Source organism: Vibrio atypicus (assembly GCF_009811315.1).
In the GTDB taxonomy this organism is placed as follows: Bacteria; Pseudomonadota; Gammaproteobacteria; order Enterobacterales; family Vibrionaceae; genus Vibrio; species Vibrio atypicus.
This window is the reverse complement of the sequence record NZ_BLID01000002.1, coordinates 1-47732: the sequence shown is the minus strand read 5'-3', so window position 1 is coordinate 47732 and position 47732 is coordinate 1. Positions and strand designations below refer to the sequence as shown.

Sequence of the window (47732 nt, the reverse complement as noted above, 5' to 3'; positions counted from 1 at the left end):
CGTTGAGGTTTTACCAATTCTCTCAATGATGTTAGATACGCGGTCGTGGCGGAATTGGTAGACGCACCAGATTTAGGTTCTGGCGCCGCAAGGTGTGAGAGTTCAAGTCTCTCCGACCGCACCATATCTAATTGGAAATACTTAAACCCAGCTTTTTAGCTGGGTTTTCTTTTATCTGAAGATAATGTCACCTATCCCTACACAAACAAAAAATCCAGCCGAAGCTGGATTTTCTCTTAGTAGTCATGACTTTTAAAATGGCTTAGAACTTACTTCTTTAGCCTAAAAGCCCCAACGCTGAGTTGGGCGCTTGCTTTGCTTGAGCTAATACAGAACTTGAAGCTTGAGTAAGGATCTGAGACTTAGTCAATGCCGTTGTTTCTTTCGCAAAATCAGTGTCTTTGATTCGGCTCTTCGACGCGTTCACATTCTCATTGATATTATCTAAGTTATTAATCGCATGATTGAAACGGTTTTGGAATGCACCTAGTTCCGCACGATGACTATCAACAAACTTCAGGGCTGCATCTACAATTGCTACTGACTCTTGCGCACCACCAACAGAACGAACATCAATGGTATCAACAGTCACCGCTTGTGCATCACCTATATCTAAATCGCCCGCGAGACTGCCTCCAAACGTCGCGACACCTTCAACCGTGTTGTTATCACTAAATAGTTGAAGTTGGCCATCTTCATTAACAGAAGCTTTAACCAAGTCCGTTTGACCATTGATATAAGTGGCAAGCTCTTCAATATCATCGCCGACTTTCGCATTCAGCTCGACATTTTGCTCTTGACCAAATTTATCAGTCACTGTGATTGTAAGATCATTTGCTCCAGCTTGTACGGCCCAGTCTGCATCTTGCCCATTTGCAGCTTGATAACTATTTCCCCCCATCATGGTATTGTCACTGCGCATGTTTTTCATGGTTAGCATTACTGCCTCACCATTATCCGCACCGATCTGGAATGACTTAGTTGCAAATGTACCGTTAAGAAGCTTGTTACCCCCAAAAGAAGTTGTTTCTGCAATACGATTGAGTTCGTCGTTCAACGCAGTTATCTCTTCTTGAATGGCGACACGTTCGGATTTCGAGTTTGAGCCATTCGCAGATTGTAATGACAAATCACGCATACGTTGAAGAATGTTGGTGGTTTCATTCATTGCACCTTCAGCAGTTTGTGCCATCGAAATACCATCATTTGCGTTACGTACCGCGACATCTAAGCCTCGGCTTTGAACGTTCAATCGATTGGAAATTTGTAAGCCTGCTGCATCGTCTTTTGCACTATTGATTTTGAAACCTGAAGAGAGTCTCTCCATCGATAGTTGTTGAGCATTAGATGCGCTATTTAGATGACGCTGAGCTGTCATCGCCGCTACGTTAGTGTTTACATTAACCGCCATAGTGGTCTCTCCTATTGATTTTCCGATTACCGGAATTTCCGTTAAGCTTTCCGACGTCTCGAAAAACCAATTAGTTCTCTCAAAGTACCTTTATAACGACACCGAAATGGTTAACTTTAGAGCGACAAGTGGAAAAATTAACCAAATTCAGGCTATTTCATTGAAAACATGATCAAAGAAATAAATATGAAATTAGATGCTAAAGTTTTCTGTTTTTCGGTCGGTAGTAAAAATCGAATTAAAAGAGTAATGAACTAGAAGATATTAGAGGCTATAACTTCGTGAGTTCGAGTCTATAGTGACTAAAAAAGAAATGACGACATAGGTAAAGGGGAAAGCTAACAACGCTTATAATGCGTAACAGAGGCTTAAATAGCAGGTAAAGAAAAGCCCCTTTTCCTTTGAGAGAACCGGGGCTATAGAGCTAGCCATGCCATGTGGAGATCGAGAGAAATGATCAAAGCTTGGCTATTGTTACATAGACATCACGAATAAGAGACAGGAGTGAGAGAGAGTCTCGTAAACGTTAGCCTATGTTTGCCGTACTCTCTTCATTAGCCCTACGTCTAGGATTACGCTAATGAAGATAGGTACTACTACTGCAATAATGACATCGCAGAGTTTGGCAACTGTTTTGCTTGAGCCAGTATAGATGTACCAGCTTGTTGCAGAATTTGAGCTTTTGTCATCGCCGTTGTTTCTTTCGCAAAATCTGTATCGCGAATTCGGCTGTTTGACGCTTCTACGTTTTCCTGGATATTTGCCAGGTTATTGATACTGTGACTTAGTCGGTTTTGCTTCGCACCCAAGTCTGCACGCTGTGAATCAACATATTGCAGAGCCGAGTCAAGGATACCAACTGCGTTTTGAGCACCACCAACAGAACGAACATCAATGCTCTGTACGGTAGTTTGGACACCAGGACCACCATTTAGACCCAGTTCACCCGCCAGACCACCAGAGATGCTTAAGTCACTCTTAAGCTCAGCCTGTGATGCGAATATTTGCAGTTTACCATCTTGGTCAACAGATGCTTTGAGTACATTTGTTTGACCGTTAATGTAAGTGGCAAGTTCTTCAATATCATCGCCATCTTTTGCAAGAATGTCGATCGATACTGGATCGCCATCTTTGCCAGTAAACTCAAGCTTAAGGTCACGAGCATTAGCCGGTACACCCCAATCTTTATCTTTACCTTGTTCAGCAATAAAGCTTTGACCACCCATACGGAAGTCATCGGCACGAATACTGGTCAATCCCATGATGATCGCTTCACCTGAACTTGCACCAATCTGGAAAGATGCCTCTCCAAACGTACCATTTAGTAGTTTACGACCACCAAATGATGTGGTTTCTGCGATACGGTTCAATTCGTCTTGTAGGGCTGATACCTCTTCATTGATCGCCGTACGCTCTGAATCTGAGTTAGTACCGTTAGCTGATTGCAGTGACAAATCACGCATACGTTGCAGAATCGATGTCGACTCATTCATCGCACCTTCTGCTGTTTGAGCGATAGAGATGCCATCGTTCGCGTTGCGCATAGCCACATCCAAACCACGAGACTGCGCCGTTAAACGGTTAGAGATTTGCAGACCAGCCGCATCATCTTTCGCACTGTTAATCTGTTGGCCAGATGACAAGCGTTCCATTGAGGTATTTAGGTCGCCAGTCGCCTTATTTAGATAACGCTGAGCGGTCATTGCCGATACGTTAGTATTTACTGTAATGGTCATAGTTTGCTCTCCTAGTGAGTTCGCAAGTGCTTGCGAAGCGGCCAGCTTAATCTCATTTGGAAGCACTGACCGTAAATGCCTTGCTAAGCAGATATCTGCTTAAAACTGTTTTTTAACTCTGATATAGATAATTCAAGTTGTGTGCCAAGTTTAAATCTTCAACAAAAATAATTTTAACCATCTGTTTTTCAATAACTTAAATCGTTCCACACTTATCTTTAATATCAGTTTGTTTTTTGTTCACATCTATCGGCAATCGAATTGCCGCTTTCATTGCCACCTGATTGCCATAGTTTCACTACGTAACTTGTCAGAGGCTGTCTTAGCACTTAAGGCATTGCACTTAAGGCTTAAAATCATTAAATATAATTAAATAGGGTTAAATCTTTTGTTTTACCAAAAGCTTGTTGCGATGCTTGAAGCGCTCTTGAATTCTCATTGAACTCAATGATGGCCTCTGCATAATCCAAGTCTTCGAAATTACTTTTCGATTTAGCGAGCGTCATTTCAAAATCTGCATGCTGCTCTTCTTGGATATCGAGCGTATTTAAACGTGCACCGACATCTGTTCTCGCTTTGGTCAAATGAATAAAGGCAGCATGAAACTCTTCTGTTATTTGATGTAGCTTGGCTGTATTAGATGCATCAGACACCGATCCTGATGACAGCTCCAATGCCTCTTTAAACGTTTCAAAAATGCTGTAGCTACGGCGAGGCTCTAACTCAATCGAGTCACCTTTGGTAATCTGCCCTTTGACCTGAATATTGATATCTTCATATTTGATCCCTTTTGCTGGATCAAAAATATCGGCTTGTACGACTGAACCATCTTGCTCCAATTGGTAACCATATTTGCCACCAGGCATATCAACGAATGTAACCTTATAGTTCGACTGGTCATCAGGGTTTAAGTTGGTCGCTCGCTCAAGCAATAACTCTGAAGAATCTTGGAGATCATATTGCGGCGCAAAATCGCCAAACGGATTATCAATTTCCATGAACAGCTTACTGCCAGGGTCATTGATTGGCATTTCTAAGCTATTGGAAATCTTCATTTTCCGTTGGTAATCATCACCGACGTAAACCACGTCCGAATCTTTATCACGGAAGAAAGGTTGATTCTTCGGTTTTGTGCCCGCAAAGATGTAGTTACCAGACTCATCTTGAACGTTAACGAGATTCAGAAAATTGTTTGAAATTTCTTCCATCTCACGGCGTTTCGCTAATCTGTCTTCTGGAGACAAGGCACCATTAATCATTTCCATAACGGTACGTTTTGCTTCATCAGCAAAATCTTCCGCATTTGAAATAATCACTTCATGGTGCTCTAGACGATTTCGAGTCAACACAATTGCTTCGCTGTATTGACGTAGTTGTTCTTTTTGCTGGCCAATATTCTGAATATAGTGAGTCGCCAGAGGATCATCACTCGCCTTCATTAGCTTCTTACCCGATGCTAATTGAGCTTGGTTGTGATGCACCTTATTTTCTTGGCGGCGCAAGTCATTTTGTACCGACTGATAGTTATGGAAGCTCGAAATACGATTTAACATTTACGCCTCCTATCTCAGAGCCAAGATGGTGTTAAAGGTGTCATTGGCCGCCTGCATAATGCGCGACGAGGCCATATAGGCTTGCTGAAACTTCATCATATTTGCTGCTTCTTCATCCAGGTTGACCCCTGAAATTGAAGCAACACGTTCTTGGGAAGCTTCCTTCTCTAAACGAGAAACATCGGTCAAACGTGATGCCGTCGACATTTGCAAACCTACGTTGGTATTCAGGTTGTGGTAAATATCCAAAACTGTCGACTCGCCATCATTGAGCTTTTTATCTGTTTGAATATTTTGCATTTTAAGCAAGTTACCGTTATCACCCTCCGAAGGAACAAGGTTTGCCGTAAACTTATCGTTTGGCAACGCACCGTCAGTTAATTCAAATGTGGTGCCTTGTACTGTCACAGCCCCTTTTGGCGGATACTCTTGCGGCTGCATAAGAATACGCCCTTTGGTATCAGTAACCGCAAATTGCTTGCCGTCTGGCGAAACAATCACTTCAAATTCACGTAAGTCTCCTGCCGACTCAATCGAAAACTTGGCTTTACCCTGAGCAAACGTGGTGGAAGCTTCATAGCTTTGCGCGGCAATTTTTGATGGGTCATTAGTTGCCATCTGCATTTGCGCGGCAGAACTTCGAGTTGGGCGCAAAAGCACTCGCTCTCCAGCCGCCAAATCTTGACGAATTTCAATCCGAATGCCATCCATTGAGATCGCATCATCAACGACAGGTACAATTGACTGCTCACCATTAGGTCTCGTCACGTAGTAATCACCATCATGATATTGAAGCGAGTACTCACCAGCGATCAGTTGGCTGGTATCCTCAATAAATACCGCTACTTCAGCTTGAGATTGAGAGCCAGTAACCACGCGTGACTTAGCCAACACTTCAGAGTTCACATCGGTAAAAATTAAACCACCAATGTTTCCTCGCAAATCAAGGCCTTGAGACTGCAGTTTATTTACATCATATGAAAATGAAGCCGCCATCTTGCCAAGCTCGTCCATGATCTGAGGAATTTTCTCATCACGCATGCTCAGCATCGCACCTAACTTGCCATCAATATCTTTGGTGGTAATGGCTTTAATACCTTTACCTTCGATCATGGCAAGTCGACGTTCATGGACATCGGGGTAACCATCAATCATGGTTAACTTACTTGCTTCGGTACCGGAAACCAGAGTATGCCCATTACCAATATGGACATTGAACCCTTCCGCATTTTTACGTGGCGTCACCGTTACTTTTGTATATTCAGAGAGTTCGTTGATGAGCTTCTCATGTTGATCCATAAAATCATTGTGAGGCCCTGGAGTACGCATCATTAAACGATGAAGATCGCGTATTTCAAGCGCAAGTTGGTTTACTCGCTCTATCCCCAAGTCGAGTTTTTTGTTTGTCACATCCGATTGGCGACGAATGGTTTCATGGAAATCATTTAGGTTTTGCGTTATCAGTGTTGATTTTTCAAGCACAACCTTGCGAGCACCCACATCATTCGGGCTATCGGCCAGCGATTTTACGGCATCAAACCATTCGTTGAGATTTTCTGGGATTTTTTTCGAAGATACTGATGACAGCATATTAGATAGCATTTCTAAGTTAGCTTCATCGTCTACCTTATGAGCGTAGCTCGTTGTCGACATGTTCAGTTCGTTAACGGCAAACTGGTCCCATGAGCGGCGAACTTTTTCCACATGCACGCCCATGCCATAGGATTCCCCGCCAAACTGGCGTGGCATATTTGTGCCTTGTATCACCGACTGGCGACTATAACCCTCTGTATTTGCGTTAGAGATGTTATGGCCTGTGGTGTTAAGTTGTCTCTGAGCGGTTAGGACACTTTGTGAACCTAAACCCAGTAGATCAGACGCCATATTGCCCCCAAGAAACCTTTAAAAATCAGTATTAACTGAACATACGGTTTAATAATTGCAATATGTGTGCCAAATATAAGAAAGGAGAATTAAGGCAATAAAAAATCACCCGAAGGTGACTTTTTACATTTGATCAATTTTAGCTTTTACGCGCAGTACCTTATCAGCGTAATTCGGATCAGTCGCATACCCTGCTTTGTGGATACCACGAATGAATTGTTCATCGTTACCGCCGTGACGAAGTGCTGTCGTATAACGTGGATTTTGATTCAAAAAGCGCACGTAGTCATTAAAACTATCTTCAAAATTGCTATAAGAACGGAAAGCCGCTTGTTCTTTGACCGGAATACCTTGGTGATACTCTAAAGTCTGAGTTGCGACCTTATCCCCACTCCAACTTTTATCTGCTTTAATGTTGAATAAGTTGTTACTGCTACCACGGCTATTACTGACGAGCTTTTGTCCCCAACCTGTTTCTAGTGCAGCTTGAGCCAACAAGAGTGAAGAATCCACCCCAAGAGCCTTAGCGGCTTTCTCTGCATACGGTCGCATTGAACCGACAAAAGACTCAGGTGAATCAAAAGAGTGCTTCTGTGGTGCCTGAATAGTTTCACTGGCTATAACGCTTTCAGCCGAGCGTGCTTGACGAGCACCATCCACTTTTTTCATCATCGCTTCAAAATCAGTATGTTGATTAGCTGCATTTTGGTTTTCAACTGAACCAGAAGAGAGCTGAGCAACGATCATGTCAGCTAACCCTAATGAGCCCGATGAACTCAGCTCACTCGACATCTGTTCATCCATCATCTGACGATAGAACTGCTGATTCTGACTGTCCATTAAGCCAGACTCAAAGGTCGAGTTAGCGTCTCGCATAGACTTGAACAGCATGGAGGTAAAAATAGCTTCAAATTGCTTGGCAGCGGCGGTTAATGCCGCTTTTTCACTGCCCTCATCTCCCTCAACCGCTTGTTTACGTAGCTTATCGAGCCCAGCGATATCGTGGATGAAGCCGATGTCATTTCCGTTATTTATCATGCTTCACTCCTTTAGATAATGATCAACTGACCTTCAATTGCACCCGCTTGTTTAAGCGCTTGCAAAATAGCCATAAGATCAGAAGGCGCAGCACCAACTTCATTGACAGCGCGGACTAGGTCATCAAGTGTCAGGCCAGGCTCAAACTTAAACATCTTCCCCTGCTCTTCCGTTACTTGAATATCGGTATCAGGAACTACAACGGTTTCACCACCACCAAATGCATTGGGTTGGCTAACATTTAAATTCTCTTTGATCGCTACGGTCATACCACCGTGAGTAACGGCTGCAGACTTCAAACGCACATGTTTACCCACCACAATGGTTCCAGTTCGCGAGTTAACAATAATCTTCGCTGAACCATCAGCCGGATCAAACTCAAGGTTTTCAATCGCAGATAAAAACGCCACTCGCTGAGAAATATCTCTAGGAGCACGTACTTTTACAGAAGTTGCGTCGACTGGAGAGGCCATTTGTGGCCCAAGAAAATTATTAACCGCATCAGCCATTCGCTGAGCAGTTGTAAAATCAGATTCGAGTAAGTTAAAGGTAATGTAATCACCGCGACCAAACGGGGTCGGTATTTCTCTCTCTACCATCGCACCATTTGAAATCATGCCAGCCGTTGGATTGTTGCCGACAATCTTAGAACCGTCTGCACCTGTCGCACTAAAACCACTCACAACTAGATTACCTTGAGCCACGGCATACACTTGCCCATCTAAACCTTTCAGCATGGTTTGCATCAGGGTGCCGCCTCGTAAGCTTTTCGCTGAACCAATAGATGACACGGTAATATCAATAGTTTGGCCTTGCTTAGAAAAGGCTGGTAATTCTGCCGTAACAATAACAGCGGCAACATTTTTGGTTTTTGGCTTGGTGCCAGGTGGCAATTGAATACCAAAGCTTTGCAACATGGCATTAAAGCTCTGGTCAGTGAAAGGCGTTGATTCACCCGTACCAGGCAGGCCTGTTACCAAACCGTAGCCCACCAATTGGTTACTACGAACCCCTGCGACTTGCGCTACGTCTTTAATACGCGCGGCTTGAGCATGGGCCGTTAATAGTAGGATGCTGGTGAAAAGGAGAATCAACTTCTTCATTGGAATACCTTTAACTTTGTTCTGAGTCGCTCAATCGTAGTGCCAAAAAAGCGACTTCAGATGAGATTAAAGTGATACATTGAAAAATCGTGCCAAGAATCCAGGTTCTTGCATATCTTGTCGGTTACCAGTCCCTGAATATTGGATCCTAGCGTTAGAAACGCGGTTAGAAGCAATCGTATTATCAAATGAAATATCGTCTGGACGGATGGTGCCACTTAAACGGATGTACTCGTCGCCCGTATTCAAGGTTAACCATTTTTCGCCGCGTATGATTAAGTTGCCATTCCCCAACACTTCAATCACCTCTACGGTAATAGAACCGGTTAAACTGTTACTTTGGTTTGCGCTCGCGTCACCTGCAAAGGTATTGGTATTGTTCAGGTCGTAAGAGAAGTTGTAGTCGCCGCCAACTTTGAGCTCTTGTCCGCCAACAAATAATGGCTCCATTGAAGCATCGTTGGTTTTCGACATATCAGCGTTAGCACTTTTTGCCGCTTTGGTTTTCTCATCCAATGTCACTGTAATAATATCGCCAATACCACGTGGCTTTGAGTCATCATATAAGCCGGTCGAACGAGAGGCACTAAACAGAGAGCCCGTTTCAGCAGCGTAGTGTTCCGGCTGGTGTTTTGGATGAATTGGCGCCCAAGCTGGGTCACCCGCGACCGGATCATTTCTACCGCGTAGCGTGTCAACAATACCACTTTGATCATCACCAGATTTATCGCCTTCAACAGCATCGACAGTGGTAGTACCGCCAACAACATCAGAGGTTTCTACTGGTGGCTCAAGCATAGTACAACCAGACATCACACCAACCAAAAGTACAGCGAGTATACGATTCATCATTTTATCCTCTACTGGTTAGTTATAATTGCTGGTTAACGAAACTCATCATCTTATCTACTGCCGAGATAACTTTTGAGTTCATTTCATAGACGCGCTGAGCTTCAATCATGTTTACAAGCTCTTCCGTTACGTTCACGTTAGAAGTCTCTAACATGGATTGGCGAATATCACCAAAGCCATCAAAGCCAGGTACACCCTCTTGCGGGTCACCACTCGCCCCTGTTGGCAAGTAAAGGTTTTGACCAATCGGTTCAAGGCCGCCTGGGTTAACAAAGTCCACTGTAGTAATTTGACCAACCACAACGTTATTTTGCTCACCACGAACACGAACAGATACTTCGCCGTCGGTACCAACGGTAATGCTGATTGCATCTTCTGGAATGACAATTTCTGGTTCAAGATTGTAGCCAGCACCAGAAGTTACAATGGCACCCTCATCGTTTACCGTGAATTGGCCATTACGTTGATAACCGATGTTGCCATCAGGCATTAAAATTTGGAAAAAGCCATCACCTTCGATCATCATATCTAGGCTGTTGTTGGTCGTCTGAGTATTACCCTGCGTATGCACTTTCTGCGTCGCAACGACTTTTGAACCCGCACCCAGCATTAAACCCGTTGGCAGCTCGGTATTTTGCGAAGACTGACCGCCTGGTTGATTAATGTTTTGATAGAACAAATCTTCAAAAACCGCACGGCTCTTTTTGTAACCTACCGTTGATGCGTTCGCTAGGTTGTTAGAAATGGTTGAAATATTGGTTTGTTGAGCGTCTAAGCCCGTTTTACTTACCCATAATGCCGGATGCATAATTTTCTCCTAAAACTCTATTAGCTCATACGAAGCAGAGAATCAGACGCTTTGTCCATCTCTTCTGCTGTGCTCATCATTTTTACCTGCATTTCAAACTGACGCTGTAGGTCAATTAGGCTGGTCATTTCGCCGATAGCATTCACGTTACTACCTTCAATTGCACCTGTGAGCAGTTTGACATCGGCATCAGCTTCGTATGCCGCATTAGGATCTTTTGCACGGAATAAACCGTTAACATCTTTGAATAGTGATTGATTATCGGTGCTAGTGAGTTTGATTCGATCAACAACTTCAATTGCATCCGCTGGAGCGCCTTGCGGAACAACTGAAATCGTACCATCGGTACCAATTTCAACTTTACTCAAAGGTATTGGTAGAGTGATTGGCGCGCCTGTTTCACCAAGCACCAAGTTGCCATTACCACTTAACAGCAAACCGTTGACATCAATCTTAAGATTACCGTTACGGGTAAGGCCTTCTTTACCTGTTTTATCTAAAACAGATATCCAGCCATTGCCTTGGATCGTCACATCAAGATCACGACCAGTGGTAATAACACTACCTTGTTGGAAATTATGTCCCGGACGCTCTGTCATACTAAATACACGGCTAGGTAAACCTTCACCGTAAGCTTGCATTGAACGAGCTTGCGCCAAATCAGCACGGAAACCCGTGGTACTGACGTTTGCCAAGTTGTTTGCTCTAAGCTGCAATGCCTGCATGTTCTGCTTAGCACCGCTCATAGCGAGGAAGAGTGCGCGATCCATAATTTGCTCCAAAAATCACAATTCAGATCAATTAAAGCAATTGGCGTGCCAATATATTTTATTGTTAATTATCAGCAATTTGATAACCAAGGAGAGGGTAAATAGAAGGTTTTTATAAGAGGATTGCCATAGGTGGCAACAATAGCAAGCCGATCTTTGCCACCAGCTTGCTATTACAGATTATTGCGAAATGTCGATAAACGGTTACGTTAAAATTAACGAATCTGCAGGATATTTTGTTGAGTTTGGTTATGTACTTCTAGAGAACGCGAGTTCGCTTGGAAGTTACGCTGAGCAGAAATCAGGTCAACAAGCTCTTGAGTCATGTCAATGTTGGATTGCTCAAGCGTACCACTATTGATTGAACCGAAGGAGCCTTTGTTTGATTCACCCCAGATCTTGTCACCAGAAAACTGAGTTGAATCCCACTGAGTACCACCTTTCTTGTCCAGACCTTGCTCGTTGGCAACTCGCACCATAGCAACACGCCCTAAAGTGATATTTTCACCATTCGAGTATGTGCCTAGCACGCTACCGTTTTCATCAAAGTCTACTTTGGTCAAGAAACCAGTTGTCGCGCCATCTTCATCAAACTTAGTTAATTCAAATGGGGCTGCAAACTGTGTAGCAGAATCTAAACCAAATGATAAAGTCTGAGTGACATCAGCACCATTTAGGTTGATAGCATTCGGATCATCTGGACCAGCACCACCTAAAGGACCAGATACAATGTTCTGACCATTGTTCAAGCTAGCAAGCGTACCATCGTTGTTGAACTTCATTGTATGACCCACATGGCCAGTTGGCGTTGTTGCATCACCACCAACGATGTTCAAAGGCTTCTCACCAGCACTGTCAGTAACCGTGTAGTAAGTCTGCCAAGTATTTGCTTGTGTCTGATCTTTCAAATAGTACGTCGTCAACTTGTACGATTGACCCATTGAGTCATAAATCGTCGAAGAGGTCGAACGGTTGTACGTTTCAGGATCTGAGTAATCAAATAAGGCAGGATCTTTTAACGAGCCACCAGCAGGGAGGTTCACACCAACTTCAATGTTTGCCGTCTGCTTTGGTTTACCAAACTCTTTTGGAATGTTTATAGGCGAAGGCTCGTAAGAAAGAACATCACCAGTATCGCCATTCACTTGATAACCGAGTAAAAACTCATCATTGGCCGTAACCATGTAGTTATCTTTATTTAAGTGAAACGCACCGTTACGAGTAATCTCATTTGACGTAGGTTGTAGCCGATCCTTTGCAACTGCAAAGAAGCCTGTACCACTGATACGTAAGTCCATCGGGTTATTAGTGTAAACACTTGACCCTTCATGGAACTGTTGAGCCACTTTTGCCGCTTGAACACCGCCACCAGGCGTAGTTTTTGCGTTAGTAAATAGTGAATTAGAGTAAACATCTCCAAACTCGGCACGAGACTCTTTAAAGCCATACGTGTTTGCGTTCGCAATGTTGTTACTGGTTGTGTTCAGATCTAACTGAGCTGCGGAAAGGCCGCTTAATGCAATATATGACATTCCAAAATCTCCTATCTAGCTAGCATATCTACTTTATTAAGAGCTACGCTTTACCAACTTCTAGTACTTCAGCAAGTCGAACTGGCGACTCGAAGCCAGCCAGATTGAGCAGTACGTTACCATCACCTTTACCTAGGAGAACGCTATTAACGTTTGCGTAAGTCGATACTTCAAACTCTTTGCTTTCTCCATCGAGTACACCCGAGGCTCTCACCTTGTATTTACCCGCCGGCAATGGATTACCGTTTTGATCTTTGCCGTCCCATTCAACACGGCTATCTCCACCAGGTGAAGAGCCTGCATCAAAGGTACGAATCAGTTGGCCCATTTGGTCTTCTACTCGCACCATTAAGTTATCAACAGCTTGAGGTAGCTTGACCATAGCAGCCATACTGCCATCGTCTTTTTTCACTCCTGCAGCACCAGGAATTAGAACATCACGTCCAACCAAGGATGATGCTTGAAGCGCTTGATTCGAAGTCATCGAAGCGTTCAAAGTTTCAAACTGGTTATTCATTTTGCCAATACCGTCTACAGTTGCGAACGACGCCATTTGCGCAATCATCTGGTCATTACTAACCGGCTTAAACGGGTCTTGTTGAGCAAGTTGCTTAGTGAGCAGCGATAAGAAGTCTTCTTGTTTAAGATCTTGCTTACCCGTGGTCTCATTTGGCTTGTTCTTGTCTTGAAGCTGTTTAAGCTGGTCGATATAGGACAAGCTGTTTTGACCAACATTATTAATGCCATCGGCCATATGTCACCCCCTATCCTTATTGACCCATCTGCAGCGTACGCAGCAGCATTTGTTTGCTTGCATCTGCCACTTGAACGTTTGTTTGGTACGAACGAGAAGCAGAAATCATGTTAGCCATTTCTTCCATCACGTTAACGTTAGGCTTATAAATATAACCCTCACCGTTAGCGAGCGGATGATCAGGGTTGTACTCCGCACTCAGCGGCTTATCGCTTTCAACAATGCTCATCACCTTCACTGGCACAGTATGATCATTACCATACTTAGCCTTACTTAGCTCAGCACCAAACACAGCATGGCGAGCTTTATAAGTATCTTTTGCAGAGCTAGAGATACTGTCAGCGTTTGCCAAGTTGCTTGAAGTCGTATTTAGACGAACAGATTCAGCGCTCATGGCAGAACCAGTTACATTGAATACATTAAATAAGCTCATCTAAGTTACTCCCCTTTTAGTGCTTTCGTTAAGTTCTTGAATTTACTTCCTAAGAAGTCTAGTGACGCTTGGTGTCTGATTTGATTTTGCATAAATAAATTACGCTCTAAATCTACATCAACCGTATTGCCATCACCGGTGTCAGGTTGTGTTGGAAGTCGATACATCACTTCCCCTGTCACTTGTGTAGAGGCAGGAATATGCCGACCATCAGTTTGGCTAAGACCAATGCTTGCCTCTGATGTTGCCGCCTGCAAAGCCCTTTGAAAGTCCATTCCTTTCGATTTGTAGCCAGGAGTATTCGCTTGAGCAATGTTAGTTGAGATAACCTCAGCATTGCGCTCACGCAGACCAACCGTGTGTTGGTGGATACCTAAAGCATTGTCGAAAGAAATAGCCATGTTAACCTCTACATAAAGAACTGACCGTTATTACCAAAGATAAAGCAATTAACATACCAACTTTTAAAATCACATCGGTAATCACTTTACTTACGAAGACCTTACAGCAATAAATACGCCAACTTTTCATCGGAGTAACTACGACTGTAAATTTGGAATGTCACTATTAGTATACTCGTAACCCGCCCTCAACAACAAAAAAGCCCAGCTACATGAGCTGGGCTTAACATTGATAGAATAATTTTATTTGAGCTTATAAATGATACCAGGGTTACAACGAACCATATCAAATCGATCGGTCAGCCCCGTCAAAGACTCAGACGCACCGAGCAATAAGTACCCGCCCGGGTTTAAGCTATTTGCCATTTGATTAAGTACTTTTGACTTCATATCTGGTGAGAAGTAAATCAGTACATTACGACAAAATATAATGTCAAACTTACCAAGCAATGCGTAACTATCCATCAAGTTTTGCGGACGAAAGTTGACTAAACGTTTTACGTTGTCTTTCACTTTCATTCGACCATCACCGGCATCTTCAAAGAAATTACGACGACGTTCAGGAGACAAACCACGACCTAATGCAAGGTTGTCATATACGCCTGCACGACACATATCTAACATGCTGGCAGAAATATCTGTGGCTGTAATTGATGTATTCGGCAACATACCTGGCTTGCGCTGCTGAGTTTCTAAAATCGTCATTGCCATCGAATATGGCTCTTGGCCCGATGAACTTGCCGCTGACCATATTTTAATTGGACGCTTATTTGCCGCAATTTCTGGAAGCAATTTGTTCGCAAGAACTTCAAATGGGTAGGTATCGCGAAACCATAACGTTTCATTCGTCGTCATTGCATCAACGGCTGCCACTCGTAATTCTCGATTTCGACCCGTCACAACATCTCTTAGCAAATCCGACAGAGATCCAAGCTTAAACTTAGTGACAAGTGGGCTCAGACGGCTTCTTACTAGGTATTGCTTACTATCACCCAATACGATGCCACATTGAGACTCTAAAAAACGGCTGAAATCACGATACTCTTGATCGCTTATAGTTATCGCTGTCATTAATTTCTCTTTATTCTGTAAGTGCAGACTTCACTGCATTACCAAGCTCATCAGGATTAAATTTGGCAATGAAAGAGTTTGCTCCAACTCGTTCAACCATGGCTTGGTTAAATACACCACTTAGTGATGAATGAAGAATAACATATAAATTTTTCAAATCCGCGTTGCGGCGAATTTCTGCAGTCAGGGTATAGCCGTCCATTTCTGGCATTTCTATATCTGAAATAACTAATGAAATCTGATCATAGATACTGCCGGCTTCGGCCATCTCAACCAACTTCTCATACGCTTCTTTGCCGTCTTTTACCGCAACGACTTCAAAACCAAGTGATGTAATAGCACGTTCAACCTGCTTTCTTGCTACGGTTGAGTCATCGGCAATCAAAATTCTACGTACAATTTCTTTTTCTGCTTCAGCTTGAGCAATCTCTTCACCAATCGACGAGTCCATGGTTTCATCAATTGGCGCAATTTCTGCAAGAATTTTCTCTACGTCGAGGATCTCAACTAATTCATTATCAATATTCGTTACCGCAGTAAGATAGTTTGCTTTACCAGCACCATCTGGCGGTGGAAGAATTGCTTCCCAATGCATGTTGATAATTCGTTCAACCGACGTAACTAAGAAAGCTTGAATGGTGCGGTTAAACTCTGCAATAACAACAAATGCTTTTTCCACATCTGTCGTTGGTCGACCGCCAATAGCTAAACTCAGATCAATGACAGATACAGTATGGCCACGAATGTGAGCAACCCCTTTAACTAGAGGGTGTAAATTAGGCATTGAAGTAAGCTTAGGACATTGGAGAACCTCTTTTACTTTAAATACGTTAATACCATAACGCTGTCGCCCCATCAGGCGAAAGGTTAGGAGTTCCAATCGGTTTTGACCGACGAGTTGCGTACGCTGATTCACAGAATCAAGAATACCCGTCATAAGCTCATCTCCATCTCAAACTTTAATGCTAAAAAAATGGTAGTCTACTCAAGGCCATGAAAAACCAGAGAAACAGAATGACATATTCTAAATCATACTTATGTTCGTTTTCCATAACTAATTGTAGAGCTTTCTATAAAAAGTTTTATAAGTCTATCGGCTTTTCATTATTTTTCTTTAGTTTTTCAGCGACATCAGCAACAGAAAGTCAAATTTCTCTCATTCAACAAGCTGCCGAAGAGTATGTCACTGCAAACATAGAAAGCCCAACAGGTGGCTCGTTAAAAGTACAGGCCGCCTCTATAGATAGTAGGATCTTTGCAACAGATTGCCCTACTGGTGTGAAAACTTCTTCCACATCGACCAACCCAAACGCCAGTAATATTACCGTTCTTGTTGAGTGTAACGATGATAATTGGCGTGTGTATGTTCCTGTACGAATGACCAGAACCGGCCCACAAGTCACTCTTATTGGCCCGCTATCTCGTGGGCAGATTATCTCTCCCAGAGACGTCACTATTAGTATGGTAGACTTGCAACGTTATAGGCGGCAAGGCTTTTCCACAATTGATGCAGTGGTCGGAGCAAAAACGAAAAAAAATCTACGCAGTGGCGAAGTCATTGAAGAAAATGATATTTGCGTGGTCTGCCGCAATGAAACCGTCACGATAAAAGCTGTAAAAGCAGGAATGGTGATTACAACAAAAGGGGTTGCACTGACAGATGGATCCCACGGCGAGCAGATAAGAGTGAAAAACAGCAAATCAAATCGTATAATTGAAGGACGTGTAACCGGAATATCTGAAGTCACTGTTGTATTCTAGCGTTATTTTTCTTAATCAATCGTTAAAAACCGCTAAAGTTATTCCCTAATAAGTCGATATTGACGGTACAGGTTTATAACATTCAAAAGGCTCAAATATGGCAGGCATAGATAATATCCGTACAGGGCAACCCCTGACGACATCCACAAGTAGAAGTTCAGTGCGAGGCGACAACCAGTCTCCAAGTGCTGATGCGCCAAAAAAATCTTCAGTGGCGCAAGACTCTGTATCTCTCAGCTCTCAAGGTAAAGCTGTCGGTGAGATGCATACTCAAATGGCTAGTCAGCCTAGTTTTGACAAAGCAAAAGTTGCAGCGATCAAAGAAGCAATTGCGAACGGTTCGTACACCGTAAATCCTGAAAAGCTTGCTGATAACATGATGAAGTTTGAAAAAGAGCTTGGCGGCTTATAGCCCTAGAGGTTGACCACTATGGCAGCATTGCAAGGTTTAGTTGAATTTCAGCTTAAAAGTGCAGAAGAGCTTTCTCAATTACTCGAGAAAGAAAAGCTGGCTATAACCAATCGTGTAGCAAAAGAAATTGAGCAAATTGCCAAACAAAAGATCACACTGATCGAGCAATTGAGAGTGACGGACGAACGAATCAGTCAACATCCTGATGTCAGTACGCTGACTACAACACCAGAGTTGAGCCCTCTGGTTGATAGAATTCGTTCCTTAATCTTTGATTGCCAGCAGGCAAACGCCGTCAATGGTGAAGCATTGCAACGAGCGCAGCTTAGTTTCAACAAGTTGAATAATTTGATGCAACAATCTCAAGGCAAGTTAGGTATGACCTATACCGCTGAAGGACAAACCAAGAACGTCACGACACTTGGAACAAACATCAAAGCCTAGCTACCTATAAATTTCAGATATAAAAAAGCGGCAAACATTGCCGCTTTTTTTGATCGGAGAAGAAAATTATCACTAGAAGAGAGTTTGTTGCCTTTTCTCAGGAACTTGCTGCACTTCACCATAATCCCTAAGTTTATTCATTTTCTGAATATCTAAACGCAGTTCAGTAACGTAGCTGTCTCCAACTTTATAGGTTCGGACAACTTCTGCCCCACGAATAACGCCGTCTACCGCGCCAGATGTCAGTTCAGTGCCTAAACGTTGATCTTGAAGATCTGCACGTCCGCTAACTCGCATGCCATAGACTTGTTCAGCAAGCTCTCGATAAGCATCAATCTTTGAAGCACGCATCGCGCGAACTTGTTTCTCTTCATCAGTACGCCCTTTCTGTTCACTGATGCTTGCATAACCAACAGCAGTCAACCAATCGTCCGGACGCATTGAGCCAAGAGGCTGGCAACCGACCATTATCAATACCACAAAGAGCAAAAATAACTTTTTCATGTCTACTCCTACGGACGCAAAATAACGGTATATGGTTGAGTAATCGTTGGGTCTGAGCGAATCAGCACACCATCTTGAGTTCGAATACTATTCAAGGTATCCAAATCTCGGCCAATGCGATCAGCAGGTAAGAAGCCTTGAGCTGTGGCAACAACCACTCGTGATTGCATACCTACCACTCGGGCATTAACCAATACACCGCCCTCTTGGCGCAGCATAGTACCAGTTAGTACGTATTGAATATCTTGCTCTTGAGCCAAATCTTTCCAGTCACGACTAAATGCAAAATCACCTTGGTTGGTAACTTGGATTGAACCTGTCGTTTTATAGTCGACAACTTTAAAGCCGCGACGTTGGAACTGGTGAATAAAACCTTCTGATACCGAATTTCCGAGCCAGTTAGTCGCATCCATATTTTGCAGATCAACAAATGATGTTACCGCGATAGGAGTGCGAGCCGAGACGCTCGTATTCGAAATCATCAAATCTTCAGTCATACTCTCAATAAAAAAGTCAAGAGTATGACGGGGACTCTCCATTAACATGAATTGAGAGCCTGGGTAAGGTTCCTTACCATTATAAATTGGCGCATAGGCACAGGCGGTCAGAAAGACCACGGGCACAAGCGATAACCATTTCTTCATTCTCTAATCTCCGATACATTATGGCTTAAGCATTGATTACTTTTAGCTCTCTCCTAAAAGTGGAACGCTCTTTGCTTTTCTAACTGTGCAGCATTTAGAAAACATCACCAAAATTAGCTAACATAAAATAAGCAAAAAACGAACCAACTTGGTAAACATACATGAAAAGATCGCTTCTTCTACTTTTAACTGGCTTCTATTCCACCCTATTCGCTCACAATGCGTTAGCGGGTTGGTATGAGGTTACAGGTACCGCAACCGTTGTCTCGTCAGAAGAAGTGGCTCGAATACATGCTCTTGAGGATGCCCTTTATAAAGCAGTTAAGTTTTCGGGAGCTGATATAGGTAGTATTTCTAACCTACGCCCTTTGTTAGAAAGCGATCGTAAAGAATACCAATTCAGTAATAGTGAAGTTCGCTACATCTTAGTTGATGAGCAAAAGACCCGTCGCGGCGTGATGATGGTGAAAGCACGCATTGATATTTATCCGTCGGCAACAGGTTGCCACGTTGATCAATACAAAAAGACATTCTTGGTAGGCAACATTGACCTTCAATCTCCTCAGCAAGCGGTAATGGGCCAGATTTATAGCATTGGAGATGACTTCGCTAACGTGATAAATCGCCAACTAGACCAAGAGTCTGTTAACTTCGTTTCCGTCGGTACAACCGATTATGAGATAGATAAGCGTAACCCTGAACGGCTCAAGATGATTGCAGAAGACACCGGAGCTCAGTACATCATTGGTGGTACTATTTCTGATTTAACCGCAACAATTGAACAAAACTTACTTACTTCTGATGTCATCAATCGCCAATTTGCCTTAGAGATGACCATTTTTGATGGCAAAACCGGCAACGAAGTCTACAACCGCAATTACCGAGAAGTGGCGCGCTGGCCATTTCCAAAGACAAGTCAAATTGATACCAAGAGTGCTCGCTTCTGGGCATCGACTTATGGGGATATGATGTTGAGAGTGAGCCGAAATATCATGCTCGACTTAGAATCAGAAGTATCATGTAAGATTACCCTTCCGGAAGTCGTTGCAAAATGGGGCAACACGATAACAATGGATCTAGGCCGATTACATGGTGTAGAAGCAGGAGACAAACTTCAACTGTGGCATACCGGTTCTTTCATCGACCAACGTGGCTTACCACGAAACAAAGTAACTGAGTCGGATATTACCTTGACTGTCACTCGAGTTTACGAAAATGAAGCTGAACTATCAGTGGATCAAGCAGAAATGGCTGGCAGCATCCAAATTGGTGATGTAATGCATAAGATCCTTTAATAGCTTCGCTCCCGTGGCACAGCTGGATAGCGCGATCCCCTCCTAAGGGATAGGTCGCAGGTTCGAATCCTGTCGGGAGCGCCATACCAACCAGGGCAGAAAGAGTCATTCTTTCTGCCCTTTTTAATATCTAAACTTCACCAACGTCAATGTTTCATCTAAAATAGCTATTAACAAAGTTATCGATAGTGAAAAATGAAAAAAAGTAACTTGACGACAAACACAGGCCACCGCTTTATCTCCAAAGCCAAGACTGCGTTTAAAATTCATATCCATACACCGGATGACAAAGTACTGCATCGCTCTGTAGGGTATATCCGTGTAGGAGAAAAGAAAGGGCTCAAGAAGGCGATTAAACTGCGCAATGAGCTAGGCTCTGCTATGTGGGGTAAGTTTTGGCGCAAGTTACTTAAAGACCCTTACCTAATGACCCGCCTGCCCCATTCATTAGAACCAAAGATCATTTTTAAACCAAGACCAACAAAAGCCCATCCGAATGCCAAAGATGAATGCTACATTGCCGCTTGGAGAAACTACGACGAAAACGGTAAACTCATTTATCGAAGTGTTGTTTGCTCTATCAAAAAGCATGGTCGACTGGCCGCTTACAGTAAAACTAAGAAAGCCCTCCTAGAAGCCAATAAAGAAAACCTAGAAATCTTAGAATTTATGGGGCGGCTAAATAGTATCGACTTAAAATAAAAAAGCCTTGGTTTTCACCAAGGCTTTTCTCTTATAACTGACCCGTCCTAAATAAGGTTGACACTTCCCAATCAGGAAATTGGAGAGTGTTATGAAATCAGTAACTAGACGAACTCAATGTGACTATTCCCTCGCTTTTAAGTTGGAGGTTGTTGACCAAGTCGAAAGAGGCGAACTGACTTATAAACAAGCTCAAGAGAAATACGGCATACAAGGTTGTTCTACAGTATTAGTGTGGCTCCGAAAACACGGTCGACTTGACTGGTCTAGGGTCACTCCTCGATTCTTAAAAAAAGGGTTGCCTATGTCTGAACTCAATTCACCACCTACACCAGAGCAACGTATCAAAGAACTGGAAAAGCAGCTCGAAGATACCAAGCTAAGGGCTGACTTCTTTGAAGAAGTGGTCAAAGTTATGGAACGAGACCACGGTGTTCGAGTTGTAAAAAAGCACAAAGGTGCGTCGTCCAAGAGCGAAACATAACTCTGCTTACCGTGACTAAATTTTGCCAAATCGTCAATATCACTAGGCAAGCCTATTACAAGCAATGCCTTACTGAAATTCGTAAGCTGCGACGTGATGAGGTACTTCTGAGTTTTGTTCGCGAGACTCGAATCAAACAAGCCCGCATAGGAACTAGGAAGCTGAAGTATCTGATGAAACAGGCAGGAGTGACCGTTGGCAGGGATTATCTTTTTTCACTGCTTAAACAACATCGCCTGCTTGTGAAAACCAAGCGTGCTTACCACCGAACAACAGATAGCCATCATAGATTTTACTGCCACCCAAATAGAATAAAGGATGGTTTTAAACCAGAGAGACCAGAAGAGTTGTGGGTTGCTGATATTACCTACCTTCCTACTTGTGAGGGGAATAGTTATGTCAGCCTGATTACCGATGCCTATTCTAGGAAAATCGTCGGTTACAGTGTGGATGACAACATGCAAACGAGCGCGGTAAAACAAGCTTTTATAGGAGCGTTAAAAAGACGTCGAAACAACGGAAGCTTAATCCATCATTCAGATAGAGGCTCCCAGTATTGCTCAAAGGAATACCAAAACTTACATGCTAAGCACAAAGTAGTGTGTTCAATGACGGATGGGTATGACTGTTACCAAAATGCATTGGCAGAGAGAGTAAACGGCATTTTGAAAATGGAATACCTCTTGCGCAAGCCTAAAGATATTGCTCAGGCGAGAAAGATGGTCTCTGAATCAGTAGAAATCTATAATCAGATGAGGCCTCATACGGCGCTAAAATACAAAACGCCCGATGAAGTACATCGAGCGCTTTAACTAAAAAGGTGTCAACCCATATCAGGACGGGTCAAACTAAGATGAGAAGAATTATTTCTCTTCGTACTCAAATGCTGGAACCGTAATTTCTACACGACGGTTTTGAACGCGACCTTCGTGAGTATCATTTGAAGCGATTGGGTTGTTTTCACCTTGACCACTTACTGTTATACGTGAAGCATCGATGCCTTCAGCTTCTAGAGCATTAGCAACAGATTGTGCACGCTTTTCAGACAGTTTCTGGTTGTACGATGCTGCACCACTTGTATCTGTGTAACCCACTACCTCAACGTTCGCTTGAGGGTACTCGTTCATGAATACAACTAGCTCGTCAAGCTTCTGCTTGCTCGCAGGCTTAAGTTCAGAGCTATTTAGCTCAAAGCTACCTGAATCAACGACTTTAGTTTCAAATGTTTTCACAACTGGTGTTACTACAACCACTTCCTCAACAACAGTCTCTTCTACTAGAACTTCTTCTACAGGCTCTGGTGTTGGCTCAGAACTACCACCGAATTTAGAACGGAAACCTAGTGTGAATGTATTTGCATCAAAGCTCGTTGTTTCAATTGATATACCATTGAAGTGCTGAAGCTCTGCCTGGATATCAATGCTAGGAATAATGCTGTAGTTTAAGCCGATTGCACCTAGCAATGCACCATCTTCATCATTACCATACTTAACGTGAGCACCACCTATTTTTGCAAATAAGTCTAGATCTTCATTGAGTGCAAATGAAAATCGTGGAGCGAGAGTATACGCGCTCATACCGGCGTCTTTATAACCAGCTCCCGTCGTTTCTCCCAAAGCATCTAAACCAGCTTCAATCGCAACTGCATCTGTGATTTCATAGCCTAAAAACGAACCTAGAGCCCACGAATCTTCATCACAAGCGCCCGTTGTACAAAAATCATCAAGCCAAGTTACACCCGCTTTTGCACCTAGATAAAACTGAGCATTTGCCGACGCTGATGCCACAAGAAGAGTTGTAGAAATTACCGCTGCTAACTTTTTCATTATTATTTCCTTATTAGTACGTAAAATGTTAATTACGCCATTGATATTTCACATATAACAATCAGTTACAGTATGAACCATTCATAAGATATACCTTATCTTACTTTTTGTACAAATCTTGTGACACTAAAATTAATTTTATCCCACTAAAACCATAACAATCTCACAAATAAGACAAAGCCCCAACCGAAGTTGAGGCTTAGTTAACTGACGATGTCTAATTTTTGGTCTACTGCTGAACTTGGTAGTCAAATGCAGGAACGATCACTTCTACACGACGGTTCTTCTCACGGCCTTCGCGTGTTTCATTTGAAGCGATAGGGTTGTTTTCCCCTTCACCTTTAGCAGTAATGCGTGATGCGTCGATACCTTTCTCTTCAAGTGTTGCCGCAACAGATTGCGCGCGTTTCTCAGAAACTACTTGGTTGTATTGAGCTGCACCTGAAGTATCAGTGTAACCAATTACTTCCACGTTTGCTTGCGGGTAAGTATTTAGGAAATCAACGAGCTCATCTAATTGAGCTGCGCTTTCTTGGTTTAGCTCAGTGCTATTTAGCTTGAAACTACCTGTGCCAAGCTGCTGGGTTTCAAATGTTTTAGTTACAACAACAGGCTCTGCTGGAGTTTCTACAACTTCTTCAACCATCTCTTCTTCAACGATCGTTTCTGTAACGGCTTCTTCGTTGCTACCAAATTTGTAAACAACACCCAATGTTGCACTATTACCCATAGCTCGAACTAGGTCGTTGTTTGCATCAGTAATTGTTTGATACTCAAGACGAACAGCAACATTTTCGTTTGAATCAAATTCAACACCAGCAGCGCCAAGGTATGAGTAATCTTCTTTGCTACCGTAGTTTACGAATGCGCCACCGAATTTACCGTAGATTGAGATTGCGTCTGTGATTGGTAGGTTTACTTTAGGCGCTAGCGTGTAGGCTTCTACTTTATCGTTGTCAAGGCCTTCACCGTCAAAGCGGCCAAGGTAATCATAACCAGCTTCAATAGAAAGGAAGTCCCACATTTCATAACCAACAAATGCACCTAAGGTTGATGAATCTGTATCGCAATCAACTGTTGCTGAAGTACAAGCGTCATCCAACCAAGACTTACCTGCTTTTGCACCTACATATAGCTCAGCCATTGAAGGCGCCGAAGCCAAAAGAAGAGATGCTGAAATTACCGCTGCTAATTTTTTCATTACTGATTCCTCGAAATCTATCTTGTTAAAGAGTTAGCTTCGGTGCTCATCTCCATTCAAGCTCCAATAAAACTCGAATGGAGACAGAGCACCCTGTGCACTTCCAACTGTGAGTAATCCTTCCTAACCGCTACAATTTTGTAAATATCTGTAACTGACGAAGGGCACTATAAACAGTTTGTGTTGATAAGAAAGAGAAGAAATGTCAGGGTCTGGTTAGCGTAAAATCAGAGTAATTTCAGTCGTTCTTGTGACCCCTTTATTCATAAGGCTTCTAGAGAGATGTGAATTTATATGAACCAAATCAAATAATTAGTGTCAACATTACTGGATCTCACTTATGAGACAGATATTTGTAATCCAATTCCGGCCAGATAATCAACATTCTTTAGAGCTGTAACGCTTTAATTCGTAAAACTCAGGTATAAAAAAAACCGCAGTACAATGACTGCGGTTTGTAATAGGGTCTTTAGGTGGTTAAGCGTTCGCTTCTCGCTCTGCGATGAACTCAAGTGCCATCTTAATGCGTGCAACACAGCGCTCTTTACCAATCAGTTCCATTACCGCATCTACAGAAGGTGACTGACCGCCGCCTGTTACTGCAACGCGTAGTGGCATACCGATTTTACCCATACCGATCTCTAGCTCTTCACATACTGCTGCGATAACACCATCTTTGATGCTCGCTGTCGTCCACTCAGTCAGTGCTTCTGCTTTAGCTAGAGCAAGTTCTAGAGGCTCTTTAGCAACGCCACGTAGGTGTTTCTTCGCCGCGCCAGCTTCAAACTCAGAGAAATCTTCGTAGAAGTAACGGATTTGCTCTGCTAGCTCAACCAGCGTGTTGCAACGCTCACCAACAAGCTTGATCACTTCAGTAATCGCAGGGCCGTTTGTTACGTCTAGTTTTTGCTGTTCTAGGTGCCATTGTAGGTGCTCAGCAACATACTCAGGCTCTGAAGTTTTAATGTAGTGGTTGTTCAACCATTGCAATTTGTCAGTATTGAATGCAGACGCTGACTTAGATACTGCGTTTAGGCTAAATAGGTTGATCATCTCTTCTTGAGTGAAGATCTCTTGGTCACCATGAGACCAACCAAGACGTACCAAGTAGTTATTTAGTGCTGCCGGTAGGTAACCCATATCGCGGTACTGCATTACAGATACTGCGCCGTGACGCTTAGACAGTTTCGCACCGTCATCACCTAGAATCATTGCACAGTGCGCAAATGTTGGTACTGGCGCGCCCAGTGCTTCGTAGATGTTGATCTGACGAGGTGTGTTATTGATGTGATCTTCACCGCGCACTACGTGAGTGATGCCCATATCCCAGTCGTCAACCACTACACAGAAGTTGTACGTTGGAGAACCATCAGTACGACGGATGATCAAGTCATCCATTTGAGTGTTGCTGATTTCGATACGGCCGCGGATTTGATCATCAAATACTACGCTGCCTTCTTTCGGGTTACGGAAACGGATAACACATGGATCGCCATCTTTTGCCGCTTCGTTTGCCGCTTTAATTTTTGGATGTTCAGCATCGTAGCGAGGCATTTCTTTATTCGCTTCTTGCTCTGCACGAACTTCGTCTAGCAGCTCTTTGGAAGCGTAACACTTGTATGCTTTGTCTTCTGCTAGAAGCTTATCAACCATTTCATTGTAACGATCAAAACGTTGAGTTTGGTAGTAAGGACCTTCGTTCCACTCAAGACCTAACCATTTCATCCCTTCTAAAATCGCATCTACCGCTTCCTGAGAGTTACGCTCAAGATCAGTATCTTCGATACGTAGAACGAATTCACCAGCTTGGTTTTTAGCAAAAAGCCAAGAATAAAGTGCAGTACGTGCACCACCAACGTGTAGGTAGCCAGTTGGGCTAGGAGCAAAACGAGTTTTAACCGTCATGTAAAATACCTTGATTGTCTAAATGACCGCACAATTCCTTTTAAACAAAGAATGGTGCCAAAATTGCGCGTTATTTTAGCACCGATGTGCAAATCTACAATCAATCATCAACATTCTTTGTTAATCATTAATGTGTTTTACAGCCCAAGAGATAAACTCTTGACGTTGTTGAGGCGACATAGACAAGAAATCCGTTTGAAGTGTGCTTGTCGACGCAAATTCTGCAGTACTCACTTTAGGGGTTGATGGCTTTGCCACGGCCGCTTTCATGTTAACAGCATGAGTTTGAATCGCAGCTTTACCCCCAGCTTGATTGTAGCCAGCTAACATCTCGTCATAATCTTTTATCAACGCGAAAGTTTGATCAAAAATTACGTCTGTAGTGACATCAACGGCTTGACCATTACGAGTGACTTTTACGCTAGGTTGTTTTTCGAAGTTACGCACGCCGCGTTCATCGCGAATCGCAAATGGCGTTTCAAACTTCAGTGTTTCATCATTGGCACTAAACTTCACCACGATAGGCAGCGAATTAAACTTGCTTTTGCCACCATTGCCATCAACAAGCGCGGTGACTCTTAGCAGCAGTTGGTTTTCGCCATTAGCAATTTTCAAATCCCCTTTTCCACGGTTAGGGAGCTGATTAATATTCTGATTAACCGCCAAAATCTCAACACGCTTATCAGTTTGAATCGTTACTTGTGCATTTGCCAAGCTGCTCATCAACGCCATCAACACAACAGCCAAACTTTTCTTTATCATTATTTATCTCCCCTAGCAGAAACGGAAAAAGGCGGACAATAATGTCCGCCGAAACTTAATCAAATTATTAGAATGTCCACTCTGTACCGATACGGATCATAAGATCGTCGTACTCTTTACCTTGTAGATCTGCAGTTGTAGAACCTTCACGGTATGTACCACTATGCTGCGCGATACGCACAAATGTGTATACAGAATTCATTGAGTAACCCACTTCACCCGTTACCGTCGTGAAATCAAGTTCTTTATCAGACTTGTTATCAGTATCACCCGTTTGGTTTGCGTAGCCTAAACGGAAGTTGAAATCACCCATGAAGTAGTTAGTTTGCAAAGAGAACGCATTGATATCACGCTCTTCATAAGCGCCACCTTTCTCTTCAGCTTCAAATCCAGCCGTTTTGTATGCACCTGCAACATTCCAGTTATCCATTAGATTAAATTGGAAGCCACCAAAGTAAGCACTTGTATCGCCTAATAGGCCTGCATCAAACTCAGTTTCGTTTGCAGCTTCAAACGCTGCATGCAATGTTAGTCGATCAATTGGAGTAACAGAAACAGAACCACCGATAAACATTGAGTCAGCAGAATTTGAACTGCCGTTACCACCAGCTAGACTAAACTTCACCATATCACCAAACATTGGAGAGTCGTAACGTCCCATTTGGCTCTTACGGTCAAAGTTAAAGCGCTCACCTGCTCTCCAACCACGGTCAAATGTTGTACCCATGTTCGAAGCTGAGTATGGCCAATCCACCAATTCATACATTGGCGTTAGCATACGACCAAAGCGAACTGAACCCCAGTCGTCACCACGGAAACCGACGAAAGTATCACGGTTACCAAGCTTAGCACCGTCATCAAGTACCCAGCCCGATTCAATTTGCATGAACGCTTCAATGTTGTCATTCATCGTTTTTGCAGCGCGGAAGCCCACTCGAGATTCGTTCTCTAGAACCATTCCGTCTCCATCGACTTCTTCACCGCCATCAAATTTCTTAGCGTTGTAGTCCACTGCTGAGATAGAAACAACACCGTAAACCTCTACGTTTGCATCATTTGGATCACCAATCATGTATGCATGTGCAGTACCAGCGGCCATGGTAGTTGCTGCAATCACTGCGCCTAGTAGAGTCTTTTTGAAATGAGACATAAGAATTAACCCCTATATATTAGAATTTTATTTTCCTTGTCCCCTGCTCATCGCACTAAACGCTTGATTTTGCAGGGGGACTATTTATGGACAGGGGCATGTTGACAAACTTTTTTCGCGACAAGAAATCAGACCAAAAAATGTCTGATCTGGTTCAAAATCAAAAAATAAAAACAAACATAAAACCAATAAAAACAACAATTTAAATAAAAATATAACTACTGAAAAATTGTCAATTTAGGTTTTCAGCTCTAATTACGACTAACTCGGCGTCAGTTCTGCTAGCACGATCACTTATTATTTTTGTCGTTTTACGGAACTTTAGAAAATCGGCAAGATAACTTTGAAATCACTCGCAATTAAAAACGCCAACATTCAGCTCTATCGATTCATTTTGACGTTTTTAATTTCCACACTGAATGCTTGACCTTCACCTTGAGGTAAGGTTTATTCTCCTCAATAGTGTTATTTTCGAGGTGAAATTATGATCAAGTTTGATATACCTCTTGCAGGTTTGAACTGTATGGGTTGTGCGAGGAAAGTTGAAACGGCTTTAATTGAGCAACATCAAGCCATTATTCATGACCTATCACCGACTTATGTATCATTTGAAAGCGCCAGCACCTTTCATGACATAGAAAAATCCATATCATCACTCGGGTATCAAGCTGGGCATCAGCATCACTTTTTCTTATCTGGGCTAAATTGTGGTAAATGCGTATCAAAACTGACAAAAGTATTAGAGAACAATGCACTCATTGGTCAGTTTTCTGCATCAAAAACAGAGCTCCTCGTTTCAACCCTTTTATCTGAAGAGCAAGTAAAATCAATCATTCTAGATTTAGGCTATACAGCAAGCGCTAAGCCACTTGAAACATCTCAATCCATCAGAAGCGAATTAGAAGTAAAAAAAACATCCACCAATTCAAAACCCGTCGACGATCGTGGGGTAGCCACTCACATGCTCATCTCTGGAATGACATGTGCCAGCTGCGTAGCCTCTATTGAACAGGCGCTGCTGCTAGTTCCTCAGGTCAATAAAGTGCAAATTAGCCTGGCTGAACAAAGTGCACTCATCATATCTTCAGAAAGTAACCCAATTTCCGGCGAAGCTTTGATAGCAGCGGTAAAAGAAGCTGGTTATGTTGCTGAAATCATTGACGATCCAGAAACCCAACAGCAGAAACAAAACGAGCTACTTATTCACAACCAACGACATTTTAAAAGAAGTGCGTGGGCAGGTATGTTAATTGGTGGTCCACTCATGCTTTGGGGAATTGCGGGTGGAAATATGATGATTCATTCGTCACAAGACCAGCTGGCTTGGGGGATCGTTGGAATTATCTGCCTAATACTGCTCGCAACATCTGGCCGCTCATTTTTTGTCAACGCTTGGCAAGCACTTACTCACAAGCGTGCGACTATGGATACACTGGTTGCCTTGGGCACTGGCTCTGCATGGCTTTTCTCTATGTTAGTGGTCACTTTTCCACAGTGGTTTCCAGCAGAATCAAGACATGTTTACTTTGAAGCGAGTGCAATGATTGTCGGTCTGATCTCCCTAGGCCACTATATCGAAGCGCGAGCAAAAGCAAAAACAACGCGATCTTTGCAAGCACTAATTAATCTTCAACCCAATGGTGCTATTCAAGTTACAGATCAGGGTGACCAGCCGATTGAAATCAAAGCTATCACGTTGGGTATGCATCTACGAATTAAACCGGGAGAAAAAGCCCCTGTCGATGGCAACGTGTTATCAGGTGATTCATATATTGATGAATCTATGCTAACTGGAGAAGCCATTCCTGTGTTTAAAAAGCATGGAGATCATGTTTCTGCTGGTACGTTAAATCAAGATGGTAGCCTAATTATTGAAGCGACTGGAGTTGGCAGCAACACGATGCTTTCACGCATCATCTCCATGGTAAAAGAAGCGCAAAGCAGCAAACCCGCTATTGCTAAACTGGCTGATCAGATATCTTCAGTCTTCGTCCCCGTCGTTGTTGCTATTGCGATCTTATCTGGGTTGGTTTGGTTCATATTCGGCCCAGAGCCTAAAGCAAGCTACACGCTAATAGTAACCACAACAGTACTAATTATTGCCTGTCCGTGCGCTCTTGGGTTAGCAACACCACTCTCAGTAACCGTTGGGGTTGGCAAAGCCGCTGAATTAGGCATTCTTATTAGAGACGCAGAGGTGCTTCAGTCTGCAAGTAAAATTAATACCGTTGTGTTTGATAAGACAGGCACATTAACTCAAGGAAAACCAAGAATTCAGATGTTCTTCCCTGTTAATGTTAGTAAGCACCAACTGTTAGCATTGGCCGCCGGTGTAGAGCAACATTCAGAGCACCCCTTAGCCAAAGCCATCGTTCAGCACGCTAATAAGGAAGGCGTCCATTTAGCCAAGATAGATAACTTTGAAAATCAAAGAGGCAAAGGCGTTAGTGGGCTGTACCAGAATAAAACAATATCAGTGGTTTCTTTGCAAGTAGCAGAAGAAAACCAATGGGATCTCTCACAACTGAATAACTCCATTATTCAATGCCAAGAGAAAGCGTGGACACCAATAATTGTCGCATTGGACAACCAACCAATTGGTTTATTGGCAATCTCTGACCCAATAAAACCTGACGCATTCCAAGCAATTGCAAACTTACAAAAAGTAAATATCACTCCTGTTATGCTAACGGGTGATAACCACTATGTCGCAAACGCAATCGCAAAACAGCTAGGAATTGAGCAAATAATTTCTCAAGTTTTACCTGATGAGAAAGCCAAACACATCGCTGATTTACAATTACGGGGGCAACGGGTAGCTATGGTTGGGGATGGCGTGAATGATGCTCCTGCTCTGGCACTGGCTGATGTCGGTATCGCCATGGCAAGTGGTAGTGACGTAGCAATTGAAAGTGCCCAAATGACGTTACTCAACTCATCGCCATTAGCTGTTGTCAACGCAATAGAGCTATCAAAAGCCACCGTTAAGAATATGAAACAGAATCTATTTGGCGCATTTATCTATAACTCGTTAGGCATACCTATTGCCGCTGGCGTTCTATATCCTGCCTTCGGTTTCATGTTAAACCCTGTGGTTGCAGGTGCAGCAATGGCGTTATCTTCTATTACTGTCGTGAGCAATGCGAATCGACTGCGACTATTTAAAACATCATCTCGTCCTTAGAGGTATCTATGAAAATTAAACTATTAACTCTGACTACTTTCGCTCTGTTATCTGGTCATGCGGCTGCAAGCGAGGTTTTAAATCACAAATCCCCTTATTGTGGCTGCTGTACAGAGTGGACTAAACATATGCAAGATTCCGGCTTCAAAGTTGAGGAAAAGTTGCATGAGAATATGAACCCAATCAAACAAAAGCTCGGAGTAACGCCGGAACTGGCCTCATGCCACACTGCGGAGATTAATGGTTATGTATTTGAAGGACATATACCCGCTGACGATATTAAAGCTTTCTTAGACAACCCACCGAAAAACGCAAAAGGTCTTGCTGTTCCGGGTATGCCAATGGGCTCGCCAGGTATGGAATATGGAGATAAAAAAGATGACTACTCCGTCTACGCGTTCAATGAGAAGGGTCAGGTCTTTGAATATCGCCACTACGAAGGCAACCAATAATAAAGAAGCCCAGCAAACGCTGGGCTTTTCATTAGGACAGTAGTTTATAGGACTTAGAAGCCGTAAGAAGCACCGAATACGAATGCGTTGTTTTCATTGTCTGCTTGATTACGGTACTCAAAGTAAGGTTGTACGCCTTGACGAGTCCATGTTGCACGAAGCTCGTGATCCATTACCGATGCATCAATCATGTACACGTTATTGTAGCTTAGAGCTAACTCTTCATTTACTGTGTAAGCAACGCGGTTATCCATACGGAAATCTGTATCATTATCAGCATCTGTTGCATCAATATGAGCACGAGTACGGTTGCTAATAGATAGACCATTGTCGAAGTTGTAACCAACTTTCACAAGTGGACGGTACTGAACACTTTCACCTTCAGAGATTAGGTGTTGGTAACCCGCAGCCACCCAAAGGTTGTCAGTGATGTTGTAAGATTGCTCACCACCAATCGTAACGTATGTGCTTGAAGAACTACCATTCGTATATACTGGCTTATCTGCTGTACCGATATTTTCACGCTCAGTCGTTAAATCACCCAACTGAATACCATCAAACTCAGTGTAAACCGTTAGACCACCGATTTGGTTATCAAACGTATGACCAGCTTCTAGCGTTGATGTTACATCTGAACCGTGTAAATCGTCTGAGTGAAACTGAACGTTACCTGTTACGTAAGAAGAACCCGCAAATGCAGTTGAAGCGAAAGCAAGAGAAAGTGCGCTCAGAGTAAATAGTTTTTTCATTATAATCTGCCTTAATTCAAAAATAGCCGCGGCTCTTATCAGGTAATTCTTCACCTATGACCGCAAAGAAGGTTTGCCTCCCTGGCTTGGCATTCATAATGTCGGATTTAATTCACGATCAAAAATAAATCAAAATTTTGTGCGAGCTACTTCACAGTGAAAATTAGAAAAGTTATTTATCACCTGTAAAACAACAAGTTACAAAAACAACAAAAAAGATAAAAACTTAACTAGTGATCTTGTTCAAAGTAATAGAACAACAACCGCTAAAGTATGATGCTAGGATCACGCACATTTTAGCTTTCTATTCATTTTCGAGAAGAATAATCAGATCTAGGTCACTCTATTATCAACACAATCCATTGGTTTTTAACGCTTTAAATTACATTTGACAGCGACAAGAAGTACACATAAAAAAGGCTACTTCACAGTAGCCTTCCCTATGAGCCAAGAATTAACTCTTTATCAGATGTGCCATCATTTCAATGTGCAAATCATCATCGTTTAGGCAAGGTATGTAGGAAAAGCTCGCCCCACCATGCTCTTCAAAAATTTCGCAGCACTGCTCAGAGATTTCTTCTAATGTTTCCAAACAATCTGAAGAAAAAGCAGGCGCCATAATATCGAGCTTTTTAATTCCCTTTCCTGGCAGAGCTTCTAACGTCTTATCTGTATAGGGTTTTAACCACTCTTCACGACCAAAACGAGATTGGTAAGTCATGCCAATTTGTTCTTTTGTCAGTCCAAGCTCTTGACCAAGTAATTCAGTGGTACGTTCACAATGCTTCGGATAAACATCCCCATTATCAGCAAGACGCTGAGGAATGCCATGGTACGAACACAGCAGGTAATCTCCCCTACCTTTCTCTTCCCATGAGCGTCTAACACTGCTCGCAAGCGCTTTTATATAAAGAGGGTGCTCGTGGTAATCACGAATAAACTTGAAACTCGGCATAACTGGGATATTTTTAAATGCTTTCGTCAAGCCATCAGAAACTGCCGCTGTCGTTGTACTCGAATATTGAGGATACAAGGGCAAAACGATCACTTCCTCAACACCTTTTTCCAGCAAAGCTTCAACACCAGTTTGTAAACTTGGTTTTCCGTAAGTCATACCAAGTTCAACTGGCATATCTAACAAGTCTCGTAACTTACGAGCCTGACGCTGAGAGTAAACCATTAGAGGTGAGCCATCTTCCATCCATACCGTTTGGTACAGCTTTGCGACTTTAGGTGCGCGGATCGGTAGAATTACGCCGTGCAAAATCGGGCACCATAGCCAACGCGTCATGTCCACAACACGATGATCATGTAAAAACTGACTTAAAAAACGTTTTACTGCAGGGGCAGTGGCTTCATCCGGTGTACCTAGATTCACCAGTAGTACACCTTGTTTATTATTAATTTGCATAGCTTCCTTCGACACCAAATAATTTTATACGTAAGGAAGATCGTTATAGATCAACCAATAAGCACAAAAAAAGCGACTCGTTTGAGTCGCTTCTACTATAACAAATTTTCAAAAATCGCGGTGAGCGATTTAAGCTAATGCTTTCTCGATATCTGCACTAACTTCAGAAACTTGCTTAGTACCATCAAACTTAAGGTACTTAGTGTTACCAGCTTCTGCTTCTTTACCGTAGTATGAAATTAGCGGTGCAGTTTGATCGTGGTAAACACCTAGACGCGCACGAACAGTCTCTTCTTTGTCGTCATCACGAACAACAAGGTCTTCACCTGTTACGTCATCTTTGCCTTCAACCTTTGGTGGGTTGTACACAACGTGGTAAGTACGACCAGATGCTAGGTGAGCACGACGACCCGCCATACGCTCAACGATAACATCGTCAGCTACATCAAATTCGATAACGTAATCTACGTCAACACCCATCTCTTTTAGGCCGTCAGCCTGAGGGATTGTGCGTGGGAAACCATCAAGTAGGAAGCCTTTTTCGCAGTCATCTTGAGCAATGCGCTCTTTGATTAGACCAAGGATGATTTCATCAGAAACTAGTTGACCAGCATCGATTACAGCTTTTGCTTGTTTACCAAGCTCTGTACCTGCTTTGATAGCAGCACGTAGCATGTCACCAGTAGAGATTTGCGGAACACCGTATTTTTCCATGATGAAATTTGCTTGTGTGCCTTTACCTGCACCTGGAGCACCTAGAAGAATGATGCGCATGTTGAATCCTCTTAAGATAATGATGATTTATACCGAAGCTCACTATGTCTAGGCCTTAGTAGACCTGATTTTAGCTCACGGTAAGTTTCGGTATAACTATTACAGTTAACAATAAAACAGGCGTGCACATTACACGCCTGTTCACTTCGTTTCAAGATTGCATTCTATCATACAATAAAGTTTGTCAGTGCGTATTAAGACTAAAGAATGCTTAAACACTCACAGTTAGTCGTAATTTATTCGACTTTTATTCACGATAAGTGCAAATAAATCAAAAAGCCCGCAAAGTGCGAGCTTTTTGATACATTTTAGCTATTAGCCCTTAGTCAAAAGCGTGTTCATTGCGCCTAAGAATTGTGATGGGTCTTCCATTGAACCACGCTCTGCAAGCATCGCTTGGCCAAGAAGCACTTCAACCCAACGACCAAATGCTTGTTCATCAGCTTCGTCGGCCATTCGCTTAACAAGCTCGTGCTCTGGGTTAATTTCAAAGATGTATTTCACTTCAGGAGCCGCTTGACCTGCAGCTTCTAAAAGTTTCGCCATCTGTGTGCCCATTTCAAAATCATCAGTCACAACAACCGCAGGCGTTGTCGCCAGCTTGAAGGTCGTACGTACCTCTTTAACGCGATCACCAAGGTAATCTTTGGTACGCTCTACAACAGACTTAAACTCTTCTTCAGTTTCTTTCTGCTTCTCTTTTTCCGCTTCATCTTCAAACTTGCTTAAATCTAAGCCAGCTTTCGTGATTGACTGGAACTGTTTACCATCGAATTCAGTTAAGTAGTTCATCAACCATTCATCGATACGGTCAAACATCAGAACAACTTCAATGCCTTTTGCTTTGAACTGCTCTAAGTGAGGGCTGTTTTTAGCCGCTGCGTAACTGTCTGCTGTCAGGTAGTAGATCTTATCTTGACCTTCTTTCATACGCTCAACATAAGACGCCAAGCCAACAGTTTGATCCGCAGAGTCTACTTCGGTAGAAGCGAAGCGAAGAAGTGCAGCCACTTTTTCTTTGTTTGCCATATCTTCTGCAGGGCCCTCTTTTAACACAAGGCCAAACTCTTTCCAGAACGATAGGTATTTTTCATCATCATTCTTCGCCATGCGCTCAAGCATAGTTAGTACGCGCTTAGTACACGCGTTACGTAGCGATTGAGTCACTTTGTTATCTTGAAGAATTTCACGAGAAACGTTTAGCGGCAGATCATTAGAGTCTATTAGACCTCGAACAAAACGCAGGTATGATGGCATGAACTGCTCAGCATCATCCATGATAAAGACACGTTGAACATAAAGCTTTAAGCCAGATTTATGATCACGGTTCATCATATCCCAAGGCGCTTTTGCAGGAATATACAACAAGCTCGTGTAATCGTTCTTACCTTCTACACGGTTGTGGCTCCATACCAGTGGATCGGCAAAATCGTGCGATACGTGTTTGTAGAACTCTTGATACTCTTCTTCTGAAATATCTGATTTATTGCGCGTCCAAAGTGCTTGAGCCTTGTTGATTTGCTCCCACTTTTTCTCACCTGTTTCTTTACCTTCTTCATCACGTTCTACCGTTTGAATCGAAACAGGAATGCCAATGTGATCAGAGTACTTGCTGATCACTTCACGTAGACGCCACTCGTTAAGGAATTCTTTACCTTCTTCGCGCATGTGCAGCACGATATCAGTACCACGGCTTTCTTTTGTGATGTCTTCAATCGTGTACTCACCTTCACCAGCAGAGTGCCATTGCACCGCTTGAGAAGCAGACAAACCCGCAGCACGAGTTCGAACCGTTACTGCATCAGCAACGATAAAGGCAGAGTAAAAGCCCACACCAAATTGACCGATAAGTTGAGAATCTTTTGATTGGTCTTCTGAAAGTTTAGAGAAGAAATCTGCAGTTCCTGATTTTGCGATCGTCCCAAGATGCTCGATCACATCATCACGGCTCATACCGATACCGTTATCAGAAAGTGTTAGGGTGTTCATCGCTTCATCAAAAGATAACTTAACACCAAGCTCAGCATCACCTTGGTATAAATCTGGATTTGAAAGCGCTTGAAAACGCAGTTTGTCTGATGCATCTGATGCGTTGGAAATCAACTCACGAAGGAAAATCTCTTTATTCGAGTATAGTGAGTGAATCATCAGATGAAGTAGTTGTTTTACTTCAGATTGAAAACCACGAGTTTCTTTATTTTGCGTTACTGTATCGCTCATGTTCGCTCCATTGCACCTATTTTGTTCAAGCCTATAGCGGTAAAACAAGGCCATAACTAAGATAATCTGCAAATTAACATGAGGGTGACAAATGTAAATTCAAGGTCAAAACAGATAAAAACAGTGTTTTTTAGTCTCATTTTTGACTATTCTTGTTCCCCGAAAAAGTCAAAAAAGCTAAAATCGCGGCGCAACTCGCTGACAACATGTACGCAAATCGTGCACTCAATCCTAAAACTTCTAAATAATGGCCGAAATTGATGAGCAATATAGGTACTAAGTTCAATCTCGCAGATAGATTCACTTTTGATCCTAACACTAACTCTCTTATCGATAGAGAATGTGAGGACGAACTGATCCGTCTAGGCAGTAATGAAAGCCGTATTCTTCTTCTATTGTGTGAAAAACCGAGCGAAGTCGTATCACGCAATGAACTGCATGATTTTGTCTGGCGTAAACAAGGATTTGAAGTGGATGATTCAAGCTTAACACAAGCTATCTCAACACTTCGCAAGTTGCTTAAAGATTCAACCAAGTCACCGCAATTCGTTAAAACAGTGCCAAAGCGCGGTTATCAACTAATTTGTACAGTTGAACGTACAACGCCGCTGATGAGTGGTGAAAATGATGTCGAAGAGCCTTCCGATGAGTCTATTGAAGTCATCGCTCATGTGGAAAGTAACCAAGATACTCCCCAGCCACCAGCAGCAGAAGAGCTTGCGACACGCAATGAAAACGCTCCGGCTCCTGTTACAGCACCAAACAACAATAAACTTATCTCTCGATTGCTAATACTCGCGGCCATATTGCTGCCTTTGTGCGTGGTACTCTTTACTAACCCAGCAGAGTCGAAATTCCGTCAAGTAGCCGTCTACGCAGACACACCAATCAAAACACCAATAAACCATCCTGATCTATCGACTTGGTATTCTTCGATTGAGCAATGTGTGAAGAAATACAATGAAACACATCAAGGTGAACTTGCCCCTGTCGAAGTGATTGCAACCGGCGGTCAAAACAATCAATTGATTTTAAATTACATCCACTCTTTAAATCATTCTGGTGAAAATATTACGTTACGTATTTTTTCTGAGCAGAAAGATCTAAGTACGGTTTGCCAATAGGAATTATGACGATGAATCAAAAACTAGCCGCAGGTCTACTGGTTGTATCGGCACTATTTAGTAGTTGGTTGTACTGGGGAAGCGATCTAAAAGTCGAACAGGTTCTGACTTCAAAAGAGTGGCAATCCAAAATGGTGACTGTCATTGCTGAGCCTCTTCAGGAAGAGTCTGTTGGCCCACTGCGCCGAGCCGATATAATCTCTAACGTGAAGTATTTACCGAATAAATCTTATATTCGAGTATCAACAGTACGTTTATTTGCAGAAGATCATGACCGTGAAGAAGATGATGTTGTCATTAATATCTCTGAAACGGGCGATTGGGATATCAGTGACAACTACTTACTCGTCTCACCACTGGAGTTTAAAGATATCTCTTCGGCTCAGAGCAAAGAGTTTACGACTGCGCAATTAGACCTCATTACTCAATTGTTCAAAATGGATGCTCAACAAAGCCGACGCATCGATATTGTTAACAACAAAACATTACTGCTAACCAGCTTAAGTCATGGTTCAACGGTCTTGTTTTCAAACTAAAGAAGAATAAAGGGGCATGATGCCCCTTTTACACATCAAATGGATTGGATACATTCTCTTGGCCTATTGGTAGGCTCCCTTACTGCAAATACATTGGCTTCACTTTCAGGTGGAGGTGCAGGGCTGTTGCAGTTTCCTCTATTAATTTTCTTTGGTTTACCTTTCTCCGTTGCTCTTGCAACACATAAAGTTGCTAGCGTAGCGCTTGGTTTAGGCGCAGCAATCACTCATATCAAGCAGAAAAGTTTTAGTTATCGAGTAGCCGTCTATCTAGTAGTAATCGGCTGCATCGGGGTCATCATCGGGGCTAATATTGTCCTGCTCATTCCTGAAGAGTGGGCTGAGAGAATGCTCGGTGTCATGATACTCGCAATTGGCCTATATTCTCGATTCAAGAAACAACTCGGACAAACAGAACATCCTCAAAACCGAGATATCAAAGGTTATACTATTGGTGGGGTTGGACTCGTACTTCTCGGTATCATTAACGGATCGTTGACCGCAGGTTCTGGGCTACTCGTTACCATGTTTCTTATTCGTTGGTTCGGTTACAACTATAAACAGGCCGTTGCTCTAACTTTATTATGTGTTGGGTTATTTTGGAATGGTATTGGTGGTGTCGCCATCGTCCAAGCTGGCGCTCCTATTTACTGGCCTTGGTTGCCAATCTTGTTATTAGGTTCCTTTCTAGGAGGCAGTTTAGGTGCTTACCTAACAACAAAATATAGTAACAATGTAATTAAAACCTGTTTTGAAATTCTCACCTTTGCGGTCGGAGTCAAGCTGTTGTTTTAAGTCGTGAGGATATATGGAAAAAGCCGTTATTGATATTTATTACTGTCGTCAATGCAATTGGATGTTGCGTTCAGCTTGGCTTTCGCAAGAATTATTACAGACTTTTAGTGAAGAGATAAACACAGTATCCCTCCATCCGGATACTGGAGGGAGGTTCGAAGTCATCTGCAACGGTGAATTAATTTGGGAACGAAAACGAGATGGAGGCTTCCCTGAGGCAAAAGTTCTAAAACAGAAAGTACGTGATGTTATTGATCCTGATAGAGACTTAGGCCACTCAGACCACAAGTAGCCTTTTCATTCTGAGAGTATCAGCAAGGCCAACCTTTATGTTGGCCTGAATGAGATTCAACAGCTAGCTAATCTTTGTAGAGGCTATTATATCGCCCTCAAAAGTGATCACTTTTAACTCATGACCTTCGAGTAAACCGTAACTTGCAACATAACCATCTCGTGGAAATGTCACCGAGCCAGGGTTAAAAATAAACTGCTCGCCATTCAACTCAGCCACTGGAATATGAGAATGCCCATGAGCAATCACATCTCTCGCTTTTAACGCTGGACGCTTGTTTGCGTTGTACAAATGGCCATGCGTCAGAAAGATTCGCTGACCTGACTCTAACAGTACCCACGAGTAATCCATCATCATAGGGAAAGAGAGCAGCATTTGGTCGACTTCACTATCACAGTTCCCTCGAACAGCAATAATACGATCAGCGTACTGATTCAAACTCTCCGCAACCGCCGGAGGATTATAATGTTCTGGCACTGGGTTTCTTGGCCCGTGATTCAATACATCACCCAAGAGCACTAAAGTATCAGCTCCGGACTGGTCGAATTTAGCCAACGTTTTCTCCGTCGCAGACAAGCAACCATGCAAGTCTGAGGCAAAAAATAATTTCACGACGTCTCTCCTCAAATTTCTTGAGGATATTGTACGTAATTAGAGATTCTCCGTCATCCGAGCCATACCATTTATAACAATGTTATTGTAACTCACCATTCCTATCACTTTCCCGCCATCCACTACTGGAGCTCTACTTATACCAAATCGCTCAAACAAGCGAGCGCAGTACTTCACGTTCATATCAGGGGAGACCGTCAGGGCGGGTTTAGTCATGATCTCATAAATATTGGTTCGATCTGAAGAGCGATTTTTAGCCAACACTTTTTTTGCGATGTCATTCATCAACACTAAGCCATACTCGTCGTCTTCACTTCTCTTGTTCACAACCAAGGCTTTTACTCTATGCTCTCTTGCCAGTTCAATCCCTTCCGTCACCGTCGTTAAACCATCAATCATCACATAAGTGTTGGCCATCACATCTCGTACACGTATTTTTTCATGGCTACTCATAACTCGTCCTCTACCACTTTCGTTAACTTCTCAACCTGATGCGCAACACCGACAGCATCTTCAACATCAATCTGCACAGCAATCCCCTGCCCAGACTCTTGGTCAAACTCACCAACATCACTGATCGTTTCTAATATATGTCGAGATAAGTGCTCCTCAACAACAAACAACACCACGTCTTTTTGTACTTCCAACGTCAATCCAAAAAAGGTTCGTTTTTTATTTAGACCTTCACCTCTAGCATGATTAATCACGGTCGCCCCTGTAGCACCTGCATTTCGCGCGGCATCCAAGACACGATCCGTCTTACTATCTTCAACAAATGCTATTATCAGTTTAAAGCGCATTTTCGCTGTCCTCCGTCGTTGATCTTCGATTTAGCCAACGAGTAATTTGGGCATAAGCCATTACTGAGATAATTGGAAAGAGACTGGCAAACGCAATTAAGCCAAAGCCGTCAATCATAGGGTTTCGACCGGGCACTGTAGACGCAAGCCCCAACCCTAAAGCTGCGACGAGTGGCACGGTTACCGTTGATGTGGTGACGCCGCCGGAGTCATACGCTAATGGCACGATCATTTTGGGCGCATAAAATGTTTGAATAACCACTATCACGTAACCAACGATGATGTAATAGTGAATCGGATCTCCCACCACAATTCGATAACTACCTAATGAGATACCTATTGCTACGCCAAGTGCAACTGCGATACGTAACCCGTTAACACTTATAGACCCGCCCGAAACTTGATTGGCTTTCATCGCAACGGCAATTAACGAGGGTTCAGCGACGGTCGTACTAAAACCGATACAAAAAGCAAAACAGTAAACCCAATAATAATCTTTCCAGCTGTCCAACGAGCTCGTTGATATTCGAAATTGTTGCAGGAATTCAGGTGCAGTAAGTTGCACCGCCATGGTTTCCCCCAGCGGGAACAAAGCCATCTCTAATCCAATCAAAAATAACGATAACCCTAAAATCACGTACATAAATCCAAGGATGACTTTAGGTAAATTAGTCACCGGCTTACGAAGGACCGCAAATTGGAAACCAAAGATAATGGTGACGATAGGCAGTACATCACTCACAGTGCCAATAAAAGTATCGCTAAAATGAGACCACTCAATCATGCAATCACCATCCCGTATATCATGACAAACATCATGGGTAATAAAGATGCAAAAGCGATCAATCCGAAACCATCAATCATCGGATTGCGGCCTTTAATCGCAGAAGCCAACCCAACTCCAAGTGCTGTAACTAGAGGTACTGTAATCGTCGATGTTGTCACCCCTCCGGAGTCATAGGCAACGCCGATAATACTGTCAGGGGCAAACACAGTAAGTACAACTACGCCAATGTAACCACCAATGATCATGTATTGAATCGACCAACCTTTTAGTATCCGCAGTACACCGAGCATAATGGCAAAACCCACCGAAAGAGCGACGGTATACCTTAAGCCATTCGCATACTCTTCCATTGATTCAGCGCTATGCTCAATCATTCCACCTTCAGCCGCCACTTCCGCCGCTTCATCAGCGACAGCTGTTAATGCGGGTTCAGCTACGGTAGTACCAAAGCCAAGGCAAAATGCGAAAACCATCAACCAGAATAGACTTCCCTTTCTCGCAAAGGCCTGCGCCATTGATTCACCAATAGGGAAAAGCCCCATTTCTAAACCGAAGATAAACAGTGTTAAGCCGGATACCACCAGCAATAGACCAAAAACGATCGATAATAAATTAGGCAAAGGCTCTTGCAGAACCACCAGTTGGAAAAATGCAATCACTACGATGATGGGCATCAAATCCCTTAAACTTCCCAAAAACGCTTTCACTAGCGCGGTAATTGCTTCCATGTCTCACCTTTGGTGCTATCTAATTAATATATATTGGCAAATAGAATGCTTATATGATGTGACACGTATTGCGCACCTACCAACAAAAGTAACAAAATGTAAATTTTGTGATAATCATGCGCTTTAATGAATCGATGATCCGAATTGCCACTAACTCGCTATAATTATTAGCATTACCCTAATAATAGAACGCGTTTTGGGATCCAAACGTAAGGAGAGGAGAGATAAATGAAAATACTGCTCACTGGAGGCACGGGCTTCATTGGTCGAGAACTACTGAAGTACTTCACCACTCACGATGTTGTTTTACTTACCCGCTCTCCGCAGCAAGCCAAATCCTTGGTTTACTATGCTGATATGGGAAATGTCTCTTACATCTCTGATTTAGAGCAGTTTCATGATCTCAATGAATTTGATGCCGTCATAAACTTAGCTGGCGAACCTATCGCGGATAAGCGCTGGAGCAAAAAACAAAAACAAGAAATCTGCGATAGCCGCTGGAAATTGACCGAAAAGATCGTTGACTTAATTCATGCTAGTACTTCTCCCCCTTCCGTGTTTATTAGTGGATCTGCTGTTGGCTACTATGGTGATCAACAAGAACACCCGTTTGATGAGGCCCTCCACGTTCATCACGAAAGCTTCCCTCATCATGTTTGCTCTAAATGGGAAAACATCGCCAACCGCGCGAGATCAGAATCAACACGAGTATGCATACTTAGAACGGGGATCGTTCTCGCGCCAGAAGGTGGCGCTCTAAGTAAAATGTTACTGCCCTATAAATGTGGTTTGGGCGGCCCCATCGGAAGTGGCAAGCAGTACATGCCGTGGATTCATATGCTTGATATGGTTCGGGCTATTGTTTATTTACTCGAAACAGAACATGCCAACGGTGAATTCAACTTGTGCGCGCCTCACCCCGTGACTAACAAACACTTCAGTCAGACATTAGCCAAATCACTCAGTCGTCCGCATCTATTGTTTACCCCTAAATGGGCACTCAAATTAGCTATGGGAGAAAGCTCAATTTTATTATTTGACAGTATTCGAGCCAAACCTAAAAAGTTAACAGAATTGGGTTTTCGTTTTAGTTACTCCCGCCTAGAACCCGCGCTAAAAAACTTATTACAACATCATGAATAATCTTTTACTCTATTCTAAAATCAAAAGGATAGAGTAAACGTCCATGACCAAATCAATTTTAATCACTGGGTGCTCAACAGGAATTGGGTATGTGAGTGCTCATACGTTAAAACAAAAAGGTTACCAAGTCATCGCTTCATGCCGTAAAGCACAAGATGTAGAAAAGCTAACGAGCGAAGGATTAACTTGTATTCAACTCGATCTGGCAGATCCAGAAAGCATCGACGAAGCGGTAAAGAAAACGTTAATTTTGACTAACGGAAAGCTCGACGCGCTATTTAATAATGGGGCTTACGGTCAGCCAGGCGCCTTAGAAGACCTCCCAACACACGCCCTAAGAGTACAGTTTGAAGCCAACTTCTTTGGTTGGCATCAACTAACCACAGCACTGTTACCAACAATGATTCAGCAAGGATCAGGGCGAATTATACAAAACAGCTCTGTTTTAGGTTTCGCAGCGATGAAATATCGAGGTGCCTATAATGCGTCAAAGTTTGCATTAGAAGGTTGGACAGACACTTTGAGACTGGAGCTTATTGGAACCGGTGTCAATATTAGCCTAATAGAACCTGGTCCTATTGAAACGCAATTTAGAGCGAATGCGAAAGAAGCATTCTTGAAATGGATCCCACTTAAAAACAGCCGACATCACCTCGAGTACCAACAACAATTGCAAAGACTCGAAAATGAATCGTCCAATAATGCCTTCGTGTTACCACCAGAATCTTGTATCGCCCCTTTACTCCATGCGCTCGAATCAAAAACACCCAAGATTCGCTATCGAGTGACAACGCCTACAAAAGTATTCTCAGTACTAAAACGACTTCTACCAACTCGCATACTTGATAAAATTTTACGACGAGCCGCATAAAAATAATGTTTAATCATGTAATTTTACCGTAACAATTGACGAGTATATTAGTTTTTGAAGCAACTCACTTCACTAAATTTTAAGCGTCACATTCGGTAAAAAAACATGACATTAAACCAGCTCAACTGGATTGGTGTGGGTGTTGCGCTAACTTTGTTTATCGTTTTATAAACACCTTCACTCACTAAAACACCGCTTTAAAAGCGGTGTTTTAGTATCTACTCTCCTCGACTTGATATCTGCCCTAGCTGCCCATATGTTTGATATATCTAAATTGTTGCAAGGAATCACCAAATGCAATCTCCGTTTATTGTCGAATTGAACGAACAGAATTTCCGTCAAGTGCTCGAAGGCTCAATGCAAACACCGGTACTCATCCACTTTTGGGCACCCATGAGTCAAGAGAGTGCGCAGATTATTCCTGACTTGCAAAATTTAGCTCAGCAGTACAATGGTGCATTTACTCTCGCGCTTCTTAACTGCGAACAAGAGCAAGCCATAGCGTCACAATTCGGCGTACAAGCTCTACCTACGATTGCTCTATTTGTAAATGGACAGCCAGTTGATGGCTTAGGTGGACCTCAAGAATTACACGCAATTCAAGCTATGCTAGACAAACACTTGCCGAGCCAAGATGAACAAAACTTAGCCAAAGCAGCAGAGTTTATTCAACAAGGGATGCATGCTCAAGCGTTACCATTGCTACAAGGATTACCAGAAGACAAACAAGCAAAAGGTGATGTCAAACTCGCTTTAGCTGACTGCTATTTGGAAACTCAAGCATTTGACCAAGCAAAAGCATTACTCAACCACATTCCGCTCGAGTACCAAGACAACTACTTTAAAGGCTTAGTTGCTAAACTTGAGCTCCATGAACAATCAGCTAATAGCCCTGAGATTCAGTCTTTAGAAGCTTCATTACAAAACAATCCATCTGATGCAAAAATTGCAGCAGAGTTAGCGTTAAGCTATCACCAAGTCAATCGTGATGAAGAAGCTTTAGAGCTCCTATGGGGATTCCTCAAATCTGATCTCAATATTCTTGATGGTGAACTGAAGAAACACTTTATGGATATTCTATCCGCACTTGGTCAAGGCCACGCTGTCGCTGGGAAGTACCGTCGACAACTTTACTCACTGCTTTATTAGACTCTTCTAAATCAAATACTTAAAGCCGGTTAATCCGGCTTTAATACTGCCAAATCTTAGCTTCAGTTCTCATTTATCTCATTGTCTCTTGTGCTTAAATAAGCAACAATCGACATAGAGTTTTATAAAAGGAACAAAATATGGCTATTGATTCTCTGATTACTATTGGCATCTTTCTAATTGTCGCCATTGCCCTGATCGTTGCTGCTGTCAAAACAGTACCGCAAGGCAACCACTGGACGGTAGAACGCTTTGGGCGCTATACCTTAACTCTTAAACCCGGACTAAATATCATCATCCCTTTCATCGATGGAATCGGTCACAAGGTCAATATGATGGAGCGTGTCCTAGACATTCCAGCTCAAGAAGTCATCTCAAAAGACAACGCAAATGTAACCATTGATGCTGTCTGTTTTGTTCAAGTGGTTGATGCGCCTAAAGCAGCTTATGAAGTCAACGATCTTGAACATGCGATTCGTAACTTAACTCTTACCAATATCCGTACCGTACTTGGCTCAATGGAACTGGACGAAATGCTAAGTCAACGCGATATGATCAACAGCCGCTTGCTCACTATCGTCGACGAAGCAACTAACCCTTGGGGTGTAAAAGTAACCCGTATCGAAATTAAAGATGTTCAACCACCCGCTGATCTTACAGCTGCAATGAATGCTCAAATGAAAGCAGAGCGTAACAAACGTGCGGATATTCTTGAGGCAGAGGGGGTTCGTCAGGCGGAGATTCTGAAAGCAGAAGGCCACAAGCAGTCAGAAATATTGAAAGCAGAAGGTGACAAGCAAGCCGCTATACTTCAAGCAGAAGCCCGAGAGCGTGCGGCAGAAGCTGAAGCACGAGCAACCACTATGGTTTCGGATGCAATTTCTAAGGGTGATATGCAAGCGGTGAATTACTTTATCGCTCAAGGCTATACCGACGCGTTAAAAACAATTGGCCAAGCAGAAAATGGTAAAATCATCATGTTACCACTTGAAGCATCCGGTCTAATGGGCTCTGTCGCAGGTATTGCTGAAATGTTTAAACATCAAACTCCGCAGGATAAGTAGAGGTTCATTTGTTTGAATTACTAGATTCAATCAACCAATGGCACTGGTTAGCGTTTGGTCTAGCACTACTCGCATTTGAGTTGTTAGGCACTGCTGGTTATTTCCTATGGTTAGGTTTATCTGCTCTTCTCATAGGATTGCTTCTCACTTTTATTCCTATGAGTTGGCAATTACAGTGGGTAGCATTTGGTGCCTTCTCACTCATTACAACTTGGTTGTGGTGGCGACGTCAATTTAGCAAAGATAAGCAAAGTGATGCCGAGCGAAACCTTAACCAAAAGGAGAAACAACTGATTGGCGAAACCCTAACACTAGAAGAGGATTTTCCGGCAGGAAAAGGTCGCATAAAAGTTGGAGATACAACCTGGACAGCTCGTTCAGAGGTAGCAATCAGCGCAGGAAAACAGGTTAAGATCATCCATGTAGATGGAATTATTCTTACTATAGAAGAAATAATTTCGTACTAAGACCTGAGTTTATGAGTAAAAACGGAGCGAACGCTCCGTTTTTTAATGCCTTTACTTTAGGAGTGAAGAAGTTACAAAGAATATGTTAGAAAATAAGTATCTAAAAAAGGGACTATTTCAAGAATATTAGTTATATAG

At 42.8% G+C, this 47732-nt stretch carries 48 protein-coding genes and 2 tRNA genes; 19 read left to right on the top strand and 31 right to left on the bottom strand.

The features are described 5' to 3' along the window. Positions 1–39 precede the first annotated feature (39 nt). A tRNA-Leu gene (locus GVO60_RS04805) sits at positions 40–124 on the top strand. Between the two features lie 153 nt (positions 125–277). Here GVO60_RS04805 and GVO60_RS04800 read toward each other — a convergent pair. From GVO60_RS04800 to GVO60_RS04730, 15 genes are all read right to left on the bottom strand, one after another. After that, a complete protein-coding gene (locus tag GVO60_RS04800; protein WP_159651494.1) occupies positions 278–1411 on the bottom strand; it encodes a flagellin in 1134 nt (377 codons plus the stop codon). A gap of 596 nt (positions 1412–2007) precedes the next feature. Beyond that, positions 2008–3147 carry a flagellin gene (locus GVO60_RS04795; RefSeq protein ID WP_159651493.1) on the bottom strand — a complete coding sequence of 380 codons (1140 nt, stop codon included), beginning with the start codon at positions 3145–3147 and terminating at the stop codon, positions 2008–2010. A gap of 359 nt (positions 3148–3506) precedes the next feature. Further along, positions 3507–4700, bottom strand: a complete 1194-nt coding sequence (flgL, locus tag GVO60_RS04790; protein ID WP_159651492.1) for a flagellar hook-associated protein FlgL — start codon at positions 4698–4700, stop codon at positions 3507–3509. A gap of 9 nt (positions 4701–4709) precedes the next feature. Beyond that, positions 4710–6584 (bottom strand): flagellar hook-associated protein FlgK, encoded by a 1875-nt coding sequence (gene flgK / locus GVO60_RS04785; protein WP_159651491.1) that lies wholly within the window; start codon positions 6582–6584, stop codon positions 4710–4712. A 123-nt stretch (positions 6585–6707) separates the two neighbouring features. Continuing rightward, on the bottom strand, positions 6708–7622 hold the full coding sequence (flgJ, locus tag GVO60_RS04780; protein WP_159651490.1) for a flagellar assembly peptidoglycan hydrolase FlgJ: 915 nt from the start codon (positions 7620–7622) through the stop codon (positions 6708–6710). 11 nt (positions 7623–7633) lie between these two features. Next, entirely contained in the window at positions 7634–8725 is a 1092-nt protein-coding gene (locus GVO60_RS04775) for a flagellar basal body P-ring protein FlgI (RefSeq protein WP_159651489.1), read from the bottom strand. 66 nt (positions 8726–8791) lie between these two features. Next, positions 8792–9574 carry a flagellar basal body L-ring protein FlgH gene (gene flgH / locus GVO60_RS04770; RefSeq protein ID WP_159652417.1) on the bottom strand — a complete coding sequence of 261 codons (783 nt, stop codon included), beginning with the start codon at positions 9572–9574 and terminating at the stop codon, positions 8792–8794. Positions 9575–9596: 22 nt separating this feature from the next. Further along, the gene (gene flgG / locus GVO60_RS04765; protein ID WP_159651488.1) at positions 9597–10385 is read right to left on the bottom strand and encodes a flagellar basal-body rod protein FlgG; all 789 of its coding nucleotides are present in this window, start codon (positions 10383–10385) and stop codon (positions 9597–9599) included. A gap of 20 nt (positions 10386–10405) precedes the next feature. Then, positions 10406–11155, bottom strand: coding sequence for a flagellar basal body rod protein FlgF (locus GVO60_RS04760; RefSeq protein ID WP_159651487.1), 750 nt, complete (start codon positions 11153–11155; stop codon positions 10406–10408). Between the two features lie 215 nt (positions 11156–11370). After that, positions 11371–12687, bottom strand: a complete 1317-nt coding sequence (gene flgE, locus GVO60_RS04755; protein WP_159651486.1) for a flagellar hook protein FlgE — start codon at positions 12685–12687, stop codon at positions 11371–11373. Between the two features lie 43 nt (positions 12688–12730). After that, positions 12731–13441, bottom strand: coding sequence for a flagellar hook assembly protein FlgD (gene flgD / locus GVO60_RS04750; protein WP_159651485.1), 711 nt, complete (start codon positions 13439–13441; stop codon positions 12731–12733). Between the two features lie 16 nt (positions 13442–13457). Continuing rightward, complete coding sequence (flgC, locus tag GVO60_RS04745) at positions 13458–13874, bottom strand: flagellar basal body rod protein FlgC (protein WP_159651484.1); 417 nt, start codon at positions 13872–13874, stop codon at positions 13458–13460. Between the two features lie 5 nt (positions 13875–13879). Continuing rightward, positions 13880–14275: a flagellar basal body rod protein FlgB gene (flgB, locus tag GVO60_RS04740; RefSeq protein ID WP_159651483.1), complete on the bottom strand. Its 396-nt coding sequence runs from the start codon at positions 14273–14275 to the stop codon at positions 13880–13882. Between the two features lie 243 nt (positions 14276–14518). After that, a complete protein-coding gene (locus GVO60_RS04735; protein WP_159651482.1) occupies positions 14519–15346 on the bottom strand; it encodes a protein-glutamate O-methyltransferase in 828 nt (275 codons plus the stop codon). Between the two features lie 10 nt (positions 15347–15356). Then, complete coding sequence (locus GVO60_RS04730) at positions 15357–16283, bottom strand: chemotaxis protein CheV (protein ID WP_159651481.1); 927 nt, start codon at positions 16281–16283, stop codon at positions 15357–15359. A 77-nt stretch (positions 16284–16360) separates the two neighbouring features. Here GVO60_RS04730 and flgA point away from each other — a divergent pair, with 77 nt between their 5' ends. The 3 genes from flgA (at position 16361) to GVO60_RS04715 (ending at position 17963) form a co-directional block, all read left to right on the top strand. Further along, positions 16361–17107 carry a flagellar basal body P-ring formation chaperone FlgA gene (gene flgA, locus GVO60_RS04725; RefSeq protein ID WP_159651480.1) on the top strand — a complete coding sequence of 249 codons (747 nt, stop codon included), beginning with the start codon at positions 16361–16363 and terminating at the stop codon, positions 17105–17107. 97 nt (positions 17108–17204) lie between these two features. Then, on the top strand, positions 17205–17519 hold the full coding sequence (flgM, locus tag GVO60_RS04720; RefSeq protein WP_159651479.1) for a flagellar biosynthesis anti-sigma factor FlgM: 315 nt from the start codon (positions 17205–17207) through the stop codon (positions 17517–17519). Positions 17520–17537: 18 nt separating this feature from the next. Next, a complete protein-coding gene (locus GVO60_RS04715) occupies positions 17538–17963 on the top strand; it encodes a flagella synthesis protein FlgN (RefSeq protein WP_159651478.1) in 426 nt (141 codons plus the stop codon). A gap of 72 nt (positions 17964–18035) precedes the next feature. On the opposite strand, the gene flgP is transcribed toward GVO60_RS04715, so the two are convergent. After that, positions 18036–18467, bottom strand: a complete 432-nt coding sequence (gene flgP, locus GVO60_RS04710) for a flagellar assembly lipoprotein FlgP (protein WP_159651477.1) — start codon at positions 18465–18467, stop codon at positions 18036–18038. Positions 18468–18475: 8 nt separating this feature from the next. Beyond that, positions 18476–19111 carry a FlgO family outer membrane protein gene (locus GVO60_RS04705; RefSeq protein ID WP_159651476.1) on the bottom strand — a complete coding sequence of 212 codons (636 nt, stop codon included), beginning with the start codon at positions 19109–19111 and terminating at the stop codon, positions 18476–18478. A gap of 161 nt (positions 19112–19272) precedes the next feature. Between GVO60_RS04705 and GVO60_RS04700 the strand changes: the two genes are divergently transcribed. The 4 genes from GVO60_RS04700 to GVO60_RS04685 all read left to right on the top strand — a co-directional run bounded on the left by GVO60_RS04700 (position 19273) and on the right by GVO60_RS04685 (position 22404). Next, entirely contained in the window at positions 19273–20406 is a 1134-nt protein-coding gene (locus tag GVO60_RS04700; protein ID WP_159651475.1) for a flagellar assembly protein FlgT, read from the top strand. A gap of 7 nt (positions 20407–20413) precedes the next feature. Beyond that, positions 20414–20490, top strand: a tRNA-Arg gene (locus tag GVO60_RS04695). A gap of 111 nt (positions 20491–20601) precedes the next feature. Further along, complete coding sequence (locus GVO60_RS04690; protein ID WP_159651474.1) at positions 20602–21108, top strand: Fe3+-citrate ABC transporter substrate-binding protein; 507 nt, start codon at positions 20602–20604, stop codon at positions 21106–21108. Between the two features lie 91 nt (positions 21109–21199). Then, positions 21200–22404, top strand: a protein-coding gene (locus tag GVO60_RS04685; protein WP_159651473.1) for an IS3 family transposase whose coding sequence is annotated in 2 segments (ribosomal slippage) — positions 21200–21569 and positions 21569–22404 — 1206 coding nt in all. Because the reading frame shifts where the segments join, the coding sequence is not laid out codon by codon here. Between the two features lie 51 nt (positions 22405–22455). Here the strand turns inward: GVO60_RS04685 and GVO60_RS04680 are convergent. The 5 genes from GVO60_RS04680 to GVO60_RS04660 all read right to left on the bottom strand — a co-directional run bounded on the left by GVO60_RS04680 (position 22456) and on the right by GVO60_RS04660 (position 28436). Further along, positions 22456–23418, bottom strand: a complete 963-nt coding sequence (locus GVO60_RS04680) for an OmpA family protein (protein ID WP_159651472.1) — start codon at positions 23416–23418, stop codon at positions 22456–22458. Between the two features lie 229 nt (positions 23419–23647). Then, positions 23648–24619, bottom strand: a complete 972-nt coding sequence (locus GVO60_RS04675; RefSeq protein ID WP_159651471.1) for an OmpA family protein — start codon at positions 24617–24619, stop codon at positions 23648–23650. Between the two features lie 477 nt (positions 24620–25096). Beyond that, positions 25097–26524, bottom strand: a complete 1428-nt coding sequence (gltX, locus tag GVO60_RS04670; protein WP_159651470.1) for a glutamate--tRNA ligase — start codon at positions 26522–26524, stop codon at positions 25097–25099. A gap of 120 nt (positions 26525–26644) precedes the next feature. Beyond that, positions 26645–27286 (bottom strand): DUF2057 family protein, encoded by a 642-nt coding sequence (locus tag GVO60_RS04665; RefSeq protein ID WP_159651469.1) that lies wholly within the window; start codon positions 27284–27286, stop codon positions 26645–26647. 67 nt (positions 27287–27353) lie between these two features. Next, positions 27354–28436, bottom strand: coding sequence for a porin (locus tag GVO60_RS04660; RefSeq protein ID WP_159651468.1), 1083 nt, complete (start codon positions 28434–28436; stop codon positions 27354–27356). 484 nt (positions 28437–28920) lie between these two features. Between GVO60_RS04660 and GVO60_RS04655 the strand changes: the two genes are divergently transcribed. Beyond that, positions 28921–31620: a copper-translocating P-type ATPase gene (locus GVO60_RS04655; protein WP_159651467.1), complete on the top strand. Its 2700-nt coding sequence runs from the start codon at positions 28921–28923 to the stop codon at positions 31618–31620. An 8-nt stretch (positions 31621–31628) separates the two neighbouring features. Continuing rightward, complete coding sequence (locus tag GVO60_RS04650) at positions 31629–32072, top strand: DUF411 domain-containing protein (RefSeq protein ID WP_159651466.1); 444 nt, start codon at positions 31629–31631, stop codon at positions 32070–32072. Positions 32073–32125: 53 nt separating this feature from the next. Here GVO60_RS04650 and GVO60_RS04645 read toward each other — a convergent pair whose 3' ends face one another. From GVO60_RS04645 to htpG, 4 genes are all read right to left on the bottom strand, one after another. Continuing rightward, positions 32126–32821, bottom strand: coding sequence for an oligogalacturonate-specific porin KdgM family protein (locus GVO60_RS04645; RefSeq protein ID WP_159651465.1), 696 nt, complete (start codon positions 32819–32821; stop codon positions 32126–32128). Positions 32822–33275: 454 nt separating this feature from the next. Further along, entirely contained in the window at positions 33276–34232 is a 957-nt protein-coding gene (gene hemH, locus GVO60_RS04640; RefSeq protein ID WP_159651464.1) for a ferrochelatase, read from the bottom strand. A gap of 129 nt (positions 34233–34361) precedes the next feature. Then, the gene (adk, locus tag GVO60_RS04635; RefSeq protein WP_159651463.1) at positions 34362–35006 is read right to left on the bottom strand and encodes an adenylate kinase; all 645 of its coding nucleotides are present in this window, start codon (positions 35004–35006) and stop codon (positions 34362–34364) included. A gap of 315 nt (positions 35007–35321) precedes the next feature. Then, positions 35322–37226 (bottom strand): molecular chaperone HtpG, encoded by a 1905-nt coding sequence (gene htpG / locus GVO60_RS04630; protein WP_159651462.1) that lies wholly within the window; start codon positions 37224–37226, stop codon positions 35322–35324. Between the two features lie 260 nt (positions 37227–37486). Between htpG and GVO60_RS04625 the strand changes: the two genes are divergently transcribed. Genes GVO60_RS04625 through GVO60_RS04610 form a run of 4 tightly spaced genes read left to right on the top strand, consistent with a single transcriptional unit; the run spans position 37487 to position 39973 of the window. Further along, positions 37487–38350 (top strand): winged helix-turn-helix domain-containing protein, encoded by an 864-nt coding sequence (locus GVO60_RS04625; protein ID WP_159651461.1) that lies wholly within the window; start codon positions 37487–37489, stop codon positions 38348–38350. Between the two features lie 11 nt (positions 38351–38361). Beyond that, on the top strand, positions 38362–38886 hold the full coding sequence (locus tag GVO60_RS04620; protein WP_159651460.1) for a regulatory protein ToxS: 525 nt from the start codon (positions 38362–38364) through the stop codon (positions 38884–38886). A gap of 39 nt (positions 38887–38925) precedes the next feature. After that, positions 38926–39681 carry a sulfite exporter TauE/SafE family protein gene (locus tag GVO60_RS04615; protein WP_159651459.1) on the top strand — a complete coding sequence of 252 codons (756 nt, stop codon included), beginning with the start codon at positions 38926–38928 and terminating at the stop codon, positions 39679–39681. A 13-nt stretch (positions 39682–39694) separates the two neighbouring features. Then, positions 39695–39973, top strand: a complete 279-nt coding sequence (locus GVO60_RS04610) for an Rdx family protein (protein ID WP_159651458.1) — start codon at positions 39695–39697, stop codon at positions 39971–39973. Positions 39974–40036: 63 nt separating this feature from the next. On the opposite strand, the gene yfcE is transcribed toward GVO60_RS04610, so the two are convergent. Genes yfcE through GVO60_RS04585 form a run of 5 tightly spaced genes read right to left on the bottom strand, consistent with a single transcriptional unit; the run spans position 40037 to position 42900 of the window. Continuing rightward, positions 40037–40585, bottom strand: coding sequence for a phosphodiesterase (gene yfcE, locus GVO60_RS04605; protein ID WP_159651457.1), 549 nt, complete (start codon positions 40583–40585; stop codon positions 40037–40039). Positions 40586–40624: 39 nt separating this feature from the next. After that, positions 40625–41038: a CBS domain-containing protein gene (locus tag GVO60_RS04600; protein ID WP_159651456.1), complete on the bottom strand. Its 414-nt coding sequence runs from the start codon at positions 41036–41038 to the stop codon at positions 40625–40627. Beyond that, positions 41035–41385 carry a P-II family nitrogen regulator gene (locus tag GVO60_RS04595; protein WP_159651455.1) on the bottom strand — a complete coding sequence of 117 codons (351 nt, stop codon included), beginning with the start codon at positions 41383–41385 and terminating at the stop codon, positions 41035–41037. Before GVO60_RS04595 ends, GVO60_RS04600 begins: the two co-directional genes overlap by 4 nt. Then, complete coding sequence (locus GVO60_RS04590; protein ID WP_159651454.1) at positions 41375–42169, bottom strand: DUF1538 domain-containing protein; 795 nt, start codon at positions 42167–42169, stop codon at positions 41375–41377. The genes GVO60_RS04595 and GVO60_RS04590 overlap by 11 nt, the downstream gene beginning before the upstream one ends. Beyond that, a complete protein-coding gene (locus GVO60_RS04585; RefSeq protein WP_159651453.1) occupies positions 42166–42900 on the bottom strand; it encodes a DUF1538 domain-containing protein in 735 nt (244 codons plus the stop codon). Before GVO60_RS04585 ends, GVO60_RS04590 begins: the two co-directional genes overlap by 4 nt. A 228-nt stretch (positions 42901–43128) precedes the next feature. Here GVO60_RS04585 and GVO60_RS04580 point away from each other — a divergent pair, with 228 nt between their 5' ends. The 5 genes from GVO60_RS04580 (at position 43129) to GVO60_RS04555 (ending at position 47594) form a co-directional block, all read left to right on the top strand. After that, on the top strand, positions 43129–44043 hold the full coding sequence (locus GVO60_RS04580; protein WP_159651452.1) for a TIGR01777 family oxidoreductase: 915 nt from the start codon (positions 43129–43131) through the stop codon (positions 44041–44043). A gap of 43 nt (positions 44044–44086) precedes the next feature. Next, the gene (locus tag GVO60_RS04575; protein WP_159651451.1) at positions 44087–44914 is read left to right on the top strand and encodes an SDR family oxidoreductase; all 828 of its coding nucleotides are present in this window, start codon (positions 44087–44089) and stop codon (positions 44912–44914) included. A 294-nt stretch (positions 44915–45208) separates the two neighbouring features. Further along, entirely contained in the window at positions 45209–46063 is an 855-nt protein-coding gene (locus GVO60_RS04565) for a co-chaperone YbbN (RefSeq protein WP_159651450.1), read from the top strand. Between the two features lie 140 nt (positions 46064–46203). Then, positions 46204–47127, top strand: a complete 924-nt coding sequence (locus GVO60_RS04560; protein WP_159651449.1) for an SPFH domain-containing protein — start codon at positions 46204–46206, stop codon at positions 47125–47127. Positions 47128–47135: 8 nt separating this feature from the next. Then, entirely contained in the window at positions 47136–47594 is a 459-nt protein-coding gene (locus GVO60_RS04555) for an NfeD family protein (protein WP_159651448.1), read from the top strand. Positions 47595–47732: the final 138 nt, after the last annotated feature.

Excerpts from the sequence above, each read along its gene's own strand:
- GVO60_RS04800 (WP_159651494.1), bottom strand. The coding sequence starts at position 1,411 with ATGGCGGTTAATGTAAACACTAACGTAGCGGCGATGACAGCTCAGCGT.
- GVO60_RS04795 (WP_159651493.1), bottom strand. The coding sequence starts at position 3,147 with ATGACCATTACAGTAAATACTAACGTATCGGCAATGACCGCTCAGCGT.
- flgL (WP_159651492.1), bottom strand. The coding sequence starts at position 4,700 with ATGTTAAATCGTATTTCGAGCTTCCATAACTATCAGTCGGTACAAAAT.
- flgK (WP_159651491.1), bottom strand. The coding sequence starts at position 6,584 with ATGGCGTCTGATCTACTGGGTTTAGGTTCACAAAGTGTCCTAACCGCT.
- flgJ (WP_159651490.1), bottom strand. The coding sequence starts at position 7,622 with ATGATAAATAACGGAAATGACATCGGCTTCATCCACGATATCGCTGGG.
- GVO60_RS04775 (WP_159651489.1), bottom strand. The coding sequence starts at position 8,725 with ATGAAGAAGTTGATTCTCCTTTTCACCAGCATCCTACTATTAACGGCC.
- flgH (WP_159652417.1), bottom strand. The coding sequence starts at position 9,574 with ATGAATCGTATACTCGCTGTACTTTTGGTTGGTGTGATGTCTGGTTGT.
- flgG (WP_159651488.1), bottom strand. The coding sequence starts at position 10,385 with ATGCATCCGGCATTATGGGTAAGTAAAACGGGCTTAGACGCTCAACAA.
- GVO60_RS04760 (WP_159651487.1), bottom strand. The coding sequence starts at position 11,155 with ATGGATCGCGCACTCTTCCTCGCTATGAGCGGTGCTAAGCAGAACATG.
- flgE (WP_159651486.1), bottom strand. The coding sequence starts at position 12,687 with ATGTCATATATTGCATTAAGCGGCCTTTCCGCAGCTCAGTTAGATCTG.
- flgD (WP_159651485.1), bottom strand. The coding sequence starts at position 13,441 with ATGGCCGATGGCATTAATAATGTTGGTCAAAACAGCTTGTCCTATATC.
- flgC (WP_159651484.1), bottom strand. The coding sequence starts at position 13,874 with ATGAGCTTATTTAATGTATTCAATGTAACTGGTTCTGCCATGAGCGCT.
- flgB (WP_159651483.1), bottom strand. The coding sequence starts at position 14,275 with ATGGCTATTTCTTTCGACAATGCTTTAGGTATCCACCAACACACGGTT.
- GVO60_RS04735 (WP_159651482.1), bottom strand. The coding sequence starts at position 15,346 with ATGACAGCGATAACTATAAGCGATCAAGAGTATCGTGATTTCAGCCGT.
- GVO60_RS04730 (WP_159651481.1), bottom strand. The coding sequence starts at position 16,283 with ATGACGGGTATTCTTGATTCTGTGAATCAGCGTACGCAACTCGTCGGT.
- flgA (WP_159651480.1), top strand. The coding sequence starts at position 16,361 with ATGACATATTCTAAATCATACTTATGTTCGTTTTCCATAACTAATTGT.
- flgM (WP_159651479.1), top strand. The coding sequence starts at position 17,205 with ATGGCAGGCATAGATAATATCCGTACAGGGCAACCCCTGACGACATCC.
- GVO60_RS04715 (WP_159651478.1), top strand. The coding sequence starts at position 17,538 with ATGGCAGCATTGCAAGGTTTAGTTGAATTTCAGCTTAAAAGTGCAGAA.
- flgP (WP_159651477.1), bottom strand. The coding sequence starts at position 18,467 with ATGAAAAAGTTATTTTTGCTCTTTGTGGTATTGATAATGGTCGGTTGC.
- GVO60_RS04705 (WP_159651476.1), bottom strand. The coding sequence starts at position 19,111 with ATGAAGAAATGGTTATCGCTTGTGCCCGTGGTCTTTCTGACCGCCTGT.
- GVO60_RS04700 (WP_159651475.1), top strand. The coding sequence starts at position 19,273 with ATGAAAAGATCGCTTCTTCTACTTTTAACTGGCTTCTATTCCACCCTA.
- GVO60_RS04690 (WP_159651474.1), top strand. The coding sequence starts at position 20,602 with ATGAAAAAAAGTAACTTGACGACAAACACAGGCCACCGCTTTATCTCC.
- GVO60_RS04680 (WP_159651472.1), bottom strand. The coding sequence starts at position 23,418 with ATGAAAAAGTTAGCAGCGGTAATTTCTACAACTCTTCTTGTGGCATCA.
- GVO60_RS04675 (WP_159651471.1), bottom strand. The coding sequence starts at position 24,619 with ATGAAAAAATTAGCAGCGGTAATTTCAGCATCTCTTCTTTTGGCTTCG.
- gltX (WP_159651470.1), bottom strand. The coding sequence starts at position 26,524 with ATGACGGTTAAAACTCGTTTTGCTCCTAGCCCAACTGGCTACCTACAC.
- GVO60_RS04665 (WP_159651469.1), bottom strand. The coding sequence starts at position 27,286 with ATGATAAAGAAAAGTTTGGCTGTTGTGTTGATGGCGTTGATGAGCAGC.
- GVO60_RS04660 (WP_159651468.1), bottom strand. The coding sequence starts at position 28,436 with ATGTCTCATTTCAAAAAGACTCTACTAGGCGCAGTGATTGCAGCAACT.
- GVO60_RS04655 (WP_159651467.1), top strand. The coding sequence starts at position 28,921 with ATGATCAAGTTTGATATACCTCTTGCAGGTTTGAACTGTATGGGTTGT.
- GVO60_RS04650 (WP_159651466.1), top strand. The coding sequence starts at position 31,629 with ATGAAAATTAAACTATTAACTCTGACTACTTTCGCTCTGTTATCTGGT.
- GVO60_RS04645 (WP_159651465.1), bottom strand. The coding sequence starts at position 32,821 with ATGAAAAAACTATTTACTCTGAGCGCACTTTCTCTTGCTTTCGCTTCA.
- hemH (WP_159651464.1), bottom strand. The coding sequence starts at position 34,232 with ATGCAAATTAATAATAAACAAGGTGTACTACTGGTGAATCTAGGTACA.
- adk (WP_159651463.1), bottom strand. The coding sequence starts at position 35,006 with ATGCGCATCATTCTTCTAGGTGCTCCAGGTGCAGGTAAAGGCACACAA.
- htpG (WP_159651462.1), bottom strand. The coding sequence starts at position 37,226 with ATGAGCGATACAGTAACGCAAAATAAAGAAACTCGTGGTTTTCAATCT.
- GVO60_RS04625 (WP_159651461.1), top strand. The coding sequence starts at position 37,487 with ATGAGCAATATAGGTACTAAGTTCAATCTCGCAGATAGATTCACTTTT.
- GVO60_RS04620 (WP_159651460.1), top strand. The coding sequence starts at position 38,362 with ATGAATCAAAAACTAGCCGCAGGTCTACTGGTTGTATCGGCACTATTT.
- GVO60_RS04615 (WP_159651459.1), top strand. The coding sequence starts at position 38,926 with ATGGATTGGATACATTCTCTTGGCCTATTGGTAGGCTCCCTTACTGCA.
- GVO60_RS04610 (WP_159651458.1), top strand. The coding sequence starts at position 39,695 with ATGGAAAAAGCCGTTATTGATATTTATTACTGTCGTCAATGCAATTGG.
- GVO60_RS04600 (WP_159651456.1), bottom strand. The coding sequence starts at position 41,038 with ATGAGTAGCCATGAAAAAATACGTGTACGAGATGTGATGGCCAACACT.
- GVO60_RS04595 (WP_159651455.1), bottom strand. The coding sequence starts at position 41,385 with ATGCGCTTTAAACTGATAATAGCATTTGTTGAAGATAGTAAGACGGAT.
- GVO60_RS04590 (WP_159651454.1), bottom strand. The coding sequence starts at position 42,169 with ATGATTGAGTGGTCTCATTTTAGCGATACTTTTATTGGCACTGTGAGT.
- GVO60_RS04585 (WP_159651453.1), bottom strand. The coding sequence starts at position 42,900 with ATGGAAGCAATTACCGCGCTAGTGAAAGCGTTTTTGGGAAGTTTAAGG.
- GVO60_RS04580 (WP_159651452.1), top strand. The coding sequence starts at position 43,129 with ATGAAAATACTGCTCACTGGAGGCACGGGCTTCATTGGTCGAGAACTA.
- GVO60_RS04575 (WP_159651451.1), top strand. The coding sequence starts at position 44,087 with ATGACCAAATCAATTTTAATCACTGGGTGCTCAACAGGAATTGGGTAT.
- GVO60_RS04565 (WP_159651450.1), top strand. The coding sequence starts at position 45,209 with ATGCAATCTCCGTTTATTGTCGAATTGAACGAACAGAATTTCCGTCAA.
- GVO60_RS04560 (WP_159651449.1), top strand. The coding sequence starts at position 46,204 with ATGGCTATTGATTCTCTGATTACTATTGGCATCTTTCTAATTGTCGCC.